We start from the raw sequence: 56469 nt of genomic DNA on the forward strand, positions 1-56469 counted from the left end.
AGCATGCCGATCGGGTCGGTGCCCGGGGTGGCGACCGCGGCGAACACGAACAACGCGAAGATGATCCCCCGACGCCAGTTCTTGAGGTTGCGGTAGGGCAGCACGCCGATCCGGTTCAGCATGGTGATCAACAGCGGCAGCTCGAAGCTCACACCGAAGATCATCAGCATCACCAGCACGAACGAGATGTAGTCGTTCGCGGCCAAGGCGGTAACGAAAGCCTCACCACCAAAGCTGACCAGCACCGACAGGCCCTTGGGCACGACGTAGTAGGCCAGCACCGCGCCCGTGACGAACAGGAACGACGCGAGGAACACGAAGATGCGGGTGAACTTGCGCTCGTTGTCGTACAGCCCCGGGGTGATGAACGCCCAGATCTGGTAGAGCCAGAACGGGCTGGTCAGCACGGCACCCGCCGCCAGACCGACCTTGAACCGGATCAGGAAGGCCTCGAACGGCTTGGTCTGCAGCAGCTGGCACTTGCCGGCGTTGGGCTCGAACCGTTCCGTGCCGGCCTGCAACGCGCAGTACGGGTCCATCAACAGATTGCTGAGTGACGGGATCGGGCCGACTCTCCACTCGAACCACAGGAAGCCGAGGATCGCGCCGACGACCAGGGCCAGCAACGCCAGCCCCAGCCGGTGCTTCAGCTCGTACAGGTGGTCCCGAAGGGTCATGGTGCCGTCGGGATTGTGCCGACGGCTCCGCAGACGCTTCTTGTCGCGTCGACTTCCGTCCCGGCGGAGCGGTTTGGGCGCCACCGTGAACCTGTCTCTCAGCCGGCGTTCTTGTTCTGCTGTGACTGCTCAGCCGGATGCGTGCCGTTGACCTGCTGGGAGGTGTTGGGCACCGGCGGCTGGGACTGCGGCAGCTGCGCCTGAGGCTGAACGGTCGCCTGTGCCGTCGGCGTCTGGGTGGTGGTCTCGGCGGTGTCGCCGTCGTCACCGCCCCGCATGCCCTTGGTCTCCTCCTTGAACGCCTTGGCCGACTTGCCGATCGAACGCGCCATCTCCGGCAGCTTCCTGGCCCCGAAGAGCAGGACGATCACGCCAGCGATGATCAAGAGCTCGGGCACACCCAAACTACCCACGGTATTCCTCCTGTCTCCCCCGGCGCACCGATGGTACGTCAACCGGGGTGTGCTTCACCCGTGCGCGGGTCTCCTTGATCGCAACCCGCAGCGCGGCTGACCGCGCCTTGAGGTGGCCGGTCCGGTCGCTGAGCCGGGCGTTGGACGCCGACGCGACGGTCCCGAACCGGCGGACGTGCCGCAGGCCCCGGATGACCAGCGCACCGAGCAGCGCCAACCCCACGACGACCACGACGATGGCCGGCAGGTACGACATCACAGTTCACACCGTAGTGGCCAGGTGCCCTCCGTGGGGACGACGCCACCCTGCTTTTGTCCGATCACGGGGTAACGGCCAGCTGTCCGGCGCGTTCCAGGGCCCGTCTGGCCCGCTCGCGCAGGCCGGCGGCCAGCGAGCGCGGCTGTTCGACGACCACGTCCCCGCCCAGGCCCAGCAGCAGGCGCACCATCCACGAGTGGTCGGCGTAACGCATCCGGATCCGCAGCCGGCCGTCGTCGAGCTCGGTGACCCGTTCGACCGGGTAGTACTCGGAGATCCAGCGCGCGTCCGGGGCCAGCACCAGCTGGGCGACCTCGTGGTCGGGCCGCTCGCGGAACAGGCCGGCGGTGGTGTCGGTCTGCTCGGCGTAGGGCGGCGGCGCGGCCGGTTCGGCCAGTTCGGTGACGTCGTCGATCCGGTCCAGCCGGAACAACCGCACCGCCTCGGCCCGCCGGCACCAGGCCTCCAGGTAGCTGCGGCCCTCGACGATCAGCAGTCGCATCGGGTCGACCGTGCGCTCGGTGACCTGGTCCTTGGACGCGGTGTAGTAGGTCATCCGCAGCGCGCGACCGTCGGTCAGCGCGCCCTGCACGACCCGCCGTGACCGGGCCGTGGTCTCGCCCTCGCGCACCCCGAGGCCGACGGCGACGCCGGCCGGCCGGGCCTGCCCGGCGGCCGCCTCGATCTTGGCGACGGCGCGGCGCACCGCGTCGGCGTCGGCCGCGCCTGGACCGTCGGCCACGCCGGGGGCGTCCAGCAGCGCGCGCAGGGCGACCAGCAGGGCCGAGGCCTCGGTGCCGGTCAGCCGCAGCGGGCGGCTCATGCCGGCGTCGAAGCTGACCGAGACGGTGTCGCCCTCGAAGGACAGGTCGATCAGGTCGCCGGGGCCGTAGCCGGGCAGCCCGCACATCCACAGCAGTTCGAGGTCCTTGCGCAGCTGACGGGCCGGCACGCCGAAATCGGCGGCGGCCTCGTCGACCCGGATCCCCGGCCGGGCGATCAGGTAGGGCACCAACGCCAACAGGCGCGGCAACCGGTCCTGCGACGAACTCACGTCCCCTCCCCACTCCCTCCGGCGGCCGCAGCCAGCAGCCGCTCGTGCACGGTCTTGCGCAGGATCTCCGGCTCGATGACCAGGGCGTCCTCCCCGTAGCCGGCGATCCAGCCGGCCGCCGAATCGGGGTGGTCGAGGTCCAGTTCGAGCAGGTCACCCTCGGTGTCGTCGATGGTCTGCTCGCCGACGACGGTGGCGTGGCGGCGCAGGCCGGCGGCGCGCCGCTTGGCCACCCACAGCCGCACGGTCGTGGTGTCCGGCGGGCTGTCGCCGCTGTGTGAGACGAAGTCGAGCAGGTCGACGTCGGTCGGCCGTTCGACCACGCCGTTCGGGCCGAACGCGGTGACCTCGCCGACGATGCGGGTCAGCCGGAAGCAGCGCGGCGCGTCCCGGTCGCGGTCGTGGCCCACGACGTACCAGCGGCCGCGCCAGGACACCACGCCCCAGGGTTCGAGGGTGCGGGTGCGCAGCTCGGCCGGCGAGGGCCGGCGGTAGTCGAAGCGGACCGCCCGGCCGGACTGGACGGCGGCCAGCAGCGGCCCGAACGCCGGCTCGGTGGTGCGGACCTTCGGCTCGACGACCGAGGGCACGCCCTGGTCGACGTCGACACCGGCGGCCCGCAGCTTGAGCAGCGCGCCGGCGGCGGCGCCGGTCAGCTCCGGGGAGTCCCACAGCCGCACGGCCAGGGCCACGGCGGCGGCCTCGTCGGGCCGCAGGTCGATGTCGCCGAGCTCGTAGTCGCGGCGGGCGATGCGGTAGCCGTCGTCGGCGTCCACGGCCCGGTTGCGGCCGAACTCCAGCGGAATGCCCAGGTCACGCAGCTCGGTCTTGTCGCGCTCGAACATCCGGAAGAACGCCTCGTCGGACGGCGCGTCGGCGTAGCCGGCCACGATCGCGCGAATGCGCTCGGCCGGCAGGTACTGCCGGGTGGACAGCAGGCACAGCACGAGGTTCACCAGTCGTTCGGCGCGCGCGACGGACACGTTTCGAACTCTAGCCCGACTGGTTCCCGGCGTTGCCGGCAACTCGCCCACGGGTCGCGACTCCTACCGGGTGAGGGTGCGCATCTCGTCGGTGAGCAGGTTCTCCTGGGCCGGGGTCAGGCCGCTGGCGGACAGCCCGTGGGCGAAGGTGACCATCGACTGGACGAGGGCCTCGTCGCGGATCTCGGTGGGCAGGTCGCGCAGCGGGCCGTCGAAGAGCACGGCGAGCCCGTGGACCATGGCCCAGGCGGTGTACTCGGCCATGCGGCGCCGCTCCTGGCTCAGGTAGCCGACGGCGACCAGTTCGTCCAGCGAGCTGAGCAGCAGCTGGAACGGGTTGTTGGGCGGGCGGTCCTCCTCCTCCAGGAACTCGCTGGTGGAGCCCTCCCAGAAGAAGACCGTGCGGAACAGGCCGGGCCGGGAGCGGGCGAAGCTCACGTAGCCCCTGCCCAGCGCGGCCAGGCTGCCCAGGGCGTAGCGGACCGGGTCGGAGGACTTCGGGCGCGCGGCGAGTTCCTTGGTCATCGCGTCGGTCAGCTCGGCCAGCGCGCGGTCCTTGGCGGCGCCCAGCAGTTCGTCCTGGCCGGCGAAGTGCCGGTAGGCGGCGGTGGGCGTGACCCCGACCATGCGGGCGGCCGCGCGGATCGACACCGAGTCCGGGCCGCCTTCGGCCGCGAGCGTCGCGGCGGCGGTGACCAGGGCGTTCCGCAGGTCGCCGTGGTGGTACGGGCGCTTGCGCGCCGTCGCCGACCCTGAGGATTCCATGAGACCGATGTTGACACCAGTCAACATGCGTGACAAGTTAACAGGCGACAAGTTTACGGCTGTACACATCAAGGGGAGTCCTCATGTTCAGTCGGTTGGGGCGCTTCGCCGCCCGCCGGGCGCGCACGATCCTCGTGCTGTCAGCGCTGGTGGTCGTGGCCGCGGGCGCCCTCGGCTTCACCGCGTTCGGCAAGCTCCAGACCGACGGGGGCTTCGCCGACCCCGCCTCGGAGTCCAGCCAGGCCCAAGAACTGGTCGACCAGGAGTTCGGCGGCGGCACCGACGTCGTGTTCCTGATGAGCGCCGGTGACGACAACGGTGACGACACCGGTGACGGCGGTGTCGACGACCCGGCCGCACGCTCGGCCGGCGCCGCGCTCAGCGAGCGGCTGGCGGCCGACCCCGCGCTCACCGACGTCGCGTCCTACTTCACGACCGACGCGCCGGCGATGCGCTCCGAGGACGGCCGGCACGCCATCGCGGTCGCCGCCCTCACCGGCGACGCCGGCGACGAGGCCGTGCTCGACCTGCGCGAGCGCTACGGGACCAGCGAGGGCGACCTGACGGTCACCGTCGGCGGACCCCAGGCCATCGGCACCGACATCGGCGACCAGGTCGGCGGCGACCTGGCGGTGGCCGAGACCATCGCCGTGCCGATCATCATGGTGCTGCTGGTGATCGTGTTCGGCAGTCTCGTGGCCGCGCTGCTGCCGCTGGTCGTCGGCCTGATCGCGGTGGTCGGCACGTTCGCGGTGCTGTCGGTCATCGGCTCGGCCACCGACGTGTCGATCTACGCGGTCAACCTGACCACCGCGCTGGGCCTCGGCCTGGGCATCGACTACGCGCTGCTGATGGTCAACCGCTTCCGCGAGGAGCTGGCCAGGGGCTCGGACACGGCCACCGCCACCGCCCGCACCGTCGAGACCGCCGGCCGCACCATCATGTTCGGTGCGGTGACCGTCGCCGCCGCGCTGGCCACCCTGCTGGTCTTCCCGCTCTACTTCCTGCGCTCGTTCGCCTACGCCGGCATCGGCGTGGTGCTGATCGCGATGATCAGCGCGCTGGTGGTGCTGCCGGCCGTGCTGGCCGTCCTGGGCCACCGGGTGAACTCGCTGCGCCTGCCGTCGGCACGGCGCTCCCCCAGCTCGGTCTCGCAACGCTGGGCCAGGATCGCCGGCAAGGCGATGAGCCGCCCGGTGCTCACCGGCGCGCCGGTGGTCATCCTGCTGCTGCTCGCCGCGATCCCGCTGCTGCGCGTCGAGTTCGGCACCCCCGACGAGCGGGTCCTGCCGGAGACGACCGACGTGCGCGTCGTCGGCGACACCCTGCGGGCCGAGTTCGCCGGCGACGAGTCCCGGACCATGCGGCTGGTCACCCGCGACCGGGCCGGCGAGACGGAACTGGCCGACTACGCCCAACGCCTGTCCGAGGTCCCCGGCGTCGAGTCGGTCACCACCAGCACCGGCACGTTCGCCGCCGGAACGGCCGTCGCGCCGGGCAACCCCGCGCTGACCTCGGAGTCCGGCCGCCACCAGCTGACCGTCCTGACCACCCACGACGGGCACTCGGCGCAGGGCCAGGACCTGGTCGGCACGGTCCGCGCCCTGCCCGGCCCGGACACGCTGGTCGCCGGGCCGGCCGCGCAGCTGGTGGACAGCAAGGACGCCATCGCCAGCCGCCTCGGCCTGGCGGCCGGCCTGATCGTACTGACGACGTTCGTGCTGCTGTTCCTGTTCACCGGCAGCGTGTTGCAGCCACTGCGGGCGCTGCTGTTCAACGTGCTGGGCCTGTCGGCGATCCTGGGCCTGATGGTGCTGGTGTTCCAGGAGGGCTGGCTGTCGGGCTGGCTCGGCTTCACCCCGCTGCCACTGGACACCAGCATGCTGGTGCTGCTGTTCTGCCTGGTCTTCGGCCTGTCGATGGACTACGAGGTGTTCGTCCTCGGCCGGATCAAGGAGATGCACGACCTGGGCGCCGACCAGCGCACCGCCGTCACCCAGGGCCTGTCGCGGACCGGCCGGCTGATCACCATGGCCGCCGTGCTGCTGGCGGTGAACCTGCTGGCCTTCGGCACCAGCGGCGTCAGCTTCATCCAGCTGCTGGGCATCGGGTCGGGCCTCGCGATCCTCATCGACGCCACGGTCATCCGGGGGATCCTCGTCCCGGTGGGGATGCGCCTGCTCGGCCGGGCCGCTTGGTGGTCGCCGCCGTTCCTGCGCCGCCTGCACGACCGCGTCGGCCTGCGGGAAAGCCACGACCCGGCGCCCGACCGCGAGCTGACCAGGGTCTGACCGTTCCCGGGGCGGAAAGGAAGGTGGCACCATGCGCCGATGGGGTGGAGTTCGGGTGAGGGTGCGGGTGTCTGCGGGATTGTGGCCTAGCTTGGCCGCATGCAGATGCGTCACTCGTCTGCCGCGTACCGGGATCTGGGCCGGTTGCTGCGGGAGACACGGAAGAAGTCGGGGCTCTCGTCCGAGCGTCTGGCGAAGAAGATGGGCTGGCCGTTGACCACGATCTCGCGGATGGAGAACGGTGGGCGGGTCTCGTCCACCACCGACGTGATCCAGTTCGCGGTCTCCTGCGGCCTGAAGGCCGGAGCGGAGCTGGATCGGCTGATCGAGTTCACCAGAATGGCCGAACTGGACCGGGGTTACTACCTGTCGGACGCCCGGATCGGCGGCTCACTCCAGTCCCTGATCCTCTACGAGTCCTCGGCCGAGTCCTCGACCATCTACGAACCACAGGTGATTCACGGACTGTTGCAGACACCCGCCTATGCTCGCGCGCTCATAGCCGCCCTGAACGCCAACATCTCCGAGGATCGTGTGTCAGCCGCGATCCTTACCCGGATGCAGCGGCGGCGGATCCTGTCGGTGCCCGATTCCGCACGGTTCACCTTCTACTTCCACGAGAACGCACTGCGGCTGCAGGTTGGCACCGACAAGATCATGCACGAGCAACTACTGCACATTGTGCTCACGGCTGCATTGGACCGTGTCACGGTGCGGATCGTGCCCAGTTCGACCGGCGAGCGATGCGCGTTCGGTGGCCCGTTCCAGTTGATGGAGTTCGACCGACACCGCCCGATCGTGTACCTGGACAATTTCCGCGTTGGTGGTCTGATCCTCGACGACTCCGACCACGTGTGCAGCTATGGCGAACTGGTGCCCACGCTCGATGATCTAGCACTGGATGAGGGACAATCTCGGGAGTTCGTGGCCAGTCTGGCCGACGAGTTCGACCGAGGGAGTCAACGGAGTGGCGCAGTCGGCTTGGCGCAAGAGCAGCTACAGCGGCGGCGAGGGAACGAGCTGCGTGGAGGTCTCCTGGCACAGGAGCAGCCACAGCGGCGCCTCGGGGTCTAGCTGCGTGGAGGTTGCGTGGCACAAGAGCAGCTACAGCAACGACGTGGGATCGGCCTGTGTGGAGGTGGCGTGGAGTGACGGGGTGCTGGTTCGCGACTCCAAGCACCCCGCCGGGCCGGTGCTGAGCGTTCCTGTGAACGCCTGGCACCGGCTCCTCACGTCCCGCTGACCGCTACAGCGACGCGATCAGGCGTTCCACCCGCTCGTCCACCGCGCGGAACGGGTCCTTGCACAGCACGGTGCGCTGCGCCTGGTCGTTGAGCTTGAGGTGCACCCAGTCGACCGTGAAGTCCCGGCCGGCCTGCTGCGCGGCGGCGATGAAGTCACCGCGCAGCTTCGCGCGGGTGGTCTGGGGCGGGGTGTCCTTGGCGGCCTCGATCTCGCCGTCCTCGGTCACCCTGGCCACCAGGTCCTTGCGCTGGAGCAGGTCGAAGATGCCCCGGCCCCGGCGGATGTCGTGGTAGGCCAGATCCAGCTGGGCGATCCGGGGACTCGACAGCTCCAGGCCGTGCTTGGCCCGGTAGCGCTCCACCAGCCGGTGCTTGATCGCCCAGTCGATCTCCCGGTCGATCCGCGACAGGTCCTGCGCCTCCACGGCGTCCAGGGTGCGGCCCCACAGCTCGATCACCCGCTCGGCCACCGGGTCCGGGGAGCGCTTCGCGACGTGCTCCACCGCGCGGGAGAAGTACTCGCGCTGGATGTCCAGCGCCGAGGCCTCCCGGCCGCCGGCCAGGCGGACCAGGCGCCGGCCGGTCAGGTCGTGGCTGATCTCGCGGATCGCGCGGATCGGGTTGTCCAGGCTGAAGTCCCGGAACTGGACGCCGTCCTCGATCATCTCCAGGACGAGGTTGGCGCTGCCGACCTTGAGCAGCGTCGTCGCCTCGGCCATGTTCGAGTCGCCGACGATCACGTGCAGGCGCCGGTAGCGCTCGGCGTCGGCGTGCGGCTCGTCGCGGGTGTTGATGATCGGCCGCGACCGGGTCGTCGCCGACGACACGCCCTCCCAGATGTGCTCCGCCCGCTGCGACAGGCAGTACACCGCCCCGCGCGGGGTCTGCAGCACCTTGCCGGCACCGCAGATCAGCTGACGGGTCACCAGGAACGGCAGCAGCACGTCCGCGATCCGCGAGAACTCACCCGCCCGGGTGACCAGGTAGTTCTCGTGGCACCCGTACGAATTGCCCGCCGAGTCCGTGTTGTTCTTGAACAGGAAGATGTCGCCGCCGATGCCCTCGTCGGCCAGCCGCCGCTCGGCGTCGACGAGCAGGTCCTCCAGGATCCGCTCGCCCGCCTTGTCGTGCGTCACCAACTGCACCAGGTCGTCGCACTCCGCCGTCGCGTACTCGGGGTGCGAGCCGACATCCAGGTAGAGGCGCGAGCCGTTGCGCAGGAAGACGTTCGAGGAACGACCCCAGGACACCACTCGCCGAAACAGGTACCGCGCGACCTCGTCCGGGCTCAGCCTGCGCTGGCCGTGAAACGTACAGGTCACGCCGAACTCGGTTTCGATGCCGAAGATCCGCCGCTGCATTTCCTTAGCCTAGGCCTTCCTTGCCGCAAGATGCCGTGACCGCTCCGAGGTGAGATGAACGCGTCATGCACCTGTCAGCGGGACAATATCCATCTTCCAGCAGATCAGGACTCCTCAGAACCCTTTTCGGGCTTCGGATCCACCGGCTCGCCCTCGGTCGCCTCGTCCGACTGGTCGGCCTCGGCCGGCAACAGGGCCGCCAGCGCGGCGCCCTCGATCCGCCGGAACGCGCGCCGCGGCCGCGACCGCTCCAGCACCGCGACCTCCAGCTTCCCGACGCCCTGACCGTTGTCGCCGTTGCCGCTGGTGCCCGAGGACAGCGCCTTGACCGCGAAAAGCACCGCCTCCCGCAGCGACATGCCCTCCTGGTAGGTCTCCTTCATCGTGCTGGAGATCGGCTCGACCTGGCCGCCCATCGCCAGGAACTGCGGCTCGTCGACGATCGAACCGTCGTAGGTCAGCCGGTAGAGCTGGTCGCCCTCGGGCGTCGCGCCGACCTCGGCGACACAGATCTCCACCTCGAACGGCTTGAGCTGGTCGGTGAACATCGACGCCAGCGTCTGCGCGTAGACGATGGCGAGCTGCCTGGCCGAGACGTCCCGAGGGTCGTTGGCGTAACCCCACAGGTCGACGTGCCGGATACCGCCCCGGCGCAGGCTCTCGTACTCGCTGTGCCGCCCGGCGGCCGCGAACCCGATCCTGGCGTAGATCTCCGACACCTTGTGCAGCGCCGTCGACGGGTTCTCGGCCACGAACAGCACGCCACCGCTGTACTTGAGCGCGACGACGCTGCGACCCCGAGCGATGCCCTTGCGGGCGTATTCCGAGCGGTCGCGCATCAACTGCTCGGGCGAGGCGTACAGCGGCATGGTCACGGTGGTGGCTCCTCGGTTCGCTCGGGTGGGTGGGGAATCGGATCAGCCGCGCGGCTGGCTGGACCGCGCGGTGACGACGGACTCGGCCACCTCGGCGGCCTCCTCCTCGGGCAGCTGCACGGCGCCGTCGGCGGCGGTGATCGTGACGACGCTCGGGTAGATCTTGCGGGCCAGGTCCGGCCCACCGGTCGCCGAATCGTCGTCGGCGGCGTCGTAGAGCGCCTCCACCGCGTGCCGGATGGCGGTCGCCGCGTCGCTGCCCGGGTCGTAGAGCTTCTTGAGTGCCGACCGGGCGAACAGCGAACCGGAACCCACCGAGTGGAACCCGGCGCGCTCCTCGTAACGCCCGCCGACCACGTCGTAGGACACGATCCGACCGGCCTTCGCCGGGTCCTGCGCGTGCAGGTCGAAACCGACGAACAGCGGCAGCACCGCCAAGCCGGCCATCGCCACGTCGAGGTTGCCGCGCACCATCGTGGCCAGCTTGTTGGTCTTGCCGTCCAGCGACAGCGAGACACCCTCGATCTTCTCGTAGTGCGACAGCTCGAGGGTGAACAGCTTGACCAACTCCACGGCCAGGCCCGCGGTGCCCGCGATGCCCACCGCCGAGTAGTCGTCGGTGACGAACACCTTCTCCATGTCCCGCTGCGCGATCAGGTTGCCCGAGGTGGCCCGCCGGTCACCGGCGATGAGCACACCCCCGTCGAAGGTGACCGCCACGATCGTGGTGCCGTGCGGCGGCTGCGGATTCAGTTCCGAGGCGTGCCGCGCCCGGACCGGCTCGCCCACCCCACCGAGGTTGCCCGGCAGTAGGTGTGGCGCCTGCGCGCGGAGGAAGTCGGTGAAGGAGGACGTCTCGGCCGTCAGGTAGGCAGCCGGAAGTGTTGCGCCTGGCATGGCGCGTGACGGGGTGTGTTCCATGCCTGCTTTCGTTCCTGGATCTACGGATGTCGCGGGGTGGTGCTGGGTGCGGCGGGCCTGCCTGCCGCGGACCTACTGACCGCCCTTCTGGACGTAGGCACGGACGAAGTCCTCGGCGTTCTCCTCGAGAACGTCGTCGATCTCGTCGAGGATCGTGTCGACGTCCTCGCCGAGCTTCTCCCTGCGTTCCTGACCAGCCGGGGCGGCACCGTCGACATCGTCGTCGCCGTCACCGCCACCTTGGCGCTGGGTCTGCTCCTGGGCCATGTCGCCTCCCGGATCGGGATTGTCTGTCTCAAGATTACCGGCGGGGACCGACAGTGTCGCTAACGTCGGGGATTGCCGGTCAGGGCGTCTACCAGTTCCTCAGCGGTGGCCGAGACCTCCAACAGCTCTCCGACATGCGACTTCGTCCCCCGGAGGGGCTCCAGGGTCGGGATCCGGACCAGCGACTCCCGGCCCAGGTCGAAGATCACCGAGTCCCACGAGGCGGCGGCGATCGCCGTCGGGTACTTCTCCAGGCAACGACCACGGAAGTAGGCCCTGGTGTCCAGCGGCGGGGTGGTGATCGCCGCGGTCACCTCCTCCTCGGTGACCAGGCGTTTCATCGAGCCACGGGTGACCAGCCGGTTGTACAGGCCCTTGTCCAGCCGCACGTCCGAGTACTGCAGGTCGACCAGGTGCAGCCGGGGCGAGGACCAGCCGAGGCCGTCGCGGGCACGGAAGCCCTCCAGCAGGCGCAGCTTGGCCGGCCAGTCGAGCCGGTCGGCGCACTCCATGGGGTCCCTGGCCAGGGCGTCGAGGATCTCGCCCCAGGTGGCCAGCACGTTCAGCGAGACCTCGTCCTGCTCGGTGCGGTCGAGGTTCTCGGCGATCAGCTCGCGGTAGGCGTTCTGCAGGTCCAGGCCGGTGTACTTGCGGCCGTTGGTCAGCTCGGCGGTCGCCTTGAGCGTCGGGTCGTGGGAGAACGCGTGCACCGCGCGGACCGGGTCGGCCAGCTTGAGGTGGTCGAACCGCAGGCCGCTCTCGATCATGTCCAGGACCAGGGCGGTCGTGCCGACCTTCAGGTACGTCGACGTCTCGGCCAGGTTCGCGTCGCCGATGATGACGTGCAGCCGGCGGTACTTGTCGGCGTCGGCGTGCGGCTCGTCGCGGGTGTTGATGATGCCGCGCTTGAGCGTGGTCTCCAGGCCGACCTCGACCTCGATGTAGTCGGCGCGCTGGGACAGCTGGAAGCCCGCCTCCTCGCCGGCCACCCCCAGCCCGACCCGCCCGGACCCGCACACGACCTGGCGGGACGCGAAGAACGGGGTCAGCCCGGCGATCACCGAGGTGAACGGCGTGCTGCGGGCCATCAGGTAGTTCTCGTGGGTGCCGTAGCTGGCGCCCTTGCCGTCGACGTTGTTCTTGTACATCTGAAGGCGCGGCTGGCCGGGGACGGTGGCCGCGCGCATCGCGGCCTCCTCCATGACCCGCTCCCCCGCCTTGTCCCAGATCACCGCGTCCCGGGCGTTGGTGACCTCGGGGGCGGAGTACTCGGGGTGGGCGTGGTCGACGTAGAGGCGCGCGCCGTTGGTGAGGATGACGTTGGCCGCGCCGAGGTCCTCGACCTCGGGATCCGACGGCGGCACGCCCGGCGCCCCGAGGTCGAAACCGCGCGCGTCGCGCAACGGCGACTCGACCTCGTAGTCCCACCGCGCCCGGCGTGCCCTCGGGATGTCCGCGGCGGCGGCGTAGGCCAGTACCACCTGGGTGGATGTCAGTACCGGGTTGGCGGTGGCATCTCCGGGGACGGCGATGCCGTACTCGACCTCGGTGCCCATGATCCGACGCATGTGACCCAGCCTACGGGGGTCCGGTCATGCCCAGGCGAGGGCGGCTCGATCGCTCCAGTAGGACTCCGGGTCCATCACCAGCCCGGTCAGGGCGGTGGCCTCGGCGACGACCTCCGGCGGCACCGTCAGGGCCGCCAGATTGCTCCGCAGCTGCCCCGTGCCGGCGGGGCCGAACAGCACGGTGTCGACCCACGGTTGGCCCAACGCGACCGCCAGCGCGAGCGCGTCCGGACGAATCTGGTTACTCTCCGCAATCGCCGCGAGGGGGCCGGGAGGGGCCACCGCGAGGCGTCCGTTGGCCAGAACTTCCTTCACCATGACTCCAGCCCCGCTCCAGTGCGCCTCCATCAGGGCCGGTCCGGCGGACCTTTCGAGCACGTTCCAGGTGGACTGCACGGACGTGAACACCCGCTCCCCGTGACGCTCCAGCGCCAACGCCCGGCGCACGGTCTGTGCCTGCCGAGGGCCGGAGGTGGAGAAGCCGACCCGCACCGGCAGCGCCGCCAGGGCGTCCTGCAGGGCCAGGTCGTCGAACAGCGGGCTGTCCTCGGTCAACGAGTGCACCTGGTAGAGGGTCAGCCGATCGCCCAGCAGGCCGTGACTCTGCGTCCACTGCGTGCGGAAACGGGTGAGGGAGTGCTCCTTGACCTCGTGCACCGGCGCGTCGAGCCGCCAGTCGCCCACGTAGGCGTAGCCCCACTTGCTGGAGACGGTGACGTCGGCCGGCGCGCGGTCGGCCAGCCAGCCGGCCAGGAACTCCTCGGCCAGGCCGTAGGAGCGGGCCGCGTCGACCTGGCGCACGCCGGCCGCGTACGCCTCGTCCAGGACAGCCCAGGTCGCCGCGCGCATCGCCTCGACGGACCGGTCGGCCGGCAGCTCGCCCCGGCCGACGTTGATGTAGGCGGGACGGCCGAGGGCGGCGAGCCCGAGCGCGATGCGCCCGATGCCCGCCGCCCTCGCGTGCGCCATCGGTCTACAGGTACTGACCGGTGTTGGTCGCCGTGTCGATCGCCCGCCCGGACTCCTGGTTCTTGCCGGTGACCAGCGTGCGGATGTACACGATCCGCTCGCCCTTCTTGCCGGAGATCCGCGCCCAGTCGTCGGGGTTGGTGGTGTTGGGCAGGTCCTCGTTCTCCGCGAACTCGTCGACGATCGCGTCCAGCAGGTGCTGCACGCGCAGGCCGGGCTGCTTGGTCTCCAGCACCGACTTGATCGCCGCCTTCTTCGCCCGGTCCACGATGTTCTGGATCATGGCGCCGGAGTTGAAGTCACGGAAGTAGAGCACCTCCTTGTCCCCGTTGGCGTAGGTGACCTCCAGGAACCGGTTGTCCTCCGTCTCCTCGTACATCCGCTCGACCGTGTGCTGGATCATCGCGTCGATCGTGGCCCTCGGGTCGCCCCGGAACTCGGCGAGATCCTCGGCGTGGATGGGGAGGTTCTGAGTGAGGTACTTGGAGAAGATGTCCCTGGCCGCCTCCGCGTCCGGCCGCTCGATCTTGATCTTGACGTCCAGCCGGCCGGGTCGCAGGATCGCCGGGTCGATCATGTCCTCCCGGTTGGAGGCACCGATCACGATCACGTTCTCCAGGCCCTCGACACCGTCGATCTCGCTGAGCAGCTGGGGAACGATCGTCGTCTCCACGTCCGAGGACACACCGCTTCCTCGGGTGCGGAAGATCGAGTCCATCTCGTCGAAGAACACGATGACCGGCGTACCCTCCGAGGCCTTCTCCCGCGCCCGCTGGAAGATCAGCCTGATGTGCCGCTCGGTCTCGCCGACGAACTTGTTCAGCAGCTCGGGACCCTTGATGTTGAGGAAGTACGACTTCGCCTCGGAGGCGTTGCCGTCACCCCGGCTGGCCGCGACCTGCTTGGCCAGCGAGTTCGCCACCGCCTTGGCGATGAGCGTCTTCCCACAGCCGGGCGGACCGTAGAGCAGCACACCCTTGGGGGGCCGCAGCTCGTACTCCCGGAACAGCTCGGCGTGCAGGAACGGCAGCTCGACCGCGTCGCGGATCTGCTCGATCTGCCGGAACAGGCCACCGATGTCCTCGTACCGGACGTCGGGCACCTCCTCCAGCACCAGGTCCTCGACCTCGGCCTTGGGCACCCGCTCGTAGGCGTAGCCCGACTTGGAGTCGACCAGCAGCGAGTCGCCCGGTTTGAGCGTCGCCTCCCGCAGCGGGTCGGCCAGCCACACCACACGCTCCTCGTCGGCGTGCCCGACGACCAGCGCCCGCATCGGCCGGACGTCGTTGTCCGCCTCGGCCAGCAGTTCACGCAGCGTCGACACCTCGCCGATCCGCTCGAACTCACCGGCCTCCACGATCGTCAGTGCCTCGTTCAGACGCACCGACTGCCCGCGGCGAAGCTCGCCGACCTCGACCGCGGGGGATGCCGCGACCCGCATCTTGCGGCCCGCGGTGAACACGTCCACCGTGCCGTCCTCGTGACCGGCAAGGAACACGCCGTACCCACTGGGTGGTTGGGCGAGGCGGTCCACCTCCTCGCGCAGGGCCAACAGCTGGCTCCGCGCCTCACGCAACGTCTCGACCAGCTTGGCGTTACGCTCTGTCAGCTGGCTGACCCGCTCGGACGCCTCTGCCAGGCGCTGCTCGAGCAGCCGTGCGTGCCGTGGCGAGTCCGTCAGCTTCCGGCGTAGCAGCGCTACTTCCTCTTCGAGGAACCGGATCTGGGCGGTCTCCGACGGTTCGTGCCCAGAAGCCGGCTCCGGTCCAGCGCCGTGCTCGTCGGCCTCCTCTGGCCGACCACCGGGACGATCGTGCTGCATGTCGGCACCTCCTCCCGTCAACTGTCTTACCACCACGGTACCGGTGAAGACCGACAAGAGAAGAGCATCCACGTCTCGGAACGGTCGTGTCATCTGGCCGAAACAGCGTTCGCCGGCCGTCCGGCGGCGGTAGATTGCGCCATCTCAGCGAGGGGTGGAACCACTCACCCGCTACGGTGCGTCAGAACCGGGCGACCACCGTGCCAGTTCGCCGGCACATGTCGTCCACACCAGACTCGGCGATCGACTCGCCGTAATTAAGGAGAAGTATCCGATGTCGCAACCGCCGCAGCAGCCAGGCCAGTGGGGAGGGCAGCCGGGCTACGGTCAGCAGCCGGGCCCGCAGTCTGGCGGCTTCCCGCAGCAGGGCGGTTTCCCACAGCAGGGCGGCTACCCGCAACAGGGCGGCTACCCCCAGCAGGGCGGCTACCCGCAACAGCAGCAGCCGGGTGGCTTCCCGCAGACCGGTCCGCAGCCCCAGCAGTCGGGTGGCTACGGGCAGCCTGGCCAGTTCGGCCAGCAGCCGGGTGGCTACGGCCAGCCGCAGGACCCCTACGGCTACGGTCCCCAGGGCCCGCAGCCCAAGAACAAGATGCCGTGGATCCTCGCCGGCGGCGGCGTGGTGGTCATCGCGGTCGCGATCGTGCTGATCTTCACGCTCGGCGGCGGTGGTGGCGGCGGCGACACCGGCAGTGCCCAGGGCCTCGCCGAGTCCGCGGTCACCGCGTTCAACGACAAGGACACCCAGGCTCTCACCGACATGGCCTGCAACGCGAGCCAGAGCGACGTCGAGGGCACCATCGACCCGGAGTCGATGGGTGTGCCCGAGGGCATCGAGGTCAGCGCCGAGCTCGGCAAGGTCGAGGAGAGCGGTGACAAGGCCACCGCCGAGATCACGATGAAGCTGTCCGGCGACCTGCCTGAGGGCGTCCCGGAGGAGGCGGCCCAGGTCAAGATGACGCTCAAGATGGCCAAGAAGGACAGCGACTGGTGCGTCGAAACGATCTCCTGATCGCCGTGTGACCCGCGTGTTCGCCGCCGGGACCGATCGTGGTCCCGGCGGCGAACGCCTGTTCGGGGGCCGGCGCCGGGGACTGACATACGATGGCCGCCGTGGGAACGGGTCGGTCGCCGGCTCCGTCCAGTTCAGGAAGGCACCACCGATGAAGGAGTTCGGGGCGAGATGACCTATCCACCACAGCAGCCCGGCCCCGCCGGGCAGGATCCCTACGGTCGCCCGCCCCAGCAGCCCCACCAACCCCAGCAGCCCTACGGCCAGCAGCCGCCCCCGTACGGCGGGCAACCCCAGCAGCCCTACGGCGGTGGGAGTTCCTACCAGGGCCTTGGCAGCTTCGGCCCCGCCGGGCCGCCGCAGGGACCGCCGGCCAGGGGCAACAACCGCCTGGTCATCACCATCGTGCTGATCGCCGTGCTGGTGCTCGGCGGCGGCGGTGCCACGTTCTTCATCCTGAACAAGGACGACACGGCGAGCGCGACCAACAAGCCAGAGGACGTCCGCGACGCCTACATGACCGCCTACGAGACCAAGAGCTTCGACGACGTCGTGGGCAACGCCTGCTCCGGGTACAAGTCCGAGTACGGGACCGACACCAGCACGCTGGAGAACGAGCTCTCCCCGTTCACGATCGAGGCGAAGGCCGACGGCGAGCCGGAGGTCTCCGGGAACCGGGCACGGGCCAACATCAACCTCGAGCTGTCCGGCAACGGCAAGGAACAGACCGCGCGGATCTACATCGACATCGTCCAGGAGGGCAGCGAGTGGAAGTTCTGCGGCGAGGGTGAAGTCAAGGGAGGGTAATTGATCTTCGACCGGCCGCTCGTCCGGCGGGCCGGGATGATCGCCGTTCTGCTGCTCACCGCGGCGCTGATCCTCGGCGGGCTGGGGTTCGGCGTCTACCTGCTGGTCAGACCCTCCTCACCCGAGGACAAGGCCGCGCCGCCGCCGGCCACCTCCACCCCCTCCCCCACGACACCGCGGACCGAGCCGGAACCGGGACCTGACACCGGCTCCGGCTCGACGCCTGTCCGGCGCCCCGACCGCGCCGACCCGCGCGCGGTCGTCGGGGACTACCTCGCCGCCGTGAACGACCGTGACGAGGACACCGCGAGGTCGTTGACGTGTCAGGAAACCGACCCGGGCACACTGTTCGAGGTCATCGAGGGCCGCCAGGCGCTGCTCGGCGAGGTCGAGGTGATCGGCGAGACCGCGGCCAACGCCGCGGTGCGGGTCGGGGACGACGAGACCGCGTTGCTGCTGGAGAACCGGAAGGACGGCTGGTGCGTTGCGATCTGAAGAGTCAGCTGACGAGCCAACAGAGGACAAGCCCGAGCAGGTGAGCGGGGACACCCCGACGACCGGCCGCAGACGGGTCGTGCTGGTGACCGCCGCCGCGGTGGCGCTGCTCGTGGTCGCCGGCCTGACCGTGTTCCTGCTGACCAGGCCCGCCGACGAGGCCCCGGAGGACACCGCGCAGGACCCACCGGTGCCGACGATCTCCGAGCCGCCGGAGTCGACGCCGGTCTCCGTGCCGGCACCGCCCACCGGCGGGGTCGCCACCGGCGGCGGCGCGACCGCCGTACCGGGGCCGCCGCCCCCCACCGACGAGCAGGTCGCCTCGGCCAGGGAGGTCATCGACCAGGCCATCGCCGCCATCAACTCCCAGGACGTCGCCGCGATGGCCGCGCTGGCCTGCGACCCGGCGGCGGTCGGCCAGCCGGAGGACGTGCAGCCGGGGGTCACCGCCGAACTGGCCGAGAACCCGAAGATCGAGGGCGACAAGGCCACCGCGCAGGTCAAGCTGACCATCGAGGGCGCCCCCGAGCCGACCGTGGTGCCGCTGCCGCTGCAGAAGCGGGACGACGGTTCCTGGTGCGTGCCCTGACCGGGCGGTCAGCCGCGCTGCGCCCGGCGCTGCAACCTCGGCGGGGTCACGCCCTCGGCGAGGCGCCGGGTGGTCAGCACGAACGCCGTGTGCGCCACCATCCGGTGCTCCGGGCGCACCGCGAGGCCCACGACGTGCCACGGGCGCATCAGGGTCTCCCAGGCCTGCGGCTCGGTCCAGCACTGCTGCTCGCGCAGCGCCTCGGTGACCTTGGACAGCTGGGTCGTGGTGGCCACGTACACCACGAGCACGCCACCGGGAATGACGCTGGCGGCCATCACCGGCAGCATCTCCCACGGCGAGAGCATGTCCAGCACCGCCCGGTCGACCTCGCCGTCGACCGCCGGGTCGTAGGCGGCCAGGTCGGCCAGGCGCAGGTCCCAGTTGGCCGGGCGCTCGCCGAAGAACGTGGTCACGTTGCGTTCGGCGTGCTCGGCGTGGTCGGCGCGGACCTCGTAGGAGGTGACCGTGCCCTCGGGGCCGACCGCGCGCAGCAGCGAGCAGGTCAACGCGCCGGACCCGGCGCCGGCCTCCAGCACGCGGGCGCCGGGGAAGATGTCGCCCCACATGATGATCTGCCCGGTGTCCTTCGGGTAGATCACCTGGGCGCCCCGGGGCATGGACAGCACGTAGTCGGCCAGCAGCGGGCGCAGCACGAGGTAGGAGGTGCCGCCGACCGAGGTCACCAGCGAGCCCTCCGGCTGGCCGATGACGTCGTCGTGGGCGACGGCGCCCCGGTGGGTGTGGTACTGCGCTCCCGGGGTCAGCACGAGCGTGTAGTGCCTGCCCTTGGGATCGGTGAGTTGTACCCGGTCACCCACCCGGAACGGGCCACTGGCCCTGACCTCGCCCACACTGCTCCTCATCATCGCGTCCGGTATCCGCGCTGCCGCGTTCGGGTGATCGTCGCAGACACCCGGCCGGGGCTGAATGGGGGTACCGGCACTACTCTGTCGGCGCCGAAGCCGCGACATTGCGCGCACCAGGGGAGATCATGACGTATCCGCCACAACAACCAGGTCCCTACGGTCAGCAGAACCCGTGGGGCCAGCAGCCCCAGGGCCAGTTCCCGCCCCAGCAGCAGCCGCCGTCCCAGGCTCCGCCGTGGCTGTCCGGTGACCCGGGTGGGTTTCCCTCGTTCGAGCCCGACCCGAAGAAGTCACGCGGCGGCCTGATCGCCGTGATCATCGTCGTGGTGCTGCTGGTGCTCGGCGGTGGCGGGGTGGCCGTGTGGCTGCTGATGGACAAGGACAAGAAGGACGACACCGGCGGCGGTGGCGGCGGCAACACCGGTGACGACGCCCGCACGGTCGCCGAGAACTACGTCGGCGAGTTGCAGGTGACGCTCAACACCAAGCTCGCCGACATCGACCTGTCCACGATGGAAGGCCTGACCTGCGCCGAGGACTTCGAGCGGATGGAGAAGGAGATCGGCGACTTCCAGGACAGCGGCGAGGCGGACGGGGCGCCGGGCGACATCAAGCTCGTCATGAAGGACTTCGAGTCCACCGAGGAAAAGGGCTCGTTCACCATGGCGCTGACCATCGGCGGCAGCGACGGTCCCGACCAGAAGATGACCATGGGCAAGGAGGACGGCGCCTGGAAGGTCTGCGGGCTCTACTCCTCCGGCTCGTCCGAGGAGCCGTCCTCGACCGAGGAGCCGTCGGAACCGTCGGAGCCGTCCGGGGAGGCACCCAACACGGGCGCGCCGCCGAACCCGATCCCCACCAGCTGAGCGGGATCTCCTAGCCGGAGTGGCCGGCCAGGCCGGCGCGCAGGTCCTCGCGACGCAGCACCCCGGCCGGCCGGCCCTCCTGGTCGACCACCAGGAACTGCCAGGCCGGGGTCTCCTGGACCCGCTCGACGATGTCCTCGCCGGCCTCGGTGTCCAGCAGGACCGACTCCGGGCGGATCGGTTCGGCGGCCAGTTCGGCCGGGGCCATCGGCGAGCGCTGCGCCAGCCGCTCGGCGGCGAACGGGTCCAGCAGGCCGGCGGCCACCCCGTCGGCCCTGACCAGCACGACTCCCCGGCCGGCGGCGGCGCCCAGCGCGTCGGCCACCGGGCTCTCCGCCGGCAGTTGCAGGATCGGCCGGGTCAGGTCGGCGAGGGTGAGGCCCTCGGGCCACATCCGCCGCTGGTCGGCCGCCAGCTCACCGCGCGCCCCGGAGGCCACGAACCACGCGGTCAGCGCGCACACACCCAGCCGCAGCCACCGGTCGGGGCTGTCGGTGGCCAGGCCCCACATGGCCCACAGCATCAGCAGCCCGGCGACCAGCCAGCCGCCGACCACCGCCACCCTGGTGGCGACGCCGCGGTCGCCGACGACCGCCCACACCCCGGCCCGCAGCATCCGGCCGCCGTCCAGCGGCAGGCCGGGCAGCAGGTTGAACACGGCGACGGCGACGTTGGCCACCGCGCACTCCAGCACCAGCAGCCACACCGCGCCGTCGGCCGGCATGAGCAGCAGCACGATCCCGCAGGCCCCGGCCAGCACCGCCGAGACCGCCGGACCGGCGGCGGCGATGACACCCTCGTGGGCCGGGCGGCGGGGGGTGCGGCTGATCTCGGCCAGGCCGCCGAGCAGGAACAGCCGCAGCCGCCGGACCGGGATCCCCAGGTGCAGCGCGACCACGCAGTGCCCGAGCTCGTGGGCCAGGACCGACGCGCCGAGCAGGACGGCGAACGCGGCCGCGAGCAGGATGGAGACCACCGCGTCGGCCTGCGGCAGGAACCGTTCGACCAGCGGCGCGTAGAGCACGATCACCGCGACCGAGCCGAGCCACCAGGACGGCGAGAGCAGCACCGGTACCCCGCGGAACCGGAACAGCAGCAGGCCGCCGTCACGGTCGGCGTTCCAGCTGGGGTCGGTCATCCCACGAAGCCTAAGTGCCCTGATGTTGGACCGCCGTGATGGGCCTACCGCTCGATCGTGCGGTTCCCGCCGGGAGTGTCGGTGCCCTCGCCTAGGGTTTGACCATGACCGACACCGCCGCCCCCGCTGCCGAAGCCGAGCAGGACGCGGCCGTCCCCCGACCCCGCCGCCCGGCGCTGTCCCCCTCCCGTGCGGGTGACTTCAAGCAGTGCCCGCTGCTCTACCGGTTCCGCGCGGTGGACCGCCTGCCGGAGACGCCGTCGCACGCGCAGGTACGCGGGATCGTGGTGCACGCGGTGCTGGAGGAGCTGTTCGGCCTGCCCGCCGCCGAGCGGGTGCCCGAGCGGGCGCACGCGCTGCTCGCGCCGGTGTGGGCGCGGCTGCGCGAGGAGCGCGCCGAGCTGGCGGACCTGTTCGCCGACGGGGCCGGCGAGGACTCCTGGCTGGAGTCGGCCGACCAGCTGATCGAGGGCTACTTCACCCTGGAGGACCCGCGCCGGCTCGACCCCGAGGCCCGGGAGCTGCTGGTGGAGACCGAGCTGAGTTCCGGGGTGCTGCTGCGCGGCTACGTCGACCGCCTGGACGTGGCGCCCACCGGCGAGATCCGGGTGGTCGACTACAAGACCGGCACGGCGCCGCGTGAGATCGGCGAGGCCAAGGCACTGTTCCAGATGAAGTTCTACGCGCTGGTGCTGTGGCGGCTGCGCGGCACGGTCCCCCGCCAGCTGCGCCTGATGTACCTGGCCGACCGCCAGTCGCTGACCTACACCCCCGACGAGGCCGAGCTGACCCGGTTCGAGCGCACGCTGGACGCGGTGTGGGACGCCATCCTGCGCGCCGGCCGCACCGGCGACTTCCGGCCCAACAAGAGCCGGCTGTGTGACTGGTGTGCCCACCAGTCACGGTGTCCCGCGTTCGGCGGCACCCCGCCGGAGTACCCGGGCTGGCCGGAGCCGGACGCGGGTGAGGAGACCCCGCTGGACCGGGCGGACTAGATGACCGACGCGTTCTACGAGCCGCTCGGCGACGGCCGGTACGTCTCGACCAAGCACAGCACCGGCCCGTGGTCGCCGCACACCCAGCACCTCGGGCCACCGAGCGCGCTGCTGACCAGGGCGGTGGAGGCACTGCCGGCCGCCGCGCCGATGGCCGTCGCCCGGCTGACCGTGGAGATCCTCGGCCCGGTGCCGGTCGCCGAGCTGGAGGTCGGTGCCGGGGTCGAGCGGCCCGGCCGGTCGGTGGAGCTGCTCGGCGCCGAGCTGCGGGCCGGCGGGCGCACGGTCGCCCGCTGCCGGGCGTGGCGCCACCTGCTGTCGGACACCTCGGCGGTGGCCGCCGGGGCCGGTGAGCCGCTGGCGCCGCCGTCGGCCGGCCGGCCCGAGCACCGCCCGGACGACTGGGGTGCCGGCTACCTGGACGTGATGGAGTGGCGCACGCTGGCCGGCGGGTTCTCCACGCCCGGCCCGGCCACGGTGTGGGCACGCCAGCGGGTCGACCTGGTGGCGGGCGAGTCACCGACGAGCCTGCAGCGGCTGATGGTCCTCGCCGACTCCGGCAACGGCGTGTCGGGCTGGCTCAACCCCCGGCGGTGGCTGTTCATCAACTCGGAGCTGACCGTGCACCTGTTCCGGGCGCCGGCCGGCGAGTGGATGGCGCTGGACGCGGTGACCGCCATCGGACCGACCGGGCTCGGCACGGCCAGCACGGTGCTGCACGACGAGTCCGGCCCGGTGGGCCGGGGCGCGCAGGCCCTGCTGGTCCGTCCCCAGAGCTGACCGGGACTCAGAGCCGGCAGGAGCGGATGTCGGAGGCCAGCACGGCCTTCGCACCCAGGGCGGCCAACCGGTCCATGATCAGGTTGACCTCCTTGCGCGGCACCATCGCCCGCACCGCGACCCAGTCCGCGTCGGCCAGCGGCGCCACGGTCGGTGACTCCAGGCCGGGGGTGACTGTGATGGCGTCGTCGAGGATGGTCTTGGGGCAGTCGTAGTCGAGCATCATGTACTGCTGCGCGAACACGACACCCTGCAGGCGCGCGGCGAGCTGGTCCTTGGCCGAGGAGCCGTCCACGTTGGTGCCCTGCAACAACACCGCCTCGGACTCGCAGATCGAGTCGCCGAAGGCCACCAGGTTGTGCTGGCGCAGCGTCCGCCCCGAGCCCACGACGTCGGCGACCGCGTCGGCCACGCCCAGCGCCACCGAGATCTCCACCGCGCCGTCGAGCTGGATGACCTCGGCGGTGATCCCCCGCTTGGCCAGGTCGTCGGCGACCAGGCGCGGGTAGGAGGTGGCCAGCCGGCGGCCGTCGAGGTCGGTGACCGACCAGTCCCGGCCGGCCGGGGCGGCGTAGCGGAAGGTCGACGAGCCGAAGCCGAGGGCCAGCCGCTCGGCCACCGGCGCGCCGGAGTCCAGCGCGAGGTCCCGCCCGGTGATCCCCAGGTCCAGCTCGCCGGAGCCGACGTAGATCGGGATGTCCTTGGGCCGCAGGTAGAAGAACTCGACGTCGTTGGTGGGGTCGAGCACGGTCAGGTCCCGCGACTCGTGCCGCCCCCGGTAGCCGGCCTCCCCGAGCATGTCGGCGGACGGACCGGCCAGCGCGCCCTTGTTGGGCACCGCAACCCGCAGCATCTGGTGGCTCCCGAAATCTCAGAGGTGGCGATAGACGTCGTCGAGGGTCAGCCCGCGCCCGAGCATGAGGACCTGGACGCGGTAGAGCAGCTGCGAGACCTCCTCGGCGAGCCGCTCGTCGGACTCGTGCTCGGCGGCGATCCACACCTCGCCGGCCTCCTCGAGGACTTTCTTGCCCTGCGCGTGCACCCCCGCGTCGAGGGCGGCCACGGTGCCGGAGCCCTCCGGTCGCCGGTCGGCCCGCTCACGCAGTTCGGCGAACAGCTCGTCGAACGTCTTCACGGTCCACGATCCTTCCATCCCCGCCCGGCGACGTCGCAGGTGGATCGGGCCCTGCCGGTCACCCGGGCAGCAACGCGGCCAGGTCGGCCACCGACAGGCCGGTGAGCGAGTCGCGGAAGGTGCGGCGGGGGCCGGGCTCGACCGGGACGTCGCAGGGCACGACCAGGACCTGGCAGCCGGCGTTGGCCGCGGACGCGACCCCGGTCGGCGAGTCCTCGACGGCCACGCAGGCCGGCGGGGTGACGCCCAGCAGACGGCAGGCCTTCAGGTAGGGCTCGGGGTGCGGTTTGTTCAGGCCGTCGACCTCGTCGCCGCAGACGGTGGCGGCGAACAGGTCGCGGCCGATCTTGTCGAGGGTGATCTCGGCGAGGTCGCGGCGGGTGGAGGTCACCAGGGCCATCGGGATGCCCGAGGCGCGCACGGTGGCCAGCGCGTCCCGCGAGCCCGGCCGGAAGGGCAGGTCCTGGCGGTACAGCTCGGCCATCCGGCGGTCGATCCAGGTGGCGGCGTCGTCGATCTGCTCCTGGCTCGGGTCGTCCAGGCCGACCTCCGCGTACAGCAGCGGCACGGTCACCGACATGTTGGTGCCGACCATCGCCCGGCGGGTCGCCGGGGACAGCTGGCCGCCCAGCTTCTCGGTCAGTTCGTAGAGCGGAATGTCCCAGAGTCGCTCGGAGTCGAGCAGGGTGCCGTCCAGGTCCCACAGAACGGCCGAGGGCAGTGAGTGGCTCATGTGCTTCCGGGTCGTGCTCGGGATGGAGCGGAACTCCTCGGACGGTGTCACACCGATCCGCGCCGGACCGGGAAGTGTGACGATCTTCTCGCCGGCCCGGCCGCCTGCCCGGTCCCGGTCGCCCGGCGCGCTGAGCAGCCCGGAAGGAGGACCCGCCGACATGCGATCCAGCCTACGATCCCCGCCGGACCGGGGCGGGTCGTAGGCTTGCCCGGTGACCGATCCGGACCCGCACGCAACCGACCAGTCTCCGGCCGAGGAGGTGCGCCCACTCGTCGAGCCCGTTCTCGTCGCGGCCTTCGAGGGCTGGAACGACGCCGGCGACGCCGCCAGCGCCGCGATAGAGCATCTCCAGCTCACCTGGGAGGCCACCGCGCTGACCGAGGTCGACCCGGACGACTACTACGACTTCCAGGTCACCCGCCCGACCGTACGCATGGTGGACGGGGTGACCAGGCGGGTCGAGTGGCCCACCACGAGACTGTCGGTGTGCCGCCCGCCCGGGGCGTCACGCGACGTGGTGCTGATGCACGGCATCGAGCCGAACATGCGGTGGCGCAAGTTCTGCGCCGAGCTGATCGACCACGTCAACGAACTGGGAGTGACCACCGTCGTCACTCTCGGTGCCCTGCTGGCCGACACCCCGCACACCCGCCCGGTGCCGGTGACAGGCACCGCCTACGACGCCGCCTCGGCCGCCCAGTTCGGCCTGGAGCGCTCCCGCTACGAGGGCCCGACCGGGATCGTCGGCGTGCTCCAGGACGCCTGCGTGCGGGCCGGGGTGCCGGCGATCTCCATCTGGGCGGCGGTGCCGCACTACGTGTCCCAGCCGCCCTCACCGAAGGCGACGCTGGCGCTGCTGCACCGGGTCGAGGAGGTCCTCGACATGGAGGTGCCGCTGGGTGAGCTGCCCGAGCAGGCCGAGGAGTGGGAGCGGACGGTCACCGAGATGGCCGCCGAGGACGAGGACGTGCGCGACTACGTGCGCGCGCTGGAGGAACGCGGCGACTCGGAGACCACGCTCAACGAGACCAGCGGCGACGCGATCGCCGCCGAGTTCGAGCGTTACCTGCGCCGGCGCAGGCCGGGCGGACCGGGCCGCGGCTCGGCCGGCCCGTCCTAGCCACCGGCCTTGTCAGGCCGCCGCCGGCTCGCGACCGCGGGTGTGCACGCCGGGGCCTTCCTCGGGCCCTTCGGCGGCGGGGTCACCGTGGCCATGCTGCCCGAGCTGGGCGCGGACTTCGGGGTGTCGGCGTCGGACGCGTCGGCCACGATCCCCGCCTACCTGGTGCCGTTCGCGGTGCTGATGCTGTTCTCCGGGACGCTGGGCGCGCGCTGGGGGCTGCGGCGCAGCGTGCTGGGCGCCTACGGGGTGTCGGTCGTCGGCTCCGTGGTGTGCGTGCTGGCCGACTCGTTCCCGCTGCTGCTGGCCGGGCGCGGGATCCAGGGCGTCGCCAACGCCTTCACCACGCCGCTGCTGCTGGCCACGCTGGCCACGACCACCCCGGCGGGCCGGTTGGGGCGGGCGTTGGGGCTGTTCGCTGCGATGCAGGCCGCCGGGCAGACCAGCGGGCCGCTGGTCGGCGGGCTCGCGGCGGAGGCGACCTGGCGGCTGGCGTTCGTCGGGGTCGCGCTGACCGCCGCGGTGCTGGTGGTGATCGGCCTGCCGGCCGACGGGCGGGCGGGGGACGCCGCGGTGGCCGGGCCGGTGCGGCTGCGGGAGGCGTGGCGGCCGGCGACGCTGCGGGCGTCGGTGGTGGCGCTGGTCGGGTGGGGGTGCCTGGGCGGGTTGACGTTCCTGGTGGCGTTCCGGGCCGAGGACCGGTTCGGGCTGGGGGCCAGCGAGCGGGGTGTGCTGCTGACGGTGTTCGGCGTGGTCGGGATCCTGACGGCCGGGCTGGTGGGGCGGCTGCTCGACCGGATCGGGGCACGGGCCGGGGTGCTGGTCGGCGCGGTGGCCGGTGCGGTGCCGGTGGCGTTGATGGGGGTGGTGCCGTGGCTGGCCGGGGTCGCCGTGCTGTGGGCGCTGGCCGGGCTGCTGGCGCAGTTCCTGCAGGTCGGGGTGAACGCGCTGGTGCTCACCGGCGAGGTGAACCAGGCCGGTGCGGTGTCGGTGGTGCAGGCGTTCCGGTTCGTGGGCGCGTCGGCGGCGCCCCTGGTGCTCACGCCCGTGTACCACGGGTCGGCGGCGGTCGCGTTCCTGCTGCCGGCGGCGCTGCTGGCCGTGGTGCCCGCGCTGGTCCTGGTCCGGCGCGGGTGAGGGTTACAGGGCGATGCCGAGCAGCGCGTCCACGGCGGCCCTGATCTGGGCCGGGGCGTCCTGGTCGGCGCCGGCGCCGGAGAGCGTGGCCTCCGCCCAGGCGTCGACCGCCTGGATCGCGCCGGGGGTGTCCAGGTCGTCGGACAGGTGGTCGCGCAGGCGGGCGATGGTGTCGGCGGCGGCCTGGCCCTGACCGGCGGTGGTGGCCGCGCGCCAGCGGGCCAGCCGGGCCTGCGCACCGGCCAGCACGGCGTCGGTCCACGAGCGGTCGGCGCGGTAGTGGCCGGAGAGCAGGCCAAGGCGCACGGCCATCATGTCGACCTGGTCGGCGCGCAGGCGCGAGACGAACACCAGGTTGCCGCGCGACTTGGACATCTTCTCGCCGTCGAGGCCGATCATGCCGGCGTGCGCGTAGTGCCGGGCGAACGGGTGCTCGGCGGTCAGCGCCTCGGCGTGCGCGGCGCTGAACTCGTGGTGCGGGAAGATCAGGTCCGAGCCGCCACCCTGCACGTCGAACCGCATGCCGAGGCGGTTGAGGGCGATCACCGAGCACTCGACGTGCCAGCCGGGCCGGCCCGGGCCCAGCTCGCTGCCCCAGCTCGGCTCGCCGGGACGGGCCGCGCGCCACAGCAGCGCGTCCAGCGGGTGGCGCTTGCCGGGGCGGTCGGGGTCGCCGCCGCGCTCGGCGAACAGCCGCGCCATCGTGTCCTGGTCGTAGCCGGACACCTCGCCGAAGGTGCCGGAGGCGTTGCGGTCGAAGTAGATGTCCGGGTACCGCTCGTCGTCCACACGGTAGGCGGCGCCGGCGGCCAGCAGCTTCGCGACCGCCTCGACGATCTCGGGGATGGACTCGACGGCGCCGAGGTAGTCCTGCGGGGGCAGCACCCGCAGGGCGGTCATGTCCTCGCGGAACAGGGCGGTCTCCCGCATGCCCAGCACGACCCAGTCGTCGTGGTCGCGTTCGGCGCGCTCCAGCAGCGGGTCGTCGACGTCGGTGACGTTCTGCACGTAGTGGACGTCGTGTCCGTTGTCCAGCCAGATCCGGTGCACCAGGTCGAAGGCCAGGTAGGTCGCCGCGTGCCCGAGGTGGGTGGCGTCGTACGGGGTGATCCCGCAGACGTACATCGACGCGGTCGTGCCCGGGGTGGTCGGACGGACCTCACCGGCGGCCGTGTCGTGGAGGCGCAGCGGACGCGGCGTGCCGGGGACGCGCGGCACCGGGAGGGAGGACCAGCTCTGCATGGTTCCGAGATTAGACGCCGCCCGTTCGGGGGAACTTGGACACTGACGTGTGACGCCCGTTACATCGCCTGGTCGGGCGCCGATCCCCTGGACGTCGTACAAGCCGAATGACGTGAGGACGTGGCGAACATGACCAGCGCAGGAGACGGGACGACGGGGCGCTACCTCGTCCTGTTGGAGGACGACTGGAGCCAGGCGACGCGGGAGCTGAGCCGGGTGGCCGGTATCCGGGCGGTCGACTCCGCCGAGGCCGGTCTGGCCGACCCGTTGTGGGAGGCCGACGGCCTGGTGCTGCGCGAGCTCGGGGTCGCGCTGGTGAGCGCGGACGCCGACCAGGTGACGGCGCTGACGACCGCGGCCGGCGAGCCGGGGCCGATCTCGCTGGTGGAGCCGGAGCGGTACGTGCGCGCGCTGACCGCGTCGGCCCCGCAGGCCACCACCGAGGTGGACGAGTCGACGTTCACCTGGGGGCTGCAGGCCGTCGGCGCGCCGAACAGCACGGCGACCGGCGCCGGGATCCGGGTGGCGGTGCTGGACACCGGGCTGGACCTGGCGCACCCGGAGTTCAGCGGGCGCACCATCGAGTCGAAGTCGTTCGTGCAGGGCCAGGAGGTCCAGGACGGGCACGGGCACGGCACGCACTGCGTCGGCACCTCGTGCGGGCCACGGGAACCGGGTGACGGCCCCGGCTACGGGGTGGCCTACGAGGCGGACATCGTCGCCGGGAAGGTGTTGAGCAACGAGGGTTCAGGCGCGGACGGCGGGATCCTGTCGGGGATCTCGTGGGCGATGAACAGCGGCTGCCAGGTGATCTCCATGTCGCTGGGGGCCGCGGCCCAACCGGGGCAGGCGTACTCGCGCACGTTCGAACGGGTGGCGGCGCGGGCGCTGGAGCAGGGCACGCTGATCGTGGCCGCCGCCGGCAACGAGAGTGAGCGGCCGGGTGTCATCGCCCCGGTCGGCCACCCGGCGAACTGCCCGTCGATCCTCGCGGTCGCCGCGGTCGACGCGGCGGGGCGGGTCGCCCCGTTCTCCTGCGGCACGGTCGACGACATCGGCGCCGTGGACCTCGCCGGCCCGGGGGTCGACGTGTACTCCAGCTGGCCGATGCCGTTGCGGCACAAGCGGATCAGCGGTACGAGCATGGCGACACCGCACGTGGCGGGGGTGGCCGCGCTGATCAGCCAGGCGACCGGCGCGACCGGACACGAGCTGTGGGCTCGCCTCGCGCGGACCGCGCGGCGGCTACCGTTGCTCTCGACCGACATCGGTGCGGGCCTGGTTCAGGCTCCCTAGACCGTCAGGAGGGCGCGTGGCACGCGTGATCGTCTCGGTGGCCGCCGACCGGATCGCTGATCTGCCGACGGTGGTCGACGCGCTGCGCCGCGCCGGCCTGACCGTCGCCGAGGTGCTCGACGGCGCCGGGGTGGTGACCGGGGAGGCCTCCGGCGAGGTGATCGCCGCCCTGGCGAAGGTTCCCGGTGTCGCCGACGTCGAGACCGAGCGCGACGTGCGGCTGCCGCCGCCGGACTCGCCGGTGCAGTGATCCCGGTTTCCTAGACTGGACCGGTGTCGGAGAGCCGCTGGGCGACGGTCTCGGCGGTGCGGACCGTGCTCGTCGTCGTGCGTTCGCCGGTGTCGCTCAACCGGTTGCTCGACATCCTGCCGGTGTTCGGCGGTGACCCGCGGGTCCAGCTGGTCTTCGCCGTGGACGGCGGTTCGGAGTTCACCGGCGGTCTGCGGTCCCGGCTCGCCGGGCACGGCGCGCGGCTGATCTCCTGGAAGGACGCGACGTCCCGGTCGTTCGACCTCGCGCTGGCCGCCAGCGACAACAGCGACCTGCACCGGATCCGGGCGCCGCTGGTGCTGTTCCCGCACGGGGTCGGCTACCAGCGGTTCTCCGCGCACGAGCCGGGCGCGGTGTCCGGGCTGCGGCGCTCGCGGCTGGTGCGCCACGGACGGGTGGTGCCGGCCAGGATCGTGGTCAGCCATCCGAGCCAGCGCGACGTGGTGGGCGCGGTCGACCACCGGCTGCTGTCCCGGGTGGTGGTGGCCGGCGACCCGTGCTTCGACCGGATCCGGTGCAGTGTGGCCGGGCGGCACCGCTACTCCCCCGCGTTCGGCGCCGACGGCCGGCGGCTGGTGGTGCTGTGTTCGACCTGGGGTCCGCACTCGCTGTACGGGCGGCGGCCGGGCCTGCCGGCGCGGGTGGTGGCCGAGTTGGACGCGGACGGCTACCGCACCGCGCTGGTGCTGCACCCGAACGTGTGGGCCCAGCACGGCGAGTTCCAGCTGCGGACGTGGTTGCGGCCGGCGCTGGACGCCGGCCTGGTGCTGGTGCCGCCGGAGGAGGGCTGGCGGGCGGCGCTGGTGGCGGCGCGGCTGGTGGTGTCCGACCACGGTTCGCTGACGACCTACGCGGTCAGCGCCGGGGCGGCGGTGCTGCTGGCCGAGGACGGCGGCCCGGAGGTCGTTCCCGGCTCGCCGATCGACCTGCTGCGGCGGCGGCTGCCGCGCCTGCGCGACGACGTCGCGCTCGACGAGCAGATCGCCCCCGCCGATGCCGTGGCGGCCGACGTCGCCGGGACGGTGTTCGCCGAGGTGGGCCGGTCGGCGCAGGTGCTGCGTGCGGTGCTCTACGAGCAGCTGCGGCTGGCGCCACCCGCGTCGCCGGTGCGGGTGCGCCCGGTGCCGGTGCCCGATCTCGCGGTGCCCGCCCCGACCGTGTACGCGGTGGCGGCCGAGCTGGGGGCGGCGCGGGAGGAGCGGGTGTCGGTGACCCTGCGGCGGGTCCCGGCGACCGGCCACGATGAACCAGACGGGTCGCGGCCGCGTCACCTGGCGGTCAGTGACGCCGAGCTGGACCCCGGCTGGGCGCGGGGTCGGCGGTGGTGTGGCGCGCCGGGCCGCCGGTCCCGGCCGAGGTGGCGCGGGCGTGGGCCAAGGACCTGACAGAACGGCTGCCGGCGGTTCGGGTGGCGGTGGCGGCGGTCCGCGAGGACGAGGTGCTGGTGGTGGCGCGGGAGCGCCGGGAGCTGCTGGCCAGCGGGACGGCCGACGCCGCGCTGGTGGGCTCGGCCGTGCGGTGCTGCCTGGTCGGCGGGGTGCGGCTGGACCTGGTGCGCACGCTGGACATCACCGCCGGCGGGACGACCGTCGCGGTGCGCCTGGGTTAGACGACCAGCGCGTCGGCGATGGCGGCCGGGTGCGCCGGGATCCGGTGCGCACGCCCAACAGCACCACCAACGGGACCACCCTCGCGGCGCACCTCGGCCAGACAACCAGCGCGTCGGCAACGACGGCCGGGTGCGCCCGGATCCAGCGCACACACCCGACAACACCACCAACGGGACCACCCTCACGGCGCACCTCGGCCAGACAACCAGCCCACCGGCAACGACGACCCGGTACGCCCAGATCCGGTGCGCACACCCGACGGCACCACCGGCGGGACCACCATCGCGGTGTGCCTGGCTAGGCGCCGCCGACGATCACCCGCGCCGCGCGGGGGCTGCCCATCCGTTCGAGCAGCGACACCGCACGGTCCCGGTACTCCGCCGCCCCGGCGCCGCCGAGACGAGCCAGGACGATCAGCGCGTCGGCGGCGTCGGCGGTGTTGCCGTCGCCGAGGGCGAGGTCCACGGCCGTGCTCAGGGTGTGCTCGGCGTCCTCGACCCGGCCGGCCCGTTCGAGCACCGCGCCGGTCGAGGTGAGGATCTTGGGCAGCAGCACGGCCGCCGGGCCGCCGGTGACCGCGTCGCGGGCGGCGGCGCACATGTCCAGTGCCTCGTCGATGCGGCCGAGGCGGCCCAGTGCCCGGCCGACGAGCATGCTCTGCAGCGCGGTGCCACGTACCAGGCCGAGGTCTCGGTTGATCGCCAGTGCCTGGCCGAACCAGTCCAGCGCCGCCTCGTCGTCGCCCCGGCGCAGGCACAGGTTGCCGGTGAAGTCGTAGGTGGAGGCGGTGAACCTCGGCGGGCCGCCGGCCACCAGACCCCGGGCGGCGATCAGCTGCTCGTCGGCCTCGTCGTAGCGTTCGAGTTCCTGGTAGGCCTTGGCCAGCAGGCAGCGGCAGCGCGCCTCGGTCTCGGCGACACCGGTCAGCACGGCCGAGTCCACGGCGAGCCGACCGGCCCGCACCCAGGCCGACAGCGGCTTGCGGGTCTTGTACAGCGCGAACAGCGCCTCGAACAGCCGGCACACCTCGGCGTGCCAGCCCTCCTCGGCGGCGGCCTCCATCGCCGCCAGCAGGTTGGCGTGCTCACGGTCGAGCCAGTCCAGCCCGGCGGCGGCCGACACGTCGGGCGCCCGCTCGCCGCGCACCGACTCGGGATCGGCCACCCGCAGCCGGTCCGGGTCGGCGGCGAGGTCGGCGGCCATCGCGCCGAACAGCCACCAGCGCACCGCCCGCCGGCGCCACGTGCGGCGGGTGTCGAGGTCGTCCTCCTCGGCCGAGCGGTGCAGCGCGTGCTCGCGGACCATCCGGTGCAGGCGGAAGGAGTCGAACCCGTCCTCCTCGACCAGCCCGACCCGCACCAGCTCCGCCAGGTTCGCCCGCGCGGCGCCGGTCGTCCCGGCGCTCACCGCGGCCAGTACCTCGATCCCGAACCGGACGCCGGCCATCGCGCCCAGCGTGCGGTAGAGCAGCTTCGGCTGGTCGGCGAGACCGGCGTAGGCGTGGTCGAACGCGGCGAACACCGTCGCCCGCACCGTGCCGTCGCCGCCGCGCAGGTCCGCCAGCAGGCGCGCGACCGGCAGGTCCCGGTGCCGGGCCAGCAGCCCGCCGGCCACCCGGATGGCCAGCGGCAGGCCGTCGAGGGCCGCGACCAGGTCCCTGGCGCCCGCCGGGTCCCGCTCGACCCGCCCACCGCCGCACAGCTCGCCCAGCAGCCGCACGCCGCTGTCGACCGACAGCGCGCCGAGCGGCAGGTCGAGCGCGCCGTCGGCGTAGAGGCCCTCGAACGCCCGGTTGCCGGCGGCGAGAACCATGCTGCCCGGCGAGTTCGGCAGCAGCGCGGTCACCTGCTCGTCGTCGGTCACGTCGTCGAGCAGCACCAGCAGCCGCAGGTCCGCGCTCAACGACCGGTAGAGCGCGACCCGGCGGGCGAACGTCGACGGGATGTGCCGTTCCGCCACCCCGAGGCCCAGCAGCAGCGACGCCGCCGCCTCGCCCGGCGCGCGTTCCTGCGGGCCGAAGGTCACCGACAGCACGCCGTCGGGGAACAGGTCCCGCGACGTGGCCGCGAACTGGCGCAGCAGCGCGGTCTTCCCGACGCCCTGCATGCCCCGCACGGCGATCACCTCGGGGTGGGCCGGGCGCGCCGAGGCGGCACGTTCCCGCAGCACCGCCAGCTGCTGTTCGCGGTTCACGAACGCCGAGGGCGGCGGGCCGGCCTCGGCGGGCACCACCGGCCGGGGCCCCGGATCGGTGAAGGTGACCGACCCGATGTGTGCCGCCTGGACGACGTTGCCCGCCGCTCCCGACATCGTGTTGTGCCCAGCGACCTCATCCACCGCGGCCGACCCCCAGATGGCGTGTTGTGGCCCACCACACTACGGGAATCGGCGGCGGCGACCCTCACGCGGCGGCGAGCACCCCGGCGATCTCGGTCAGCTGCTCGGGACGCAGCGGGCCCAGGGCCAGGGCACCGGCGTTCTCCCGCGCCTGGGCGACGGTGCGGAAGCCGGGGATCGGGATCGTGGCGTCGCTGCGGGCCCACAGCCAGCCGAGGGCGCCCTGGGCGAGGGTGCGGCCGTCGCTGGTGAGGATGTCGCGCAGGGCCGCGACCCTGGCCGCCCACTCCGGGGTCGGCACGCCGTCGGCGAAGAAACGCAGCCACTCCGGGGCCCGCGTGCGGATGTCGGCGCCGGCCGCCGGGCTGGCCGCGGTGCGGCGGCCGAGCAGACCCATCGCCAGCGGGGTGCGGTTGACCGACGCGATGCCCCGGCGCTCACACAGGTCGAGGATCTCCGGCGCGTCGTGCAGGACGCTCAGCTCGTGCTGGACGGCCGTGCAGTGCTCGCCGTCGGCGAAGGCCGCGGCGCTCGCCGGGTCGTCGGTGCTCCAGGCGTAGCCCCGGATCAGGCCCTGCGCGACCAGGTCCTCGCAGGCCTCGCGCAGCGGCAGGGCCTGCTCGACCGGCACGCCGAGGTGCAGCTGGTACAGGTCGAGGTGGTCGGTGCCCAGCCTGCGCAGGGTGGCCTCCAGTGCCCGCCGGACGTGGCCGGGCGAGGCGTCCTGGCCGGTCAGCACGCGGCGGTCGGTGTCGATCACGTTGCCCCACTTGGAGGCGATGACCACCTGGTCGCGGCGCCCGCGCAGCGCCCGGCCGAGCACCGTCTCGCTGTGCCCGGCGCCGTAGACGTCGGCGGTGTCGAAGAAGGTCACGCCGAGGTCGAGCCCGGCGTGCACGGCGCGGATGGACTCGTCGTCGTCCACCTCTCCCCAGCCCAGCGGCCTGCCGTCGCGGTCGGCGAACGGCCCGCCGATCGCCCAGCAGCCGAAGCCGAGCGCACTGACCTCGGTCGCGCCGAGCGTGCGTCGTCCGGTCCACGTGTTCGTCATGTCCACCGATGGTGGTACCTGGAGCGCGCTCCGGGTCCAGTGGTTTTCCGGGTAGTTTCGATCCCATGCGGCAGGAGACGAGCCAGAAACGTGTTCGGGCCTACGCCGGTGGCCGGCTGGTCGCCGACTCGGCGCGACCGGTCCTGGTCTGGGAGATCCCGTACTACCCGACCTACTTCCTGCCGGCGGCCGACGTGCTGGCGACCCTGGAGCCCACCGACGACCCGGTGGTGTTCGACGTGGTCGCCGACGGGATCCGGGTGCCGGGGGCGGCGAGCCGGCTGCCCGGCCTGGAGGACCTGGTGCGGCTGCGGTTCGACGCCATGGACGAGTGGCTGGAGGAGGACGAGCCGATCTACGTCCACCCCCGCGACCCGTACAAGCGGGTCGACGTCCTGGCCAGTTCGCGGCACGTGGTGGTGTCGGTCGACGGGGTCACCGTCGCCGAGTCGCGCCAGCCGAGGATCCTGTTCGAGACCAGCCTGCCGCAGCGCTACTACCTGCCGCTGACCGACGTGCGGCTGGACCTGCTGACGCCGTCGACGACCCGATCCCACTGCCCGTACAAGGGAACGGCGAGCTACTGGTCGGTCGACACCGGGCGGTCGGTGCACGAGGACGTGGTGTGGATGTACCGCGCGCCGCTGCCGGAGAGCCAGAAGGTCGCCGGGCTGGTGTGCTTCTACAACGAGAAGGTCGACCTCGTCGTCGACGGCGTCGCCCAGGCGCGACCGGACTCACCGTTCAGCTGATGTCGTCGATCGCCCGGTACACGCGTTTCTCCGAGATCGGGTAGGCGGTGCCCAGGGTCTGGGCGAAGAAGCTGATCCGCAGCTCCTCGATCATCCAGCGCACCCGGCCGTCGTCGCCCGGCCGGCCGCGTACCTCCGCGTAGGCCTGGGCGGCGTCCTGCACGACGTAGGTCCACTCCCGGTCCCGGTCCGGGCGTTCGGGCAGTTTCTCCAGGCGCCGCAACACACCCCGCAGGTAGCGCTCCACATCGGAGAGCCGGGCGACGCCGGTCGCGGTGACGAACCCGTCGAACACCAGCGCCGCGACCTGGGCGCGCATGTCGGCCACCGACTCGGCGAAGACCTTCCCGTTCATCCGCCCCAACGCGGCGTCCACCTCGGCGTGTGTGGTCAGCACCGCGCGCACCCGGTCCAGGGTGCGCCACAGCCCGTCGGCCAGGCCGCCGCGTACCGAGGTGGCCAGCGCGGCGAACGCGTCGGCGTCCCACACCGGGCCGCCGTGCGCGCCGACCAGTTCGTCGGCCGCGGCGTTGAGGCAGTCCTCCAGCAGGCCGGAGACGCTGCCGTGCGGGTTGGCCGACAGCGCGAGCTTCGCCGCGTTCGGCAGCCGGCGCACCACCTGCTTGACCGGCGAGGGCACCGTCAGCAGCAGCAGGCGCCGGGTGCCGCGCCACATCGCCCGCGCCTGCTCGGCCTCGCTGTCGAACAGCCGGATCGCCACCGACGTGCCGGTATCCACCAGCGCCGGGTAGGCGGTCACCTGCTGGCCGGCGCGGCGCAGCGACACACTGCGCGCGAGCGTGCCGAACGACCACTCGGTCAGGCCCTCGCGGGTGATGCCCTCCTCGCCGGAGGCCAGCGACGCGCGCACCCGCGAGGCCAATTCCCGTTTCAGGGCACCGAGATCCTTGCCGGACAGCACCGGCCGGCCCTCGTCGACCACCTGGAACGTGGTGCGCAGGTACTGCGGAACCTGGTCGAGCTGCCAGGCGTCGGGCGGGACGACCACCCCGGTCAGCTCCCGCAACAGCCCGGCGACCTGGTCCAACGACGGCTCGGGCACCGCCGCCAGCCGCGCGCGCAGCGCCGCGGCGTAGTCGGGCACCGGCACGAAGTTGCGGCGCAGCGGCTTGGGCAGCGAACGGATCAGCGCGGTCAGCAGGTCCTCGCGCAGGCCGGGGACCTGCCAGGGCAGGCCGTCGGCGCTGACCCGGTTCAGCAGGGCCAGCGGCACCTCGACGGTGACCCCGTCGGTCGCCTCGCCCGGTTCGAAGCGGTAGCTCAGACCCAGGCGCAGGTCGTTGTGCGACATGGCATCCGGGTAGGAGTCCCGGCTGACGTCCCCCGCGTCCGGGTTGACCAGCATCGACGGGTCGAAGGTGAGCAGGTCGGGGGTGGCCCGTTTCGTCTTCTTCCACCACGTGTCGAAGTGCCGGCCGGACACCACCTCCTTGCCGACCCGCTCGTCGTAGAACTCGTAGAGCGTCTGCTCGTCGACCACGATGTCGCGGCGGCGGGCCTTGTGCTCCAGTTCCTCGGCCTCGGCGAGCATCTCGGCGTTGCGCCGCAGGAACGGGTGGTTGCTGGCCCACTCCCCCTGCACCAGCGCGTGCCGGATGAACATCGCGCGGGACACCTCGGGGTCGATCCGGCCGTAGTTCACCGGCCGGTCCACCACGATCGGCAGGCCGAACAGGGTGACCCGCTCGGAGGCCATCACCGCCGCGCGTTTCTTCTCCCACCTCGGCTCGCTGTGGTTGCGGCGGACCAGGTGCCCGGCGGCCGGCTCGATCCAGTCCGGGTCGACGCGGGCCACGATCCGGCCCCACAGCCGTGAGGTCTCGACCAGCTCGGCGGCCATCACCCAGCGGGGCTGTTTGCGGAACAGCGCCGAGCCGGGGAAGATCGCGAACTTCGCGTTGCGCGCGCCGAGGTACTCCTTGCCGGCCGGGTCCTTGAGCCCCAGGTGGGACAGCAGGCCCGACAGCAGCGCCTGGTGCACGGCGGCCGGCTCGGCGGGGGTGTCGTTGGCGGTGACGTCCAGGCTCTTGGCCATCTGCCGCAGCTGACCGGCGACGTCCTGCCACTCCCGCACCCGCAGGTAGTTGAGGAACTCCGCGCGGCACAGCCGGCGGAACCGGTTGGCCGACAGGTCCCGCTTCTGCTCGGTGAGGTAGCGCCACAGGTTGAGGTAGCTCATGAAGTCGGAGTCGGGGTCGCGGAACCGCGCGTGCTGCTGGTCGGCCTGCGCCTGCTTGTCCACCGGCCGCTCGCGCGGGTCCTGGATGGACAGCGCGGCGGCGATCACCATCACCTCGCTGACGCACCCGTTGTCGGCCGCGGCCAGCACCATCCTGGCCAACCTCGGGTCGACCGGGAGCCGGGCGAGCTTGCGGCCCAGCGGGGTCAGCCGGGGGTCCGAGGAGCGGGTCGAGGACTCCAGCGCGCCCAGCTCGTGGAGCAGGTTCATGCCGTCGGTGATGTGCCGGCGGTCCGGCGGCTCGACGAACGGGAACGCCGCGATGTCGCCGAGGTCGGCGGCGGCCATCTGCAGGATGACCGAGGCGAGGTTGGTGCGCAGGATCTCCGGGTCGGTGAACTCCGGGCGGGCGTCGAAGTCGTCCTCGGCGTAGAGGCGCACGCAGATGCCGTCGGAGGTGCGCCCGCAGCGGCCCTTGCGCTGGTTGGCCGAGGCCTGCGAGACCGGCTCGATCGGCAGCCGCTGGACCTTCAACCGGTTGCTGTACCGGGAGATCCGGGCGAAGCCGGGGTCGATGACGTACTTGATGCCCGGCACGGTCAGCGAGGTCTCGGCGACGTTGGTCGCCAGCACCACCCGCCGGCCCCGGTGCGGCTGGAAGACCCGCCGCTGCTCGCCGGAGGACAGTCGGGCGTAGAGCGGCACGATCTCGGTGTCCGGCCGCTTCTGGGCCTCCAGCGCGTCGGCGGTGTCGCGGATCTCCCGCTCGCCGGACAGGAACACCAGGACGTCGCCGGGGCCTTCGGCGGACAGCTCGTCGACGGCGTCGAGGATCGCCTGGGTCTGGTCGCGGTCGGGGTCGGCGTCCGGGTCGTCGGGGTCGACGACCGGGCGGTAGCGGACCTCGACGGGGTAGGTGCGGCCGGAGACCTCGATGATCGGCGCGTCGTCGAAGTGGCGGGAGAAGCGCTCGGGGTCGATGGTCGCCGAGGTGATGACGACCTTGAGGTCGGGGCGGCGCGGCAGGAGCTGTTTGAGGTAGCCGAGGATGAAGTCGACGTTGAGGCTGCGCTCGTGCGCCTCGTCGATGATCAGCGTGTCGTACTGGCGGAGGTGGCGGTCGGACTGGAGCTCGGCGAGCAGGATGCCGTCGGTCATCAGCTTGAGCAGCGTGCCGTCGCCGGCCTGGTCGGTGAACCGGATCTTCCAGCCGACGGCCTCGCCCAGGCGCACGCCGAGTTCGTCGGCGATGCGTTCGGCGACCGTGCGGGCGGCGATCCGGCGGGGCTGGGTGTGGCCGATCAGCCCGCGTACGCCCCGGCCCAGCTCCAGGCAGATCTTGGGCAGCTGGGTGGTCTTGCCCGAGCCGGTCTCCCCGGCCACGATCACGACCTGGTTCTCGGCGATCGCCTTCTTGACCTCCTCGCGCCGCTGGCTGATCGGCAGCTCGTCGGGGTAGGTGACCGTCGGGACCGCGGCGCGGCGGCGGTCGACGCGCTGGGCGGCGCGGTCGACCTCGGCGGCGATCTCGTCGAGGCGGGCGCGGCGGGCGGTCTCGTCGCGAACCTTGCGCAGACCGTCGAGCCGACGGCCCAGGCGTTGTTCGTCGCGCAGCGTCACCTCGGACAGGCGTGCGCGGAGGTCACCGGGGCTCAGGGAAGGCACAGTCATCGCGTCACGAGCCTAACGACCGGCGCGAGTCGGTTTTCAGCCGCGGCGCAGTGGCTCCCCGAAACGGGCCAGGTCGCCGGCGCCCTCGCGGATCACCTCGGGCTGGTCGTCGGAGAAGTCGATCACCGTGGTCGGCTCGACGCCGCAGTCGCCGGAGTCGATGACCGCGTCCACGACGTGGTCGAGCTCCTCCTTGATCTCCCAACCCTGGGTGAGCGGCTCCTCGTGGTCGGGCAGCAGCAGCGTGCTGGACAGCAGCGGCTCCCCCAGCTCGGCGAGCAGGGCCTGGGTGACCACGTGGTCGGGGATGCGCACGCCGACGGTCTTCTTCTTCGCGTTCTGCAGCCGGCGCGGGACCTCCTTGGTGGCCGGCAGGATGAACGTGTAGCTGCCGGGGGTGGCCGCCTTGATCGCGCGGAAGACCGTGTTCGGCAGGTAGACGAGCTGGCCGAGCTGGGCGAAGTCGTGGCAGACCAGGGTGAAGTGGTGCCGGTCGTCGAGGTGGCGGATCGCGCGGATGCGGTCGACGCCCTCCTTGTTGTCGGTCAGGCAGCCCAGCGCGTAGCAGGAGTCGGTCGGGTAGGCGACCAGCCCACCGTCACGCAGGATCGCGACCACCTGGTTGATCGCGCGCCGCTGCGGGTTCTCCGGGTGCACGTCGAAGTACTTCGCCACAGCGAAAGCCTAGGGTGCTGGCTCGACCAGGACATGGGTACCCATCAGCCGGTCGAGTTCGGCGTCCGGGTCGTCGGTGAGGCCGGTGTGCGCCGGCGAGGTCCGCACGATGGTGCTGCGCGGGGCGGTGAGCCAGCGGAACCGCTGGCCGGGGGTGCTCTCGGCGGTCGCGCCGGCCTCGCAGGAGCGGCTCCACGAGCCCAGCGCGTCGGCCAGCACGTCGAGGTCGATGGCCGGGTCGAGCGCGCGCAGCCGGGCGGGGTCGAGGTGGGTGCGGCAGCGCAGGTAGCGCAGCGGTGCGCAGTAGACGATGGCGCCGACGTTCATGAACTCCCCGCGCTCGGCCCGGGGCACCGCGCGCACCAGCGCGTACTCAAACACGTGCGGCACGGGTCTCCTCCAGGGCCGGCACCCAGGTCGCGGCCTGGTCGAGGCGGCGGGCGAAGTAGGCGAGGTAGGCGGCGCGCACCTGGTCGGCCGAGGCGAACGCCGGGTCGGCGGCCAGCCACTCGTCGGGCACCAGGGCGAGCACCTCGCGCAGCAGGTCCTCGGTGACCAGCGGGCGCAGGGCGGCGTCGGCGTCGGCGATCGAGCCGGCGGCCGGGAGCATCACGTGGTCGCTGATGTCGTAGCGGTACTCGGCGGCCGGCACCCAGTCGGGACCCCACCGATGGTGGAAGTACAGCGACGCTCCGTGGTCGATCAGCCAGACTTCGCGGTGCCAGAGCAGCAGGTTCGGGTTGCGCCAGGTGCGGTCGACGTTGAGCACCAGCGCGTCGAGCCAGAGCAGGCGGGCGGCCAGGTCGGCGCCCGGGTCGCGCACCCTGGGGTTGAAGTCGAACGAACCGGGCAGGTAGTCGAAGCCGAGGTTGAGGCCGCCGCTGGCGTCGAGCAGGTCCTGGATCTCCTCGTCCGGCTCGGCCTTGGACAGCCGGGGGTCGAGGTCGGCGAGCACGATCTCGGGGACGCGCAGGCCGAGCCGGCGGGCCAGTTCCCCCACGATCACCTCGGCGACCAGCGCCTTGACGCCCTGGCCGGCGCCCCGGAACTTCAGCACGTACATGCCGAGGTCGTCCGCCTCGACCAGGCCGGGCAGTGAGCCGCCCTCGCGCAGCGGCGCGACGTACCGGGTGGCCGTGACCGTGCGCAGGGACTCGCCGTGATCCACGGGAGGCATCATGCCGCACGAGCCGGGGCTGACCGCCGCTGGAGTCGCGCTCGCGAGCAACGTCATATCTGATTGACCCCATCGGGTGAACAACTGTTTACTCCAGGGGTGAACACTGGTTCACCGCCCCAGGCGGATCGCTCCCGCCGGCTCATGGTCGTGCTCTGTGGCTGCGGCATCACCGTGTCCCTGATGCACACGCTCGTGGTGCCGCTGCTGCCGGAGATGTCGCGCCAGCTGCGCCTGTCCCAGGACTCCGCGTCCTGGCTGCTGACCGTGACCATGCTGGCCGGCGCGGTCTGCGCACCGGTCGCCGGGCGCCTGGCCGACATGGTCGGCAAGCGGCGGATGCTGGTCTGCTCACTCGGCCTGATGACCGTCGGCTCGCTGCTCGGCGCGCTGAGCTGGTCGTTCGGGTCGCTGCTGGTCGGGCGACTGTTGCAGGGGGCCTCCTTCGGCGTGCTGCCGCTGGGCATCAGCATCCTCAAGGACATGCTGCCGCCGAGCCGGGTGATGGCCGGCACCGCCACCATGAGCTCCACCCTGGGGGTCGGCGGCGCGATCGGCATGCCGCTGTCGGGCGTGATCGCCGCGCTGATGGACTGGCACGCGGTGTTCTGGGCGGCGACCGTCGTGTCACTGGCGGTGCTCGTGCTGGTGCTGGTGTTCGTGCCGGAATCACCGATGCGGGCCTCCGGCCGATTCGACTTCGTCGGCGCCGCTGGCCTGGCCACCGGCCTGGTGTGCCTGCTGCTGGCGATCTCCCAGGGCTCGCGCTGGGGCTGGGGCAGCGCCGCGACGATCGGCCTGTTCTGCGGCTCGGCCGGGGTGCTCGCCCTGTGGTCGGTCCACCAGCTGTGGGTGCGCTCGCCGCTGGTCGACCTGCGCACCTCCAGCCGCCCGGTGGTGCTGCTGACCAACCTGGCCACGCCGCTGATCGGGCTGGCCATGTTCGCCTCGTTCATGCTCACCCCGCTCCAGTTGCAGGCCCCGCTGGAGACCGGCTACGGCCACGGCGCGTCGGTGCTGGTCGGCGGGGTGTGCATGGTGCCGATGGGCCTGGGCATCCTGGTGTTCTCGCCGCTGTCGGCCAAGCTGTCGGCCCGGCGGGGCGCGCACGTCACGCTGCTGTGCGGCGCGCTGCTGATGCTCGTCGGCAACGTGGCGATGACGACCCTGCCCGGCCACCTGGCGCTGCTGATGCCGTTGCTGCTGGTGCTGTCCACCGGCTCGGCGCTGTGCTTCTCCGCGATGCCGACGCTGATCATGAACTGGGTGCCCAACACCGAGACCGCGTCGGCCAACAGCCTCAACGCCCTGCTGCGCACCATCGGCACCAGCACCTGCGCGGCCCTGGGCGGCACGTTCCTGGCGATCTTCACCATGGACGTCGACGGCACCGAGGTCGCCTCGGCCACCGGCTTCGAGCTGACCTACTGGATCGGCGCCGCCGGGGCGCTGGCCGCCGCCGTGCTCGCCGGGTCGGTCGCGTTCGCGATCCGCCGCGCCGGGCGCGACGTCACCGACGAGGCCCGCCTCGACGGTGACCAGGACGCCGACCTCGCGAGTCGGTAGGCTCACCCGCCATGAGCACGGCCGAAGTGCCTGGCCAGACCAGGGACGCGATCCTGCGCGCGGCCCGGCGCCGCTTCGGCCAGCGGACCTTCGCCGAGGTCGGCCTGCGGGACATCGCCCTGGACTGCGGGGTGAGCGCGGCGCTGGTGGTGAAGTACTTCGGCACCAAGGAGAACCTGTTCGCCGAGGCGGTCTCGTTCGAGACCGAGGCCACCGCGCTGCTGGACTGCGAGCTGGACCGGCTGGGCGAACACCTGGTCCGCACGCTGTGCGACCTGCACGACCGCGCCCAGTCCGACCCGTTCCTGAGGGCCGTGCTCACCGCCTTCCGGCCCAACGGCGAGGACTTCGCCGCCTCCTTCCAGCAGCACGTCGTCGCGCCGCTGGCCACCCGCCTGTCCGGCGGCGACGCCCAACTGCGCGCCGACCTGATCTGCGCCCAGCTCATCGGCCTCGGCGCCGTGCGGGTGGCGCTGCGCCTGCCGGGCCTGACCGCGCTGACCGTCGACGAGCTGGTCGAGCACTACGCCCCGCGGCTCCAGACCCTGATCGACGCCTGAGGGCGCGGCCCCGCGACGCGCCCTCCGGCGCCGGCGAACCGTGCTTCGCCGGACCGGGCGGAACGCGCCGCGGGTCCCCCGACTCCCACCGGTGGGTCCAGGGGAACAGCCTCCTGCCGGGGACGTTCGGCAGGAGGCTGTTCGGTCAGTGCCGGTTCACAGCGCTGGACTACAGCGGCGGGTAGGCGTTCTGGACCAGCTCACTGAACTGGGCCTGGAACCAGTGACCGGACAACGGGGCATCCGCCAACGCACCCGACATGTTGTTGCCGTTGCGCGGGTTGCCCTCGTAGGTGGGGTCACACATCCGGTCGAAGCCCTTGCCCTCGTCGTTGGGGATCTCCTCGCTGGAACCGTCCGACTCCCCCGGCGGCTTGACCCACACGAACGCGTCGATGCCCTCCTCCGGCGAGGCGGTCGGCCGCTCACCGATGCCGGCACCGGACTGGTTGCACCAGTTGCCGGTGTGGATCCGGCCGTCGATGCGCGACTCCTCGACGAAGGTGTTCGGGTCGGTCGACGAGCTCGGGCCGCTCGGGCGGTCGGCGCCGCCCCAGCCGTTGCGCGAGGTGTCGATCAGCATGCTGATCCGCCGGCCGAACCGCTGCGAGAACAGCTCGCCGTAGGCCTTGGCGTAGGAGACCTCGTCGACGTAGCGGTTCCAGTCGACCCAGTCCGACGCCTCGCGCACCGGCCGGCCGCCGATCACCGTGTTGGCGTCGAAGTGCTCCTCGTGCAGCACGCCGTAGTTGGCCACGTTGGACACGAAGCCGTGCACGTCCTCGGGCGAGGCGCCGTTGTTGGTCACGGTCTCGTTCATCACCAGGTCGGCGAAGGGCTCGAAGTTGTCGTCCCAGCCGAGCCAGCCGTGGTGGCCGATGTCGATGTAGTTGTAGACGTTGGGCAGCGCGCCGAGCGCGCCCAGCGCGTAGCCGACACCCTTCTGGTAGTTGCCGTTGGCCTTCATCGTGTTGCAGTTCTCGGTCTGCGTCTCACGCGGCGCCACGTTGGTGATCAGGTTCGGCAGCGAGTCGATCTCGACCACCGTGACGATCCGCAGGTTGGCGTAGGCCGGGTCGCCCAGGATCTCGGCGATCGGGTCGATGTACTCGGTCTGGTACCGGTCGATGGCGTCGGCCGGCAGTTCGCCGTTGGACGCCAGCGCGGAGCAGTCGCGGCCCGGCAGGTTGTAGATCACGACCTGGAACAGGTCAGCGCCCTGGTCCAGGGCCGTGTCCAGGTGCGCGCGCAGGCCGCGGGCGCCCTCGGTGCCGTTGATCGCGGCGGTGCGGTCCATCCACACGAACGTCGGCTCGTCGGCGATCGCCGAGCCGCCGCCCTGGCTGGCCCGCCCCGACCAGTCCGGGTTCACGTAGACCTGGGCGCCCTCGTACGGGTTGTCGACCCGTGCGGTGGTCACGTCATCGGTTTTTTCGGCTGTGGCCTCTGCGCCGAAGGTCAGAAGTCCGGCGACCACCGACATCGCCGCGGCCGCAGCCAGCGCCCCACGCGGGCGCGATCGAGTTCGTCCGTTGTGGACCTTACGGTTCATTCTCTCCTCCATTGGTGGGGGTTCATGGCAGGTCCGGGGCCTGGCCCCAGACCTGGGTGGTGCCGTCGCGCAACGTCATCGACTCGACGGTCACCGGCGTGGCACCGGGCTGCTGGGCGACGTCCTGATAGGACCAGTCGTCGGCCGGGTTCCAGGTGCCGGAGCTCGTGATGCGGAACTGGATCTCCCGGCGGTGCTCGGACTGTCCCGCCGGTGAGATGACCTGGCCGGCGCAGTCGACCTCGACGTAGTACACCCGCCCGGCGTGCTGGACCGGACCGGTCGGCGGCGAGCACTGGTTGTAGTGCGCGGTCAGCGTGAGCTGGTCGGGGGTGGTGTCGCCGTCGAGGGTGAAGTAGTAGCGGAACGAGCCGTCGTCGAGGACCCTCGCCGGCCAGGCCGACCGGTTCACCACGTAGGTCTTGATCTCGGTGTAGTTCGCGCCGGCCGAGTTGACGGCGGCCTGCAGGTACAGCTCGGGCCCGTCGGGCTGCTCGGCCGGCGGGAAGTTCGCCAGCGGCGCGCCGCCGTACTCCTGGTACAGCCGGGCCAGCGCGCCGGTGAACCCGGCGTTGTAGTCGGTGGCGACCTCGTTCATCACGTAGTCGTTGCGGTCGTCGACGTACTGGTCGTTGGGCTGCGGCGGCCCGCCGACCAGCGCGCCGTAGAGCACGTGCCGGGTCTGGGCCGGCGACTGGATGCTGTTGGACCACGAGCCGTGGGCCGTGCGGTGGTGCGGGTTGCGCGGCGGGTCGTCACCGAAACCGACGAGGAACGAGCCACCGCGCGGGTTGTCGCCCAGCGCGTAGTCGATCTGGCCGACGGCGAAGTCGTGGTAGCGCGCCTTGCGGGTCGCGTCGGTGGTCCAGTCGCTGTAGACCAGCGCGGCGAAGGCGGTGTTGGCGGCGTAACGCAGCGAACCCCAGCGGTCGAGCACCGCCTGGCCGCCCGGCGAGTACGGCACCCGCTGGCCGTCGACACCGACGGTCCAGTAGTCCAGCCAGCGGTTGGCGTCGGCGACGTAACGCTCGTCGCCGGTGAGCATCGCGAGCAGGACGTAGGCGCCGTAGGACTTGTCGTCCCAGGCGATCGTCCACTTGTAGGAGCGGTGGCCGGTGGCCGGGTCGGTGCTCAACCGGTCGTACTCGGCCTCGGCCTTGGCCAGGTAGGCGGCCTCGCCGGTCGCGCGGTGCAGCCAGGCCGCCGCCCACACCAGCTCGTCCTGGTAGCCGCTCCACGAGTTGTAGTAGTTGGCGGCGTCGCGGATGCAGTCGGAGTACTTGCCGCGCACGGTGTCGGCGAAGGTGTAGAGCTGGCGGGCGTGGGTGACCAGGGTGTCGGCGCGGCCGGGGTCGGTCGGGCGCAGCACCATCGAGGTCGCGGCCAGCGCGGCGGCGGTCTCCCCGGCCAGGTCCGAGCCGCCGCAGGTGGCGTCGATCCGGTAGGACGGGCGGGCCATGGCCATCGCCTCGGCCGGGCCCCACCAGGCGTGGTCGGTGCCGCCGTTGCCGACCTGGCCGTACAGCACGGTGGGCGCCGGGTGCGCGCGGACCAGATAGTCGCTGACCCAGCGCAGGTTGTTGGTCAGCTCGTCGAGCTGACCGGCGGCGGCGTAGGCGTCGCGGTACTCGACCGCGCCCCAGGCGAGCATCGTGGCCGACGCGGCCATCGGGAAGCCGAACTTGACGTGGTCGCCGGCGTCGTACCAGCCGCCGGTCAGGTCGAGGTCCACATCGGACCCGTCGGCGGTCGCCGAGTCCCCGCGCCAGCCGACCCGGTTCCACGAGGGAAGCTCACCGGACTGCTGCGCCTCGTAGAACCAGAGCGACTTCTGCAGCGCCTCCCCGTAGTTGAAGCCCGCTGACCGCGCGCCCGAGGTGGCCGGCGCGGCGACCAGGGCACCGGCCACGAGCGACACCGTGGCGACGATCGTCCGAACACGCATGCCAGCGGTCCTTTCTCGACGGTGAGAACGGGACGTGCGAGGTGGAGACCGGGCGGGGCCGGCGGCGAGGAAGATCCCGGCCCCGCCCGGGGTATCAGTCGAACAGCAGCCCGAAGTCGGCCATCGCCATCGCGATGTCGGCCTGTGCCCAGAACCGGTGGTACCGGAACGTCGGCGCGGGTCCTTCGCCGTTCACGTACGCCTCGACCTGCGGATAGTCCGGGTCATCGGCGTACCAGGAGCGCAGCGAGGTGAACGTCGCGCCGTTCTCGATCTGGTCACCGTTGGGCATGGTGCCCGTCCAGCCCTGCGGCACGTACACCTCGTCGCCGAAGCGGCTGTAGTCCGCGCGCTGCTCCTCGACGGAGATGCCCAGGTCGTCCTGGTTGGCCCACATGGCCTCCAGCAGGTCGCCGGCCATCTGCTGGGCGTCGGTGTCACCGGACTCCGCCGCGTAGTACATGAGGGTCCTGGCCAGCGCGGCCGTGACACCCAGGTCCTGGTTGCGGGAGGTGACCTCGACGTGCAGACCGGCGTTGCCGCCGGGGTTGGCCGGGTCCCAGGTGTCGGGCTGGCCGCTCCAGCCGAGCTCGGCCGGCACCTGCCAGGTCCCGGCGGCCGGGTCGACGGTGGTGTTGGCCATCGCCCAGTCGACCCACTTGTCGAGCAGGGCGCCGGCGTCGGCGTTGCTGGTCGCGTAGTACAGCTCCGCCATCCGCTGCATGGACCACGTCTGCATGCCGAACCACCGGTTGCTCGGCGGGTCGTGGTAGACCGGCTGCCAGTCGTAGTACAGGCCGTAGAAGGTGGAGTGCCCGGTCGGCGGCTGGTCGTAGCGGCCGTTCCAGCTGTTGGTGGCGCCACCGGCGATGCCGCCCTCGGCGGACTGCAACCACCGGTAGAACTCCAGCTGCCGGTCGAGGCTGGTGTCCCAGTCACCGGCGGCGCTGGGCGACCTCGGCTTCAACTGGTCCACACTGGACAGTGCCCAGGCGGCCATCGGGTTCTGGTAGCCGAAGTGCGACGGGCTGGAGCCGATCCGCCACGCCCAGCCGCCGTCGGCGCCGCCGCCCCAGGCGTAGTACCAGGACATCAGGTAGTGCGCGCTGTTCTTGCCGGTACCGCCGGGGCAGGTGTCCGGCCCGACGCAGTTGCCGACGCGCTTGAAGTACTTGTCGTACATCGAGTAGCGCAGGTAGTCGCCCATCTTCGCGGCCTTGGCGACCGTGTCGGAGATCTGGCCCTGGTTGCCCTGGGCGGTGGCCCAGGTCAGCGCCCAGTAGGCGGCCTGGACCGCGCGGGCGTCGGCGTCCGGGGCGTTGGTGTAGCGCCACTGCCGCGCGTACTGCTGGTCGCCGACGAACAGGTCGATGTAGCCGTTGGGCCCGCCGTGGGCGAAGGTGTCGCACGAGGGGTGCGGCACGGTCTCCCAGGTGGACTCCTCGGGGCCGCGCTGGAAGGTGTTGATGTAGGCGGGGCTGCTGGTGCCGTCGCCGCAGTTGCCGTAGCCGTAACGGTTGTCGACGTCGAGCAGCCAGTGCATGCCGTAGATGTCGTCGTTGCCGTAGGTGCCGCTCAGCTCGTCGGCGATCGGGTCCTGACCGACCGGGACGTCGAAGTCGAGCTGGGCGGGGTACTCCTGCGGGGTGTCGTGCTCGGGGGCGTAGGTCGCCGGGTCGTTCGGGTTGTAGCCGGAGTTGCCCGGCTGTTCGTTGGCCTCGGGAATGATGTGCTTCTCCATGGAGGCCCAGGCCTCGTTGAAGCGGTCCCATTCGCCGGTGACCCGGCCGTACTGGGCCTCGAGCCAGACCCAGTAGCTGAAGGCCTCCGAGGTGGTGACGTGCCCGTAGTCGGGTGCCTCGACGATGAGGGTCTCGACGGAGTGGTAGGGCACGGGCGGGTCGTGGTCGCTGAAGTACCCGTTGGCCGGGTCCTTGATCTTCTCGTACAGCTCCAGGAACCGGTCGACGGACTGGGCGTCCATGCCAGGAACGTCCAGCACGGCCGGCGCGGCGGCGTCCGCATCGGACCGCAGCGGAACGGCGACGACCGGAGTGGCCAGCGTGAGCGCCCCGACGGCGGCGATGACTGGGAGCGCTCCCATACCAAGTCTTCTACGTCTCATCTCAAGCTCCTCGGCCAGCATCAACGAGCGTGTGCAGGGTCGTGGGAATCTGGGAGCGCTCCCACATTTGGTAAACAAATTGTTAGCAGTTGATCACGAGCGGTGTCAACGCCTCGACACAGGCGTAGTGCGCCCGGTTGACAGCAACAGGTACCCTGGGTATTTGGGAGCGCTCCCACATTGAACTCCAACGAAGGAGGGCGATGTGTTGACCAGACGCAAGGCCGCCGTGCTGGGCGCGGTCGCGAGCCTCGCGGCCACGCTGCTGGTGGTGATACCGGGGCCGACGGCCTCGGCCCACGGCGGCCTGACCTTCCCCGCGACCAGGACCTATGCGTGCTACGTCAATGGCCTGGAAGGCGGGAACGGGGACCTGAACCCCAGCAATCCCGCCTGCCAGGCGGCGATCGCGCAGGGCGGCAAACAGCCGCTGTGGGACTGGTTCGGGAACCTGCTGCCGAACATCGGCACAGGGTGGCCCAACCTGGCCGACGGGACCCTCTGCGGCCCGTCGGACAAGTACGCCGCCTACCGCCTGGCCCGAACCGACTGGCCCACGACCAACGTCCAGGCCGGCGCGAACGTGACCATCCGGTACAACGCCTGGGCCCGCCACCCCGGAACCTGGTACCAGTACGTGACGAAGGACGGTTGGGATCCCGGGCAGCCACTGAGCTGGGACGACCTCGAGTTCTGGCACCAGGTGACGAATCCGCCGGTGAACGGGAACGGGCCGCACGGGCCGGAGTACACGTGGCCGGCGACCATGCCCAACAAGAGTGGGCGGCACATCATCTATTCCGTGTGGGAGCGGTCGGACAGTCCCGAAGGGTTCTTCAACTGTTCTGACGTGAATTTCCAGTAGGTTGGTGAGCCGGTCGCCCTTCGGGGCGGCCGGTTTCTTTTTCTCGGGTTTCGGGCGCTTCGGGCCGGGGTCGCGAGTGCCCACACCACCAGGGAACCCACGACCCCGACCCGGAGCCAACTCAGGAAACAGCTAGCGAATAGGCCCGATCAGGAACAAACTCCCCAGCCGGCGCGATACACCCGTCAGCCTCCCCCGGCAACTTCACCCACAGATAAGCAGCGATCCGCGAATCCCCGGTCTCCGTCGTACTGGACACCCCCACGGCACGCCCGGGCGGATCACACCACTCACTCCCGTCAGGCCCGTTCCCGTTCCGGCTGGTGTCAATCACGGCCCGCAACCGGGAATCCCCCAACGCCTCGAGTACGGCACCGGCGAACGCCGTCTCATCGGCTGTCGTCCGGTAGTTGGAGACGTTGGTCGAGATGCCGTCGGCGCTTCCCGAGACGTCGGCCGCCCGCAGGCGGTCAGCCGCCTCCCCGGGTGCCAACCACGCGGAGTGACCGATGTCGAAGAACACCCGCGCCTGGCCGGAGCCGGCCTTCAGCCGCTTCCCCGCGTACGCCATCGACGCCGAGGTCTCGGCCTGTTCCGCCGGCGACTGGCAGTTCGTCATCAACGGCAGCACGTCCGGCTCCAGCACGATGTACGCGGCGCGCCCGGCCAGACCGGCCGCGACCTCGTCGACCCAGGCGCGGTACGCCGTGTGGGACGGGGCACCGCCACCGGAGGCACCGCCGCAGTCGCGGTTGGGGATGTTGTACACGACGAGAATCGGGATTTTCCCCGCCGCCGCCGCGCCACCGACCAATGAGTCCACCTGGGACCTGACGGTGCCGGTGTTCGTGGTGGTGAACCAGCGGGCCTGCGGTTGGGTCGCTATCCTGTCCCGGATCACGGGCATCCGGGAATCGTTCGGGTTGGCGGCCACCCAGCGGGCGGCGTTGGTTTCCGGGTCCACATAGAACACCGAGTCCTCCGGGGCCGCGGCAACGGGACCGGGCGACGCCAGTGCGCTCGCGCAGAGCGCCGCGGCCGCGACGGCGAACCACTTCCTGAGCTCCATCCAGACCTCCCAGACGAGGGCGAAAGGTGGATGGGAGCGTTCCCAAATCGCTGCCCCAGTGTGGGGCATTCATCACATTGAGTCAAGAAACGGACCCGTGGGAAGGCTCCCAGTATTATTGGGCAGGCGTCGGGGCACGGCGGAGCGCGGGAGAAGAGCATGGCGGGCAAGGGTCGGACCCGGACAAGCGGGCGCCCCACGCTGGAACAGGTGGCGGTCGAGGCGAACGTCTCGCGAGGCACGGCCTCGCGTGTGGTCAACGGATCGCTGGAGGTGAGCCCCTACGCCCTCAAGGCGGTCCGGGACGCCATCCGCAAACTCGGCTACGTCCCCAACCACGCCGCCCGCAGCCTGGTCACCCAGCGCAGCGACACCGTCCTGCTGGTGGTGTCCGAGTCGGAGGACCGGGTCTTCAACGAGCCGTTCTTCGCCAGCATCGTGCGCGGCATCAGCCAGGAACTGTCCACCACGGCACTGCAGCTCAACCTGGTCATGGCCAGCACGGCCCGCCAGCACGACCGCGTGGAACAGTTGGTACGAAACGGACACGTCGACGGCGTCATGCTGATCTCCCTGCACGGCGACGATCCGTTGCCGCAGAACCTGGTCGCCGCCGGCGCGCCGGTCGCGCTCATCGGCCGGCCGGTCACCGACACCGGCGACATCCCCTACGTCGACGCCGACAACGAGGCCGGGGCGCGCACCGCCACCGAGTACCTCTACCGGCAGGGCCGGCGCCGGATCGCGACCATCACCGGACCCCGCGACATGGCTGCCGGGCTCGACCGGCTCAGTGGCTACCGCGCCGCCCTGCGCGGCAAGCGCGGGGTCACCAAGCTCGTTGCCCAGGGTGACTTCGGGCAGGCCAGCGGCGAGGCGGCGATGCGCGAACTGCTCGCCCGCGACCCCGACCTGGACGCCGTGTTCGCCGCCAGCGACCCGATGGCCGCCGGGGCGCTGCGCGCGCTGTGGACGGCAGGGCGCCGGGTCCCCGAGGACGTCTCGGTCATCGGCTTCGACGACTCCGAGCTCGCCCGCAACACCAATCCGCTGCTCACCAGCGTGAGCCAGCCGGCCCAGCAGATGGGCCGCAAGGTGGCCGAACTGCTCATCACGCAACTGCGCGACCAGGACGCCCAGCTCAAACCGGTCATCCTGCCGACGGAGCTGATCTGCCGCGAATCGGCCTGACGGCCGCTGCCCCGTTCGGTCTTCCGTGAGGACGCCGAACGCGCTATCGTCGCCTCTGGGAGCGCTCCCAAATCGCCGAGACTCCCTCGTGTGTCTACTGTGGACCTGTCACTGACCGATCGTCGGGTGACACCGCGATTACCCAGAGCCCGACCGGGTACCTGTCCCTCATGACCGCTACCGACACGAGCCGGCAGATCTGCGAGGTCTGCGGCAACGAGTACGACATGGCGTTCGAGGTACATGCCCAGGGAGACGTTCACGTGTTCGACAGCTTCGAGTGCGCCATCCACCTCATGGCCCCGGTCTGCGAACACTGCAAGTGCAAGGTCATCGGCCACGGCGTCCAGGCCGGTGGCCAGTTCTTCTGCTGCGCGCACTGCGCCCGCCAGGCCGGAGCGACCGAGGTTCGCGACCGGGTCTGACCCGCGCCGCACCGGCACCCGAGGAGGGACCCGACATGGCCACCGACCAAGGCCTCCCCCAGCCTCCCGACGATCCACCACCCACCCAGGACATCCGCTCCGCCTTCGCCGTCTGGTGCCGCACCACCAGGCTCGGCGACGACGACACCGACCAGCTGGACAACGCCGCCGTCCTGCGCGGCATCGACTGACCACACGGCGGTCACTCCAGGAGGGGGATCCGGCGATCGCCGGATCCCCCTCCTGGAGTGCGCCGACCGGAACGGCCTCAGCCCGTCGGGGCCAGCACGGTCGTGTCGAAGCGCAGCTCGTCGCCGTCGGTGTCCACCAGCACGCGGGTCCCCGGCTCCAGGGTGCCGTCGAGCATCATCCGGGACAGGCGGTTGTCGACCTCCCGCTGGATGGTGCGGCGCATGGGCCGGGCGCCGAACTCTGGCTGGTGACCGCGCCGGCTCAGCCACGCCACCGCGGCGTCGGTGAACTCCAGAGCGATGTCCTGCGCGTGGGCGCGGCGGGTCGTCTGCTCCAGCATCAGCCTGGTGATCTGGGACAGCTGCTCCTGCTCCAGCCGGCGGAACACGATGATCTCGTCGATCCGGTTGAGGAACTCCGGGCGGAACGAGTCCCGCAGCACGCGCATCAGCCGGTCCCGCAGCTGGCGGTCGGTGTCGCCCTCGTCGGCCGGGGTGAAGCCCAGCGCGCCGCGCGTACCGGCGGTGATCAGCTCCGAGCCCAGGTTGCTGGTCATCACCAGGACGGTGTTGGTGAAGTCCACCGTGCGGCCCCGGCCGTCGGTGAGCCGGCCGTCGTCGAGGACCTGCAACAGGATGTTGAACACCTCGGCGTGCGCCTTCTCGATCTCGTCCAGCAGGACCACCGAGTACGGCCTGCGCCGCACCGCCTCGGTCAGCTGGCCGGCCTCCTCGTACCCGACGTACCCGGGCGGCGCGCCGATCAGCCGGCTGACCGTGTGCCGCTCGCCGTACTCGCTCATGTCCAGCCGGATCAGGTGGCTCTCGTCGCCGAAGAGTGCCTCGGCGAGGGTGCGGGCCAGCTCGGTCTTGCCGACACCGGTCGGACCGAGGAACAGGAAGCTGCCCGATGGCCGGTTGGGCTCGGCCATCCCGGTCCGCGACCGGCGCACGGCCTCGGCGACCGCGGCCACCGCCTCGTCCTGGCCGACGACCCGGCGGTGCAGGTACTCGTCCAGCTCCAGCAGCCGTTCCCGCTCCTGCTGGGTGAGCTGGCGGACCGGGATGCCGGTGAGACCGGAGACGACGTCGGCGATGTCCTCGGTGCCGACCTCGGGCACGTCCTGCGGGTGGTCGTCCACGCGGGCGCGGTCCAGGTCCGAGCGCACGGCCGAGATCTCGTCGCGCAGGGCCGTTGCGCGCTCGTAGTCCTCGTCGGCGACCGCGTAGTCCTTCTCCCGGTACAGCCGCTCCAGCCGTTCCTGGAGGTCGCGGGCCTTGTTCGTGCCCCGGCGCAGCCGCAGCCTGACCCTGGCCCCCGCCTGGTCCATCAGGTCGATGGCCTTGTCCGGCAGGAACCGGTCGGTGACGTAGCGGTCGGCGAGGTTGGCGGCCGCGTCCAGCGCGTCGTCGGTGAACCGGACCTGGTGGTGGGCCTCGTACCGGTCGCGCAGGCCGCGCAGGATCCGGACGGTGTCCTCGACCGACGGCTCGGGCACCAGGATCGGCTGGAACCGGCGCTCCAGCGCGGGATCCTTCTCGATGTTGGTGCGGTACTCGTCGAGCGTGGTGGCGCCGACGATGTGCAGCTCGCCCTTGGCCAGCGCCGGTTTGAGGATGTTGCCGGCACCCATCGCGCCCTCGGCGGCGCCGGCGCCCACGACCGTGTGCAGCTCGTCGATGAACACGATCAACTCGCTGCTGTGCGCCCGGATCTCCTCCAGCAGCGTGTTCATCCGCTCCTCGAAGTCACCCCGGTAGCGGGTTCCGGCGACCATCGCCGTCAGGTCCAGCTGCACGACCCGGCGGCCGGTCAGCGTGTCCGGCACGTCGTCGTCGGCGATCCGCTGGGCGAGGCCCTCGACGATCGCCGTCTTGCCGACCCCGGCCTCACCGATCAGCACCGGGTTGTTCTTGCGCCGCCGGGACAGCACCTCGACGGTCTGCTCGATCTCGGTGTCGCGGCCCACAACCGGGTCCAGGCCGCCGGCCCGCGCCTGCTCGGTGAGGTCGCGGCCGAACTGGTCGAGGGTCTCGGTGCCCGACGGGCGGGCACCGGCGCCGTCGCGGCCCTGGCCGGCGATCGTCTCCGGGGTGACCTTCGCGTCGGCCAGCATCCGGCCGGCGACCGAGTCGGGGTTGGCGGCCAGCGCCAGCAGCAGGTGCTCGGGGCCGATGTAGGAGGCGCCGAGACCGCGGGAGATCTGGTGGGCGTCGAGCAGGGTGCGTTTGCTGGCCGGGGTCAGTCGGACGGTGCCCTCCCGGGGGTCGCCGGCCCGTGACTGCTCCTCGATCCGGCGGGACAGCTCGTCGGGGTCGGCGCCGGTGTCGGCGACCAGGTCGTGGATCCCCGGGTGGCGCAGCGCCGCCCACAGCAGTTCCTCGGTGTCCAAGTCGGTGCGGCCCCACCGGGCGGTCTGGGTCGCCGCCTCGGCGACCACGCTCCTGGCCTGTTCGCTGAGGAACCTGGTGATGTCGATCGGTTGGGGTCGCCCGCCGGAGCGCCCGCCGAAGAACTGGGCCAGGAAGTCGTCGAACGGGCTGGCGCCGGAGCCGCCGGGCCCATGGAAACCAGTCATCGTCACCTCGCCGGTTCGCCGCGTTGGTTCACCGGGTGGGCTTTCCAGCGCCGCGCGACCACAAACCCGCTGAGCGTGATTCACCTCTGTGGATCGTCCCCAGGGGTGACATCCCCCGAACGTGTACCCGGCCGGGTGGAACGGTGACTGTCGGGATTGGACAGGAGGGATCAGGGCACTCGATTCCCATGGCAACGGGGAAAAGGATGGCGCTGACGTTGCTCGGCGTGATGATCGTCGCGGGCTGCGGCACCGGCTGCGGCACCGGCGAGCAGGACGCGAAGGCGAGCGCCGCCGCCGCGGCGAACGAGTTCCTGCTGGCGCTGGAGCACCCCGACGAGGCGTGCCGGCTGCTCGCCCCCGAGGCGCTGGCCGTGGTCGAACAGGACGGTCGCCGGTGCGCCGACGCCCTGCCGGAGCTGCGGCTGTCCTACGGCGAGGCCCGGGAGATCACCGTCTGGTCGGTGCGCGCCCTGGTCCGCACGAACAGCGACACCCTGTTCCTGATCGAGCGGGAGACCGGCTGGCAGATCACCGCCGCCGGCTGTGTCCCGGCCGAGGACGTCACCTACCAGTGCGTCCTGGCGTCCTGACCAGGGTTTCAGCCGACGGCGGCCAGGAACCGGCGCAGTCGTCGCGGGGTGAGGTTGGGCCGCCCGCCGGGATGCTCGACCGTGGCCGCCGCGGCGGCCACGGCCAGGTCGACGGCCTCCTCCGCGTCCCCGCCCCGGCACAGGACGCTGGTCAGCGCCGCGCACAGGGCGTCGGCGGCGCCGGTCGTGTCGACCACGCGGGTCGCCAGGTGGGGCACGACGCGGGACCCCGTCGCCCAGGCGAACGCGTCGGCACCGGGCACCCCGAGAGCCACCAGGGCGATCCCGTGCCGGTCCATCAGCGCGTGGGCCGCGCCCAGCGCCAGATCGGCGTCCAGGTCGGCGTCCAGGTCCGAGGCGTCGGTCCCGGTCAGCCGG

55 protein-coding genes (2 of these 55 cut by a window edge) are annotated in these 56469 nt (G+C 71.6%); 24 read left to right on the plus strand and 31 right to left on the minus strand.

Annotated features, from left to right (window positions below):
- From tatC to BLA60_RS09615, 6 genes are all read right to left on the minus strand, one after another.
- Positions 1-677 carry the 5' portion of a twin-arginine translocase subunit TatC gene (tatC, locus tag BLA60_RS09590; protein ID WP_084734776.1) on the minus strand. 202 nt of this gene lie to the left of the window's left edge, so only the first 677 of its 879 coding nucleotides appear in the window; it begins with the start codon at positions 675-677; its stop codon lies off the left edge, out of view.
- Positions 678-775: 98 nt separating this feature from the next.
- Positions 776-1090: a Sec-independent protein translocase subunit TatA gene (gene tatA, locus BLA60_RS09595; protein ID WP_075132425.1), complete on the minus strand. Its 315-nt coding sequence runs from the start codon at positions 1088-1090 to the stop codon at positions 776-778.
- A complete protein-coding gene (locus BLA60_RS09600) occupies positions 1083-1346 on the minus strand; it encodes a bacteriophage holin (RefSeq protein ID WP_075132426.1) in 264 nt (87 codons plus the stop codon). Before BLA60_RS09600 ends, tatA begins: the two co-directional genes overlap by 8 nt.
- A gap of 64 nt (positions 1347-1410) precedes the next feature.
- Entirely contained in the window at positions 1411-2403 is a 993-nt protein-coding gene (locus BLA60_RS09605) for a helix-turn-helix transcriptional regulator (RefSeq protein WP_075132427.1), read from the minus strand.
- The gene (locus BLA60_RS09610; RefSeq protein WP_075132428.1) at positions 2400-3386 is read right to left on the minus strand and encodes a helix-turn-helix transcriptional regulator; all 987 of its coding nucleotides are present in this window, start codon (positions 3384-3386) and stop codon (positions 2400-2402) included. Before BLA60_RS09610 ends, BLA60_RS09605 begins: the two co-directional genes overlap by 4 nt.
- A 63-nt stretch (positions 3387-3449) precedes the next feature.
- Positions 3450-4151, minus strand: a complete 702-nt coding sequence (locus BLA60_RS09615; RefSeq protein WP_075132429.1) for a TetR/AcrR family transcriptional regulator — start codon at positions 4149-4151, stop codon at positions 3450-3452.
- An 83-nt stretch (positions 4152-4234) separates the two neighbouring features.
- Here BLA60_RS09615 and BLA60_RS09620 point away from each other — a divergent pair, with 83 nt between their 5' ends.
- The 3 genes from BLA60_RS09620 (at position 4235) to BLA60_RS09630 (ending at position 7685) form a co-directional block, all read left to right on the plus strand.
- The gene (locus BLA60_RS09620) at positions 4235-6442 is read left to right on the plus strand and encodes an MMPL family transporter (RefSeq protein WP_075132430.1); all 2208 of its coding nucleotides are present in this window, start codon (positions 4235-4237) and stop codon (positions 6440-6442) included.
- A gap of 99 nt (positions 6443-6541) precedes the next feature.
- Positions 6542-7516 (plus strand): helix-turn-helix domain-containing protein, encoded by a 975-nt coding sequence (locus BLA60_RS45395; protein ID WP_075132431.1) that lies wholly within the window; start codon positions 6542-6544, stop codon positions 7514-7516.
- Positions 7410-7685, plus strand: a complete 276-nt coding sequence (locus tag BLA60_RS09630) for a DUF397 domain-containing protein (protein WP_075132432.1) — start codon at positions 7410-7412, stop codon at positions 7683-7685. The genes BLA60_RS45395 and BLA60_RS09630 overlap by 107 nt, the downstream gene beginning before the upstream one ends.
- A 3-nt stretch (positions 7686-7688) precedes the next feature.
- Here the strand turns inward: BLA60_RS09630 and pafA are convergent, their stop codons facing one another.
- From pafA to arc, 7 genes are all read right to left on the minus strand, one after another.
- Positions 7689-9047, minus strand: a complete 1359-nt coding sequence (gene pafA, locus BLA60_RS09635; protein WP_075132433.1) for a Pup--protein ligase — start codon at positions 9045-9047, stop codon at positions 7689-7691.
- A 104-nt stretch (positions 9048-9151) separates the two neighbouring features.
- Positions 9152-9922, minus strand: a complete 771-nt coding sequence (prcA, locus tag BLA60_RS09640) for a proteasome subunit alpha (RefSeq protein ID WP_075132434.1) — start codon at positions 9920-9922, stop codon at positions 9152-9154.
- Between the two features lie 42 nt (positions 9923-9964).
- Positions 9965-10843: a proteasome subunit beta gene (prcB, locus tag BLA60_RS09645; RefSeq protein WP_075132435.1), complete on the minus strand. Its 879-nt coding sequence runs from the start codon at positions 10841-10843 to the stop codon at positions 9965-9967.
- Between the two features lie 72 nt (positions 10844-10915).
- Entirely contained in the window at positions 10916-11110 is a 195-nt protein-coding gene (locus BLA60_RS09650) for a ubiquitin-like protein Pup (RefSeq protein WP_075132436.1), read from the minus strand.
- Between the two features lie 59 nt (positions 11111-11169).
- Positions 11170-12678, minus strand: coding sequence for a depupylase/deamidase Dop (dop, locus tag BLA60_RS09655; protein WP_075132437.1), 1509 nt, complete (start codon positions 12676-12678; stop codon positions 11170-11172).
- Positions 12679-12702: 24 nt separating this feature from the next.
- A complete protein-coding gene (locus BLA60_RS09660) occupies positions 12703-13647 on the minus strand; it encodes an aldo/keto reductase (RefSeq protein ID WP_075132438.1) in 945 nt (314 codons plus the stop codon).
- A 4-nt stretch (positions 13648-13651) separates the two neighbouring features.
- Positions 13652-15469 carry a proteasome ATPase gene (gene arc / locus BLA60_RS09665; protein ID WP_075132439.1) on the minus strand — a complete coding sequence of 606 codons (1818 nt, stop codon included), beginning with the start codon at positions 15467-15469 and terminating at the stop codon, positions 13652-13654.
- 274 nt (positions 15470-15743) lie between these two features.
- On the opposite strand from arc, the gene BLA60_RS43090 reads away from it, so the two are divergent.
- From BLA60_RS43090 to BLA60_RS09685, 4 genes are all read left to right on the plus strand, one after another.
- Positions 15744-16481, plus strand: a complete 738-nt coding sequence (locus BLA60_RS43090; RefSeq protein WP_075132440.1) for an Rv0361 family membrane protein — start codon at positions 15744-15746, stop codon at positions 16479-16481.
- Between the two features lie 171 nt (positions 16482-16652).
- Positions 16653-17288, plus strand: a complete 636-nt coding sequence (locus BLA60_RS09675; protein WP_075132441.1) for an Rv0361 family membrane protein — start codon at positions 16653-16655, stop codon at positions 17286-17288.
- The gene (locus tag BLA60_RS09680; RefSeq protein ID WP_075132442.1) at positions 17289-17783 is read left to right on the plus strand and encodes a hypothetical protein; all 495 of its coding nucleotides are present in this window, start codon (positions 17289-17291) and stop codon (positions 17781-17783) included.
- Positions 17773-18372, plus strand: coding sequence for a hypothetical protein (locus tag BLA60_RS09685; protein ID WP_154814235.1), 600 nt, complete (start codon positions 17773-17775; stop codon positions 18370-18372). The genes BLA60_RS09680 and BLA60_RS09685 overlap by 11 nt, the downstream gene beginning before the upstream one ends.
- Positions 18373-18380: 8 nt before the next feature.
- On the opposite strand, the gene BLA60_RS09690 is transcribed toward BLA60_RS09685, so the two are convergent.
- Positions 18381-19226 (minus strand): tRNA (adenine-N1)-methyltransferase, encoded by an 846-nt coding sequence (locus tag BLA60_RS09690; protein WP_245811898.1) that lies wholly within the window; start codon positions 19224-19226, stop codon positions 18381-18383.
- A 140-nt stretch (positions 19227-19366) separates the two neighbouring features.
- On the opposite strand from BLA60_RS09690, the gene BLA60_RS09695 reads away from it, so the two are divergent.
- Positions 19367-20107: a hypothetical protein gene (locus BLA60_RS09695; RefSeq protein ID WP_075132444.1), complete on the plus strand. Its 741-nt coding sequence runs from the start codon at positions 19367-19369 to the stop codon at positions 20105-20107.
- Between the two features lie 10 nt (positions 20108-20117).
- On the opposite strand, the gene BLA60_RS09700 is transcribed toward BLA60_RS09695, so the two are convergent.
- Positions 20118-21245 (minus strand): site-2 protease family protein, encoded by a 1128-nt coding sequence (locus tag BLA60_RS09700; protein WP_084734779.1) that lies wholly within the window; start codon positions 21243-21245, stop codon positions 20118-20120.
- A 104-nt stretch (positions 21246-21349) separates the two neighbouring features.
- Here BLA60_RS09700 and BLA60_RS09705 point away from each other — a divergent pair, with 104 nt between their 5' ends.
- Both BLA60_RS09705 and BLA60_RS09710 read left to right on the plus strand, forming a co-directional pair.
- Positions 21350-22240, plus strand: a complete 891-nt coding sequence (locus BLA60_RS09705; protein WP_075132445.1) for a RecB family exonuclease — start codon at positions 21350-21352, stop codon at positions 22238-22240.
- Complete coding sequence (locus tag BLA60_RS09710; RefSeq protein WP_075132446.1) at positions 22241-23020, plus strand: thioesterase family protein; 780 nt, start codon at positions 22241-22243, stop codon at positions 23018-23020.
- Positions 23021-23027: 7 nt separating this feature from the next.
- On the opposite strand, the gene hisG is transcribed toward BLA60_RS09710, so the two are convergent.
- From hisG to BLA60_RS09725, 3 genes are read right to left on the minus strand one after another with little or no spacing between them, the layout of a single operon-like run.
- Positions 23028-23873 (minus strand): ATP phosphoribosyltransferase, encoded by an 846-nt coding sequence (hisG, locus tag BLA60_RS09715; protein ID WP_075132447.1) that lies wholly within the window; start codon positions 23871-23873, stop codon positions 23028-23030.
- A gap of 18 nt (positions 23874-23891) precedes the next feature.
- Positions 23892-24155 (minus strand): phosphoribosyl-ATP diphosphatase, encoded by a 264-nt coding sequence (locus tag BLA60_RS09720; protein WP_075132448.1) that lies wholly within the window; start codon positions 24153-24155, stop codon positions 23892-23894.
- A gap of 58 nt (positions 24156-24213) precedes the next feature.
- Positions 24214-24888 (minus strand): HAD family hydrolase, encoded by a 675-nt coding sequence (locus BLA60_RS09725; RefSeq protein WP_075132605.1) that lies wholly within the window; start codon positions 24886-24888, stop codon positions 24214-24216.
- Positions 24889-25102: 214 nt separating this feature from the next.
- Here BLA60_RS09725 and BLA60_RS09730 point away from each other — a divergent pair, with 214 nt between their 5' ends.
- Both BLA60_RS09730 and BLA60_RS09735 read left to right on the plus strand, forming a co-directional pair.
- A complete protein-coding gene (locus BLA60_RS09730; protein ID WP_075132449.1) occupies positions 25103-26011 on the plus strand; it encodes a PAC2 family protein in 909 nt (302 codons plus the stop codon).
- A 9-nt stretch (positions 26012-26020) separates the two neighbouring features.
- Positions 26021-27148, plus strand: a complete 1128-nt coding sequence (locus BLA60_RS09735; RefSeq protein WP_075132450.1) for an MFS transporter — start codon at positions 26021-26023, stop codon at positions 27146-27148.
- Positions 27149-27151: 3 nt separating this feature from the next.
- On the opposite strand, the gene mshC is transcribed toward BLA60_RS09735, so the two are convergent.
- Positions 27152-28390, minus strand: coding sequence for a cysteine--1-D-myo-inosityl 2-amino-2-deoxy-alpha-D-glucopyranoside ligase (gene mshC, locus BLA60_RS09740; protein ID WP_075132451.1), 1239 nt, complete (start codon positions 28388-28390; stop codon positions 27152-27154).
- A 129-nt stretch (positions 28391-28519) separates the two neighbouring features.
- On the opposite strand from mshC, the gene BLA60_RS09745 reads away from it, so the two are divergent.
- From BLA60_RS09745 to BLA60_RS09760, 4 genes are read left to right on the plus strand one after another with little or no spacing between them, the layout of a single operon-like run.
- Positions 28520-29686 (plus strand): S8 family peptidase, encoded by a 1167-nt coding sequence (locus BLA60_RS09745; protein ID WP_075132606.1) that lies wholly within the window; start codon positions 28520-28522, stop codon positions 29684-29686.
- Positions 29687-29702: 16 nt separating this feature from the next.
- Positions 29703-29936 (plus strand): hypothetical protein, encoded by a 234-nt coding sequence (locus BLA60_RS09750; RefSeq protein ID WP_075132452.1) that lies wholly within the window; start codon positions 29703-29705, stop codon positions 29934-29936.
- 23 nt (positions 29937-29959) lie between these two features.
- A complete protein-coding gene (locus tag BLA60_RS09755) occupies positions 29960-31342 on the plus strand; it encodes a hypothetical protein (protein WP_075132453.1) in 1383 nt (460 codons plus the stop codon).
- Positions 31315-31566, plus strand: a complete 252-nt coding sequence (locus BLA60_RS09760) for a hypothetical protein (RefSeq protein WP_154814236.1) — start codon at positions 31315-31317, stop codon at positions 31564-31566. Before BLA60_RS09755 ends, BLA60_RS09760 begins: the two co-directional genes overlap by 28 nt.
- Before the next feature lie 298 nt (positions 31567-31864).
- Here BLA60_RS09760 and BLA60_RS46175 read toward each other — a convergent pair whose 3' ends face one another.
- Complete coding sequence (locus BLA60_RS46175; RefSeq protein ID WP_154814237.1) at positions 31865-33904, minus strand: tetratricopeptide repeat protein; 2040 nt, start codon at positions 33902-33904, stop codon at positions 31865-31867.
- Positions 33905-33968: 64 nt separating this feature from the next.
- Entirely contained in the window at positions 33969-34955 is a 987-nt protein-coding gene (locus BLA60_RS09770; RefSeq protein ID WP_075132607.1) for an aldo/keto reductase, read from the minus strand.
- A 65-nt stretch (positions 34956-35020) separates the two neighbouring features.
- Here BLA60_RS09770 and BLA60_RS09775 point away from each other — a divergent pair, with 65 nt between their 5' ends.
- Positions 35021-35707, plus strand: a complete 687-nt coding sequence (locus tag BLA60_RS09775; protein WP_075132456.1) for a DUF427 domain-containing protein — start codon at positions 35021-35023, stop codon at positions 35705-35707.
- On the opposite strand, the gene hrpA is transcribed toward BLA60_RS09775, so the two are convergent.
- Genes hrpA through BLA60_RS09795 form a run of 4 tightly spaced genes read right to left on the minus strand, consistent with a single transcriptional unit; the run spans position 35700 to position 41421 of the window.
- Positions 35700-39578 carry an ATP-dependent RNA helicase HrpA gene (gene hrpA, locus BLA60_RS09780; RefSeq protein WP_075132457.1) on the minus strand — a complete coding sequence of 1293 codons (3879 nt, stop codon included), beginning with the start codon at positions 39576-39578 and terminating at the stop codon, positions 35700-35702. The genes BLA60_RS09775 and hrpA overlap by 8 nt on opposite strands.
- A 36-nt stretch (positions 39579-39614) precedes the next feature.
- Positions 39615-40253, minus strand: a complete 639-nt coding sequence (locus tag BLA60_RS09785; RefSeq protein ID WP_075132458.1) for an L-threonylcarbamoyladenylate synthase — start codon at positions 40251-40253, stop codon at positions 39615-39617.
- 9 nt (positions 40254-40262) lie between these two features.
- Positions 40263-40643 carry a DUF3037 domain-containing protein gene (locus BLA60_RS09790; protein WP_075132459.1) on the minus strand — a complete coding sequence of 127 codons (381 nt, stop codon included), beginning with the start codon at positions 40641-40643 and terminating at the stop codon, positions 40263-40265.
- The gene (locus BLA60_RS09795; RefSeq protein ID WP_245811899.1) at positions 40627-41421 is read right to left on the minus strand and encodes a HipA family kinase; all 795 of its coding nucleotides are present in this window, start codon (positions 41419-41421) and stop codon (positions 40627-40629) included. The genes BLA60_RS09790 and BLA60_RS09795 overlap by 17 nt, the downstream gene beginning before the upstream one ends.
- 153 nt (positions 41422-41574) lie before the next feature.
- On the opposite strand from BLA60_RS09795, the gene BLA60_RS09800 reads away from it, so the two are divergent.
- Both BLA60_RS09800 and BLA60_RS09805 read left to right on the plus strand, forming a co-directional pair.
- The gene (locus BLA60_RS09800; protein ID WP_075132460.1) at positions 41575-42996 is read left to right on the plus strand and encodes an MFS transporter; all 1422 of its coding nucleotides are present in this window, start codon (positions 41575-41577) and stop codon (positions 42994-42996) included.
- An 11-nt stretch (positions 42997-43007) separates the two neighbouring features.
- A complete protein-coding gene (locus tag BLA60_RS09805) occupies positions 43008-43556 on the plus strand; it encodes a TetR/AcrR family transcriptional regulator (RefSeq protein WP_075132461.1) in 549 nt (182 codons plus the stop codon).
- 169 nt (positions 43557-43725) lie between these two features.
- On the opposite strand, the gene BLA60_RS09810 is transcribed toward BLA60_RS09805, so the two are convergent.
- From BLA60_RS09810 to BLA60_RS09820, 3 genes are all read right to left on the minus strand, one after another.
- Positions 43726-44976: a glycoside hydrolase family 6 protein gene (locus tag BLA60_RS09810; RefSeq protein WP_281257425.1), complete on the minus strand. Its 1251-nt coding sequence runs from the start codon at positions 44974-44976 to the stop codon at positions 43726-43728.
- 154 nt (positions 44977-45130) lie between these two features.
- Positions 45131-47053 (minus strand): glycoside hydrolase family 9 protein, encoded by a 1923-nt coding sequence (locus tag BLA60_RS09815; protein ID WP_084734781.1) that lies wholly within the window; start codon positions 47051-47053, stop codon positions 45131-45133.
- 94 nt (positions 47054-47147) lie between these two features.
- Positions 47148-49157 carry a glycoside hydrolase family 48 protein gene (locus BLA60_RS09820; RefSeq protein ID WP_075132463.1) on the minus strand — a complete coding sequence of 670 codons (2010 nt, stop codon included), beginning with the start codon at positions 49155-49157 and terminating at the stop codon, positions 47148-47150.
- A gap of 229 nt (positions 49158-49386) precedes the next feature.
- Between BLA60_RS09820 and BLA60_RS09825 the strand changes: the two genes are divergently transcribed.
- The gene (locus BLA60_RS09825; protein ID WP_245811900.1) at positions 49387-50043 is read left to right on the plus strand and encodes a lytic polysaccharide monooxygenase auxiliary activity family 9 protein; all 657 of its coding nucleotides are present in this window, start codon (positions 49387-49389) and stop codon (positions 50041-50043) included.
- Between the two features lie 121 nt (positions 50044-50164).
- Here the strand turns inward: BLA60_RS09825 and BLA60_RS09830 are convergent, their stop codons facing one another.
- Entirely contained in the window at positions 50165-51112 is a 948-nt protein-coding gene (locus BLA60_RS09830; RefSeq protein ID WP_084734782.1) for a glycoside hydrolase family 6 protein, read from the minus strand.
- A 210-nt stretch (positions 51113-51322) separates the two neighbouring features.
- Here BLA60_RS09830 and BLA60_RS09835 point away from each other — a divergent pair, with 210 nt between their 5' ends.
- The 3 genes from BLA60_RS09835 (at position 51323) to BLA60_RS43095 (ending at position 52919) form a co-directional block, all read left to right on the plus strand.
- Positions 51323-52303: a LacI family DNA-binding transcriptional regulator gene (locus BLA60_RS09835; RefSeq protein ID WP_245811901.1), complete on the plus strand. Its 981-nt coding sequence runs from the start codon at positions 51323-51325 to the stop codon at positions 52301-52303.
- Positions 52304-52473: 170 nt separating this feature from the next.
- Positions 52474-52728 (plus strand): hypothetical protein, encoded by a 255-nt coding sequence (locus BLA60_RS09840; protein WP_075132465.1) that lies wholly within the window; start codon positions 52474-52476, stop codon positions 52726-52728.
- A 35-nt stretch (positions 52729-52763) separates the two neighbouring features.
- Positions 52764-52919 carry a hypothetical protein gene (locus BLA60_RS43095; RefSeq protein ID WP_154814240.1) on the plus strand — a complete coding sequence of 52 codons (156 nt, stop codon included), beginning with the start codon at positions 52764-52766 and terminating at the stop codon, positions 52917-52919.
- A 77-nt stretch (positions 52920-52996) separates the two neighbouring features.
- Here the strand turns inward: BLA60_RS43095 and BLA60_RS09845 are convergent, their stop codons facing one another.
- Positions 52997-55498, minus strand: coding sequence for an ATP-dependent Clp protease ATP-binding subunit (locus BLA60_RS09845; protein ID WP_075132466.1), 2502 nt, complete (start codon positions 55496-55498; stop codon positions 52997-52999).
- A 206-nt stretch (positions 55499-55704) separates the two neighbouring features.
- On the opposite strand from BLA60_RS09845, the gene BLA60_RS09850 reads away from it, so the two are divergent.
- A complete protein-coding gene (locus tag BLA60_RS09850) occupies positions 55705-56091 on the plus strand; it encodes a hypothetical protein (RefSeq protein WP_084734783.1) in 387 nt (128 codons plus the stop codon).
- A gap of 8 nt (positions 56092-56099) precedes the next feature.
- On the opposite strand, the gene BLA60_RS09855 is transcribed toward BLA60_RS09850, so the two are convergent.
- Positions 56100-56469, minus strand: the end of a protein-coding gene (locus BLA60_RS09855; RefSeq protein ID WP_075132468.1) for a PfkB family carbohydrate kinase. Its footprint extends 569 nt past the window's final position; the window shows 370 of its 939 coding nt (coding positions 570-939); the start codon falls outside the window, past its right edge; the stop codon is at positions 56100-56102.

The organism is Actinophytocola xinjiangensis (genome assembly GCF_001921215.1).
Classification (GTDB): domain Bacteria; phylum Actinomycetota; class Actinomycetes; order Mycobacteriales; family Pseudonocardiaceae; genus Actinophytocola; species Actinophytocola xinjiangensis.

Bases quoted from the DNA above. Each gene is read 5' to 3' on its own strand.
- hisG (WP_075132447.1), bottom strand. From the start codon at position 23,873: ATGCTGCGGGTTGCGGTGCCCAACAAGGGCGCGCTGGCCGGTCCGTCC.
- BLA60_RS09700 (WP_084734779.1), bottom strand. From the start codon at position 21,245: ATGACCGACCCCAGCTGGAACGCCGACCGTGACGGCGGCCTGCTGCTG.
- BLA60_RS09745 (WP_075132606.1), top strand. From the start codon at position 28,520: ATGACCAGCGCAGGAGACGGGACGACGGGGCGCTACCTCGTCCTGTTG.
- BLA60_RS09710 (WP_075132446.1), top strand. From the start codon at position 22,241: ATGACCGACGCGTTCTACGAGCCGCTCGGCGACGGCCGGTACGTCTCG.
- BLA60_RS09840 (WP_075132465.1), top strand. From the start codon at position 52,474: ATGACCGCTACCGACACGAGCCGGCAGATCTGCGAGGTCTGCGGCAAC.
- mshC (WP_075132451.1), bottom strand. From the start codon at position 28,390: ATGCAGAGCTGGTCCTCCCTCCCGGTGCCGCGCGTCCCCGGCACGCCG.
- BLA60_RS09620 (WP_075132430.1), top strand. From the start codon at position 4,235: ATGTTCAGTCGGTTGGGGCGCTTCGCCGCCCGCCGGGCGCGCACGATC.
- prcB (WP_075132435.1), bottom strand. From the start codon at position 10,843: ATGGAACACACCCCGTCACGCGCCATGCCAGGCGCAACACTTCCGGCT.
- BLA60_RS09705 (WP_075132445.1), top strand. From the start codon at position 21,350: ATGACCGACACCGCCGCCCCCGCTGCCGAAGCCGAGCAGGACGCGGCC.
- BLA60_RS09850 (WP_084734783.1), top strand. From the start codon at position 55,705: ATGGCGCTGACGTTGCTCGGCGTGATGATCGTCGCGGGCTGCGGCACC.
- BLA60_RS43095 (WP_154814240.1), top strand. From the start codon at position 52,764: ATGGCCACCGACCAAGGCCTCCCCCAGCCTCCCGACGATCCACCACCC.
- BLA60_RS09820 (WP_075132463.1), bottom strand. From the start codon at position 49,157: ATGGGAGCGCTCCCAGTCATCGCCGCCGTCGGGGCGCTCACGCTGGCC.
- BLA60_RS09800 (WP_075132460.1), top strand. From the start codon at position 41,575: ATGGTCGTGCTCTGTGGCTGCGGCATCACCGTGTCCCTGATGCACACG.
- BLA60_RS09660 (WP_075132438.1), bottom strand. From the start codon at position 13,647: ATGGCGCACGCGAGGGCGGCGGGCATCGGGCGCATCGCGCTCGGGCTC.
- dop (WP_075132437.1), bottom strand. From the start codon at position 12,678: ATGCGTCGGATCATGGGCACCGAGGTCGAGTACGGCATCGCCGTCCCC.
- BLA60_RS43090 (WP_075132440.1), top strand. From the start codon at position 15,744: ATGTCGCAACCGCCGCAGCAGCCAGGCCAGTGGGGAGGGCAGCCGGGC.
- BLA60_RS09675 (WP_075132441.1), top strand. From the start codon at position 16,653: ATGACCTATCCACCACAGCAGCCCGGCCCCGCCGGGCAGGATCCCTAC.
- BLA60_RS09600 (WP_075132426.1), bottom strand. From the start codon at position 1,346: ATGTCGTACCTGCCGGCCATCGTCGTGGTCGTCGTGGGGTTGGCGCTG.
- pafA (WP_075132433.1), bottom strand. From the start codon at position 9,047: ATGCAGCGGCGGATCTTCGGCATCGAAACCGAGTTCGGCGTGACCTGT.
- BLA60_RS09770 (WP_075132607.1), bottom strand. From the start codon at position 34,955: ATGACGAACACGTGGACCGGACGACGCACGCTCGGCGCGACCGAGGTC.
- BLA60_RS45395 (WP_075132431.1), top strand. From the start codon at position 6,542: ATGCAGATGCGTCACTCGTCTGCCGCGTACCGGGATCTGGGCCGGTTG.
- BLA60_RS09615 (WP_075132429.1), bottom strand. From the start codon at position 4,151: ATGGAATCCTCAGGGTCGGCGACGGCGCGCAAGCGCCCGTACCACCAC.
- BLA60_RS09830 (WP_084734782.1), bottom strand. From the start codon at position 51,112: ATGGAGCTCAGGAAGTGGTTCGCCGTCGCGGCCGCGGCGCTCTGCGCG.
- BLA60_RS09805 (WP_075132461.1), top strand. From the start codon at position 43,008: ATGAGCACGGCCGAAGTGCCTGGCCAGACCAGGGACGCGATCCTGCGC.
- BLA60_RS09650 (WP_075132436.1), bottom strand. From the start codon at position 11,110: ATGGCCCAGGAGCAGACCCAGCGCCAAGGTGGCGGTGACGGCGACGAC.
- arc (WP_075132439.1), bottom strand. From the start codon at position 15,469: ATGCAGCACGATCGTCCCGGTGGTCGGCCAGAGGAGGCCGACGAGCAC.
- BLA60_RS09695 (WP_075132444.1), top strand. From the start codon at position 19,367: ATGACGTATCCGCCACAACAACCAGGTCCCTACGGTCAGCAGAACCCG.
- BLA60_RS09725 (WP_075132605.1), bottom strand. From the start codon at position 24,888: ATGAGCCACTCACTGCCCTCGGCCGTTCTGTGGGACCTGGACGGCACC.
- BLA60_RS09845 (WP_075132466.1), bottom strand. From the start codon at position 55,498: ATGACTGGTTTCCATGGGCCCGGCGGCTCCGGCGCCAGCCCGTTCGAC.
- hrpA (WP_075132457.1), bottom strand. From the start codon at position 39,578: ATGACTGTGCCTTCCCTGAGCCCCGGTGACCTCCGCGCACGCCTGTCC.
- BLA60_RS09815 (WP_084734781.1), bottom strand. From the start codon at position 47,053: ATGCGTGTTCGGACGATCGTCGCCACGGTGTCGCTCGTGGCCGGTGCC.
- BLA60_RS09775 (WP_075132456.1), top strand. From the start codon at position 35,021: ATGCGGCAGGAGACGAGCCAGAAACGTGTTCGGGCCTACGCCGGTGGC.